The 48739-nt window shown below is 35.2% G+C and carries 42 protein-coding genes and 1 riboswitch; of the genes, 12 read left to right on the top strand and 30 right to left on the bottom strand.

The window, feature by feature from the left end; translation table 11 throughout:
* The 12 genes from A9G09_RS03650 to coaA all read right to left on the bottom strand — a co-directional run.
* On the bottom strand, positions 1–455 hold a 455-nt coding region (locus A9G09_RS03650; RefSeq protein ID WP_065633558.1), incomplete at its 3' end, for a phosphatase PAP2 family protein.
* A 208-nt stretch (positions 456–663) separates the two neighbouring features.
* Positions 664–1347, bottom strand: a complete 684-nt coding sequence (locus tag A9G09_RS03645) for an amino acid ABC transporter permease (protein WP_065633557.1) — start codon at positions 1345–1347, stop codon at positions 664–666.
* Between the two features lie 2 nt (positions 1348–1349).
* On the bottom strand, positions 1350–2078 hold the full coding sequence (locus A9G09_RS03640; RefSeq protein WP_065633556.1) for an amino acid ABC transporter permease: 729 nt from the start codon (positions 2076–2078) through the stop codon (positions 1350–1352).
* A gap of 3 nt (positions 2079–2081) precedes the next feature.
* Positions 2082–2909 carry an ABC transporter substrate-binding protein gene (locus A9G09_RS03635; RefSeq protein ID WP_065633555.1) on the bottom strand — a complete coding sequence of 276 codons (828 nt, stop codon included), beginning with the start codon at positions 2907–2909 and terminating at the stop codon, positions 2082–2084.
* Between the two features lie 288 nt (positions 2910–3197).
* Complete coding sequence (gene ndk, locus A9G09_RS03630; RefSeq protein ID WP_065633554.1) at positions 3198–3623, bottom strand: nucleoside-diphosphate kinase; 426 nt, start codon at positions 3621–3623, stop codon at positions 3198–3200.
* Between the two features lie 13 nt (positions 3624–3636).
* Positions 3637–5934, bottom strand: coding sequence for a penicillin-binding protein 1C (gene pbpC, locus A9G09_RS03625; protein WP_065633553.1), 2298 nt, complete (start codon positions 5932–5934; stop codon positions 3637–3639).
* 94 nt (positions 5935–6028) lie between these two features.
* Entirely contained in the window at positions 6029–11107 is a 5079-nt protein-coding gene (locus tag A9G09_RS03620; RefSeq protein WP_065633552.1) for an alpha-2-macroglobulin, read from the bottom strand.
* A gap of 260 nt (positions 11108–11367) precedes the next feature.
* Complete coding sequence (locus A9G09_RS03615; protein WP_065633551.1) at positions 11368–12039, bottom strand: 7-cyano-7-deazaguanine/7-aminomethyl-7-deazaguanine transporter; 672 nt, start codon at positions 12037–12039, stop codon at positions 11368–11370.
* Positions 12040–12084: 45 nt separating this feature from the next.
* On the bottom strand, positions 12085–12762 hold the full coding sequence (gene queC / locus A9G09_RS03610; RefSeq protein WP_255307649.1) for a 7-cyano-7-deazaguanine synthase QueC: 678 nt from the start codon (positions 12760–12762) through the stop codon (positions 12085–12087).
* Between the two features lie 15 nt (positions 12763–12777).
* Positions 12778–13251, bottom strand: coding sequence for a preQ(1) synthase (gene queF / locus A9G09_RS03605; RefSeq protein WP_065633549.1), 474 nt, complete (start codon positions 13249–13251; stop codon positions 12778–12780).
* Positions 13252–13255: 4 nt separating this feature from the next.
* A riboswitch (PreQ1 riboswitch) is annotated at positions 13256–13300 on the bottom strand.
* Positions 13301–13423: 123 nt separating this feature from the next.
* Complete coding sequence (locus A9G09_RS03600; RefSeq protein ID WP_176700943.1) at positions 13424–13876, bottom strand: DUF1090 domain-containing protein; 453 nt, start codon at positions 13874–13876, stop codon at positions 13424–13426.
* 18 nt (positions 13877–13894) lie between these two features.
* Positions 13895–14830, bottom strand: coding sequence for a type I pantothenate kinase (coaA, locus tag A9G09_RS03595; RefSeq protein WP_065633548.1), 936 nt, complete (start codon positions 14828–14830; stop codon positions 13895–13897).
* 168 nt (positions 14831–14998) lie between these two features.
* Between coaA and yihI the strand changes: the two genes are divergently transcribed.
* Both yihI and hemN read left to right on the top strand, forming a co-directional pair.
* Complete coding sequence (gene yihI, locus A9G09_RS03590) at positions 14999–15493, top strand: Der GTPase-activating protein YihI (RefSeq protein WP_065633547.1); 495 nt, start codon at positions 14999–15001, stop codon at positions 15491–15493.
* A gap of 288 nt (positions 15494–15781) precedes the next feature.
* Positions 15782–17185: an oxygen-independent coproporphyrinogen III oxidase gene (gene hemN / locus A9G09_RS03585; RefSeq protein ID WP_065633546.1), complete on the top strand. Its 1404-nt coding sequence runs from the start codon at positions 15782–15784 to the stop codon at positions 17183–17185.
* Here the strand turns inward: hemN and A9G09_RS03580 are convergent.
* The 3 genes from A9G09_RS03580 to rsmC all read right to left on the bottom strand — a co-directional run bounded on the left by A9G09_RS03580 (position 17178) and on the right by rsmC (position 20700).
* On the bottom strand, positions 17178–17582 hold the full coding sequence (locus A9G09_RS03580; RefSeq protein WP_065633545.1) for a hypothetical protein: 405 nt from the start codon (positions 17580–17582) through the stop codon (positions 17178–17180). The two genes, hemN and A9G09_RS03580, sit on opposite strands and share 8 nt — an antisense overlap.
* A 110-nt stretch (positions 17583–17692) precedes the next feature.
* On the bottom strand, positions 17693–18985 hold the full coding sequence (locus A9G09_RS03575; RefSeq protein ID WP_065633544.1) for a hypothetical protein: 1293 nt from the start codon (positions 18983–18985) through the stop codon (positions 17693–17695).
* Positions 18986–19659: 674 nt separating this feature from the next.
* On the bottom strand, positions 19660–20700 hold the full coding sequence (gene rsmC, locus A9G09_RS03570; protein ID WP_065633543.1) for a 16S rRNA (guanine(1207)-N(2))-methyltransferase RsmC: 1041 nt from the start codon (positions 20698–20700) through the stop codon (positions 19660–19662).
* Between the two features lie 90 nt (positions 20701–20790).
* On the opposite strand from rsmC, the gene A9G09_RS03565 reads away from it, so the two are divergent.
* The 6 genes from A9G09_RS03565 (at position 20791) to cyaY (ending at position 24082) form a co-directional block, all read left to right on the top strand.
* Positions 20791–21198, top strand: coding sequence for a DNA polymerase III subunit psi (locus A9G09_RS03565; protein WP_065633542.1), 408 nt, complete (start codon positions 20791–20793; stop codon positions 21196–21198).
* On the top strand, positions 21167–21628 hold the full coding sequence (gene rimI / locus A9G09_RS03560) for a ribosomal protein S18-alanine N-acetyltransferase (protein WP_065633541.1): 462 nt from the start codon (positions 21167–21169) through the stop codon (positions 21626–21628). Before A9G09_RS03565 ends, rimI begins: the two co-directional genes overlap by 32 nt.
* Before the next feature lie 17 nt (positions 21629–21645).
* On the top strand, positions 21646–22281 hold the full coding sequence (locus A9G09_RS03555) for a thiamine diphosphokinase (protein ID WP_065633540.1): 636 nt from the start codon (positions 21646–21648) through the stop codon (positions 22279–22281).
* A gap of 72 nt (positions 22282–22353) precedes the next feature.
* Positions 22354–23151 (top strand): hypothetical protein, encoded by a 798-nt coding sequence (locus A9G09_RS03550; RefSeq protein WP_065633539.1) that lies wholly within the window; start codon positions 22354–22356, stop codon positions 23149–23151.
* A complete protein-coding gene (locus tag A9G09_RS03545) occupies positions 23152–23679 on the top strand; it encodes a surface-adhesin E family protein (RefSeq protein ID WP_065633538.1) in 528 nt (175 codons plus the stop codon).
* Between the two features lie 91 nt (positions 23680–23770).
* Positions 23771–24082, top strand: coding sequence for an iron donor protein CyaY (gene cyaY, locus A9G09_RS03540; protein ID WP_065633537.1), 312 nt, complete (start codon positions 23771–23773; stop codon positions 24080–24082).
* A gap of 63 nt (positions 24083–24145) precedes the next feature.
* Here cyaY and uvrD read toward each other — a convergent pair whose 3' ends face one another.
* The 13 genes from uvrD to pmbA all read right to left on the bottom strand — a co-directional run bounded on the left by uvrD (position 24146) and on the right by pmbA (position 40765).
* Positions 24146–26374 carry a DNA helicase II gene (uvrD, locus tag A9G09_RS03535; RefSeq protein ID WP_065633536.1) on the bottom strand — a complete coding sequence of 743 codons (2229 nt, stop codon included), beginning with the start codon at positions 26372–26374 and terminating at the stop codon, positions 24146–24148.
* A 190-nt stretch (positions 26375–26564) separates the two neighbouring features.
* A complete protein-coding gene (gene yigB / locus A9G09_RS03530; RefSeq protein WP_065633535.1) occupies positions 26565–27278 on the bottom strand; it encodes a 5-amino-6-(5-phospho-D-ribitylamino)uracil phosphatase YigB in 714 nt (237 codons plus the stop codon).
* Positions 27278–28201, bottom strand: coding sequence for a tyrosine recombinase XerC (gene xerC / locus A9G09_RS03525; RefSeq protein ID WP_065633534.1), 924 nt, complete (start codon positions 28199–28201; stop codon positions 27278–27280). The genes yigB and xerC overlap by 1 nt, the downstream gene beginning before the upstream one ends.
* A gap of 8 nt (positions 28202–28209) precedes the next feature.
* On the bottom strand, positions 28210–28944 hold the full coding sequence (locus tag A9G09_RS03520; RefSeq protein ID WP_081297465.1) for a DUF484 family protein: 735 nt from the start codon (positions 28942–28944) through the stop codon (positions 28210–28212).
* 128 nt (positions 28945–29072) lie between these two features.
* Positions 29073–29897 carry a diaminopimelate epimerase gene (dapF, locus tag A9G09_RS03515; protein ID WP_065633533.1) on the bottom strand — a complete coding sequence of 275 codons (825 nt, stop codon included), beginning with the start codon at positions 29895–29897 and terminating at the stop codon, positions 29073–29075.
* A 120-nt stretch (positions 29898–30017) separates the two neighbouring features.
* A complete protein-coding gene (lysA, locus tag A9G09_RS03510; protein WP_065633532.1) occupies positions 30018–31268 on the bottom strand; it encodes a diaminopimelate decarboxylase in 1251 nt (416 codons plus the stop codon).
* 11 nt (positions 31269–31279) lie between these two features.
* Positions 31280–31420, bottom strand: coding sequence for a lipoprotein (locus A9G09_RS12585; protein WP_081297464.1), 141 nt, complete (start codon positions 31418–31420; stop codon positions 31280–31282).
* A gap of 328 nt (positions 31421–31748) precedes the next feature.
* Positions 31749–33842, bottom strand: coding sequence for an ATP-dependent DNA helicase RecG (recG, locus tag A9G09_RS03505; RefSeq protein ID WP_065633531.1), 2094 nt, complete (start codon positions 33840–33842; stop codon positions 31749–31751).
* Positions 33843–33847: 5 nt separating this feature from the next.
* Complete coding sequence (gene spoT / locus A9G09_RS03500; protein WP_065633530.1) at positions 33848–35956, bottom strand: bifunctional GTP diphosphokinase/guanosine-3',5'-bis pyrophosphate 3'-pyrophosphohydrolase; 2109 nt, start codon at positions 35954–35956, stop codon at positions 33848–33850.
* A 19-nt stretch (positions 35957–35975) separates the two neighbouring features.
* A complete protein-coding gene (gene rpoZ / locus A9G09_RS03495) occupies positions 35976–36266 on the bottom strand; it encodes a DNA-directed RNA polymerase subunit omega (RefSeq protein WP_065633529.1) in 291 nt (96 codons plus the stop codon).
* Positions 36267–36402: 136 nt separating this feature from the next.
* Complete coding sequence (locus A9G09_RS03490) at positions 36403–37623, bottom strand: CinA family nicotinamide mononucleotide deamidase-related protein (RefSeq protein ID WP_081297463.1); 1221 nt, start codon at positions 37621–37623, stop codon at positions 36403–36405.
* Positions 37624–37669: 46 nt separating this feature from the next.
* Positions 37670–39376, bottom strand: coding sequence for a SulP family inorganic anion transporter (locus tag A9G09_RS03485; RefSeq protein ID WP_065633559.1), 1707 nt, complete (start codon positions 39374–39376; stop codon positions 37670–37672).
* Positions 39377–39412: 36 nt separating this feature from the next.
* Entirely contained in the window at positions 39413–40765 is a 1353-nt protein-coding gene (gene pmbA / locus A9G09_RS03480; RefSeq protein WP_065633528.1) for a metalloprotease PmbA, read from the bottom strand.
* Between the two features lie 77 nt (positions 40766–40842).
* Here pmbA and yjgA point away from each other — a divergent pair, with 77 nt between their 5' ends.
* The 3 genes from yjgA to A9G09_RS03465 all read left to right on the top strand — a co-directional run bounded on the left by yjgA (position 40843) and on the right by A9G09_RS03465 (position 42597).
* The gene (gene yjgA, locus A9G09_RS03475; RefSeq protein ID WP_065633527.1) at positions 40843–41379 is read left to right on the top strand and encodes a ribosome biogenesis factor YjgA; all 537 of its coding nucleotides are present in this window, start codon (positions 40843–40845) and stop codon (positions 41377–41379) included.
* Between the two features lie 71 nt (positions 41380–41450).
* Complete coding sequence (gene ppa / locus A9G09_RS03470; RefSeq protein WP_065633526.1) at positions 41451–41981, top strand: inorganic diphosphatase; 531 nt, start codon at positions 41451–41453, stop codon at positions 41979–41981.
* A 406-nt stretch (positions 41982–42387) separates the two neighbouring features.
* Complete coding sequence (locus tag A9G09_RS03465) at positions 42388–42597, top strand: cold shock domain-containing protein (RefSeq protein WP_065633525.1); 210 nt, start codon at positions 42388–42390, stop codon at positions 42595–42597.
* A gap of 148 nt (positions 42598–42745) precedes the next feature.
* Here A9G09_RS03465 and gapA read toward each other — a convergent pair whose 3' ends face one another.
* A complete protein-coding gene (gapA, locus tag A9G09_RS03460; protein WP_065633524.1) occupies positions 42746–43744 on the bottom strand; it encodes a glyceraldehyde-3-phosphate dehydrogenase in 999 nt (332 codons plus the stop codon).
* A gap of 327 nt (positions 43745–44071) precedes the next feature.
* Between gapA and mutS the strand changes: the two genes are divergently transcribed.
* Positions 44072–46630 (top strand): DNA mismatch repair protein MutS, encoded by a 2559-nt coding sequence (gene mutS / locus A9G09_RS03455; protein ID WP_065633523.1) that lies wholly within the window; start codon positions 44072–44074, stop codon positions 46628–46630.
* A 239-nt stretch (positions 46631–46869) separates the two neighbouring features.
* Here mutS and dld read toward each other — a convergent pair whose 3' ends face one another.
* Positions 46870–48567: a D-lactate dehydrogenase gene (dld, locus tag A9G09_RS03450; RefSeq protein WP_065633522.1), complete on the bottom strand. Its 1698-nt coding sequence runs from the start codon at positions 48565–48567 to the stop codon at positions 46870–46872.
* Between the last annotated feature and the right edge of the window lie 172 nt (positions 48568–48739).

The raw sequence follows: 48739 nt of genomic DNA, 5'->3' as shown, positions 1-48739 counted from the left end.
ATATCTAATGGCCAATGGACACCTAGGTAGACACGGCTCCAACAGACTAAAATAGCCACGACAGTAAATAGCAATAAAAGTTTTTTTAATTTGGCGCCATAATTTAAGCAAATGACTAAACAAATAGTCCAAACAAAAACCGCATGTTGGCTAGGAAAAGAACTTGTTTTATCGTGATATAAATAATTGGTCCCTATATTTTGTGCAAAAGGACGCGGTGAATAAAAGAGATGGCGAAGAATAAAGGTGACCAATAATGCCAAAGCCAAGCTAAGTGCTATTTTAATAATTAATTGTCGAGAACAAGGTTGTAAAAACCAATAAATGCCTAAAACAATAACAGGCAAATAGACTAAATAATTTGCACAAAAAACAGCAAAATAGACAAATGTTTTTGAGGCTTGTTCTGATGCATTGATGAGTAAAAAAAGTTGAGTATTCACATTGTGCCACATAAAAAAAACCTATGTTATTTATTATATGGACTAATTTAATGAATAAATCTTAATTCAACCTTAATAAAATAAATTTCAAATATAAATTCCATCTCAGTTTGATATACCAAATAAGTGGAATAATACTCTATTTGATAAAGAGATAATAATTTTAGCAAACTTGAAATAGTCATAAATTATGGTTAGTTAGGTGGGCCAACCATATTGATTAGTTAATACGAAATAGCCGACTTTTTGATAGCATAGATAAAGAAAAATCCAACAACCAACAAATAATAAAATAAACAACAATGACAAATAAAAATATCTCGGTTGGATAAACCATACTACGATTGTTAATCTGTGTTGCAACAAAAGTAAATTCGGCCACACCAACAATATAAGCTAAAGAGGTATCTTTGATGAGTGAAACCCATTGATTAACAAAAGATGGCAACATCATTTTTAATGCTTGCGGCAGAATAATAAAAATAATAACTTGTCTTTTAGTCAAACCTAACGAATAAGCGGCTTGCCATTGTTCTTTGGCAATCGCAATCATACCCGCATAAACTGAATGACCAATATAAGCCGCGCCAATTAAGGATAACGCGAATATCACAGTAGCTATAGCCGGCACATCAATATCAAGTAATATAGGTAATAAAAAGTAAGTCCAAAAAATTAGCATAATAACAGGAATAGCTCTTAAAAAACCCAATAAACTAATTAATATATAACGACATATACCTTTGGTCACCGTTAAGCCTAACCCAGCTAAAATCCCCAAAAGTGTAGAAAAAAAGATAGCCGCAATGCTCATTAATAGTGTCAAAAAAATGCCGCCAGGAAAGTTTCCCCACATTAAATAATCTAGGTTATTCCAAATAAGTGCTAAACCTTTAAGTTCCATAATTAAACCTTGTTACCAAATTGCAGCCGTTTTGCCTGATAAATATTGCCGAGCGTGCCTACAATCACTATAGCTAAAATATATAAAAACGTTGCAATGGCAAAATCCTGAAAAGTTTTAAGCGATTCAGTTTCTACTTGTCGAGAAACGTAAGACAACTCTAATACGCCAATCGCCATGGTCAGGGATGAATTTTTGATAATATTCATATATTGGCCAATTAATGGCGGGAATGCGATACGAAAACTTTGCGGCAAAATAATAAAACGCATACTTTGCCACCAAGTCAACCCGAGTGCCGATGATGCCTGCTGTTGACCTTTACTCACCCCAGATATTCCTGCTCGAAATTCTTCAGCAATAAACGCACTAGAATAAAATGTTAAAGCAATTAAGCCAATAATAAATTCAAATGACGGCATTTTTAAAGTGAACAAAAACAAATTAATCTGCGGTTCATCAAATAACCACATTTTAAATTCAGCAGGTAATAAACTTCCAATGCCAAAGTACCAAAAAAACAGTTGAGGCAATAATGGCGAATAACGAAAAATGGCGTTATAGCTAATTACAACGCCTTTGATAATTTTGATATGACTTTGTTGAGCAATAACTAGCAAAAAACCCAATAGAGTAGATAAAATGATTGTTAAAACCGAAATAGCAATAGTGACTAAAAAACCATCCCATAACCACCATAAGTACCGTGGTTCTAGTAACTGCTCAAACATAAATTATAAACCTTGACCTATTTTAAAATCACCGCGCGGCATAGCTGATTTGGTTTCTGGTCCAAACCAACGATTATAAATCGTTAACGCTTCACCATCATTTTCAAGTTTTAATAGTATTTGGTCAACCTTTTCTTTCAATCGAGTTTCCCCTTTTGGAATACCAACAGCTTGATATTCTTGCGTAATACTAAATGGCGAAATTTCAAATGCAGCGCGTTGTTCGTCAGGAACATTTGCTAATAACCCAATTAATTTAGCATCATCTTGAGTAATAGCTTGAACCACACCATTACGCAATGCAGTAAAAGCAAAAGGCGTATCATCATATGAGATCACTTTAGCTGTTGGGTACTTTTCACGTAAAGTAATTTCCATTACCGTACCTTTATCAGCACCAATACGTAAATTTTTTAAATCATCAGGCGATTTTAATAACCCTTTTTTGGCAATAAATTTTTGCCCGGTAGCAAAGTAAGGTAAACTAAAATCGACTGTTTTAGCGCGTTCATCAGTTACCGTAAAGTTTGCTACAATTAAATCTGCTTTTTGTGAGGTTAGTAAAGGAATACGATTAGCGGGATTAGTTGGTACAAGATCAACTTTAACCTTTAACGCTTTAGCAATTTCATTGGCATAATCAACATCAAGCCCTGCAATTTTATTCGTTTTTTCATCAATAAAGCCAAACGGCGGATTACTGTCAAATACGGCTATTTTAATTTCACCGCGTTTTTCAATATCATCCAAACGATCCGCAAAAGCAGAGTTCGTTCCTAATAAACTACCAATTAATGCTACTACTGTTAGCGTTTTAGTTAAAAATTTCATCTTGATTTCCCCAAATAAGGATAGTGTTAAGTACAACTAAAGTCTAACAGCAAATAACTTAGGTAAATAAATAATAAATTTTTACATGCTTATAACTAATAGTTATATTAAAAGCGTCAACCCTACTTTCTCATGATTGAGTGATTAATGATTGCTGTTTGTTAATTAAAATGCTGAAAAACCAATACTTAACGTTGATATAGATGGTTAATCAAAAATATTTTTAGATGTCTGTTTGCGCGATATGTTGTTGCTAACTCGCATAACATCTTCATTTTATAAAGCGCTTTAGCTTCCTACTATTTCATTTTCGACAAAAAAGTAAGCAATCTCTCTTTCGGCTGATTCTGCTGAATCCGAGCCATGTACTGCATTTTCAGTCACACTGTCAGCAAAATCTGCTCGCAACGTGCCCGCAGCGGCTTTAGATAAATCGGTTGGCCCCATCAATTCACGATAGCGTTTAATTGCATTTTCACCTTCAAGCACTTGCACAACAATTGCACCAGATGTCATGAATTTTACTAAATTGTCAAAAAACGGTTTACCTTGATGTTCAGCATAAAAGCCCTCTGCTTGTTCTTTTGTTAACTTTAACATTTTTAAAGCAATGATATTCAATTTTGCTTGTGATATACGAGTTTCAATCTCACCAATTATCTGTTTACGAACTGCATTTGGCTTGATAATTGATAAAGTTCGTTCTATAGCCATGAGTTAATCCTTATTAATTGAAGGTAAATTTGACGCGCGCAATTTGACCACTTTCATCTATCAATAATAAAAAGTGTTCACCTTTTTGTGATAAAGTGACTGCAACTTTATCACTATCCATCGAATGTGCAATAAGATTGCCATCTAAAAACCACCATTTTTCCCCATATCCCCCCTCAGGTGTTAAATCAACGGTGACTTGATTATTGCCGGGCAATGCTCTAAGTAGTTGTTTATCATTTAATCCAACAATATTGAGTGGTGAAAAAATATCTTGCCCCATTACCGGACAATGTTTATCAATTGGTGGCAATAAATTCCGTCTTTTCTCTTTGGTTAATAGAAAGTTTTCTAATGATACTGGCCATAGTGCGACTTGTTTTTTTTGCGCACCGGGGCAATCCGCCGCCACACGCTTACCTTGTTCATTAACCCAAATCGTTATCCAACCAGAACGATAAATATTATTTTTTAACTCACTATAGGTGCTTAATGTTGGTGGAACAATATTATTCAATACCCATGCTGTTTTTTGGCGGTGACAGTTCGCATCTGACTCAGGAAGCGGTTGCCCTAATGGCCAACAAATTTTTATAGACGATACTGATTCTGGTTTTTCATAAGCAGTAAGTGGTCGATTTAAACGGTTTTCTCTATTTAATAAAATAGAATTAACATGTTGTAAAATCGGCATTGCAGAGATTGAACCATATTGCCCCACAACAGGCGTTCCATCAGGCCGCCCTACCCAAACCCCTATTAAATATCGTGGATTAATACCAATTGCCCAAGCATCGCGATAGCCATAACTGGTTCCGGTTTTATAAGCTAATAAATTATTATTAATTAGCATTTGTCTTGTTATCCAAGCGCTACCATCTGAAATAAGGGGTTTATTAATTAATGGCTCTTGTTGAGTAAAACGCAAAGGACTCACCTCACCATGCCTTGCAAATGCACTATAGGCGCTGACAAGATTATCCATTCTTACTGAAGCGCCACCTAATATATACGAGATATTAGGCTCATTTGCTATGGACGATAAAGGTAAACCAATGCCAGCCAATTTACCGGCAAATCGTTTTGGCCCATATAACTCAATTAATTGAACTGCTGGTAAGTTTAATGATTTACTTAATGCATCCGATGCGCTAACCGGGCCATTGAATCCCTCATCAAAATTAGTGGGTCGATAATCAGTAGTAATACGTGGAACATCTTGTAATAACGACTCAGAGTGAATCATGCCATCATCAATGGCAAAGGCATAAATGAAGGGTTTTAGTGTAGAGCCTGGCGATCTTAACGCACTAATCATATCCACTTGGCCAAAGCGCTCTTTGTCATTAAAATCAGCTGAACCAATATACGCTTTAACTGTCATATCAGTATGATCGACAACTAAAATAGCCAATGATGTTTTAGGCGGTAGTTGTGCTGCTCGGTTTATGGCTAAATCTTCTAAATTATATTGAAGCGAAGCATCAATAGTGGAATGAATAATATCCTCATTCGGATATTTCTGTTTTAAACGATAAGCTAATAAAGGCGCCAACTGCGGCGTTTTTCGTGGATAGACCCAAACTTCGTCACGTCGAACTTGATCGATCAAATCATTGGACCACACCTTATATTCCGCCAATCTATCTAATACTTTATCGCGAGCTTGCTTAGCTCTTTCAGGAAATCGATCAGGCCTCAATCGACTGGGCGCTTGAGGTAATACGGCTAATAATACAGCTTCACTTCTTGTTAACGCTTTGGGATGTTTACCAAAATAGGACCAGCTTGCTGCGCCAATACCTTCTATTGTGCCACCATAAGGAGCATGATTAATATATAAAGTTAAAATCTCTTTTTTACTATAATGTAATTCAAGTTGCAGGGTTCGAAAGAGCTGTTTTAGCTTACCGAGCAGAGTTCGATCGTGTGGATATAATAATCTCGCCACTTGCATAGAGAGAGTACTACCACCGGAAATGATTCGATCATTGGATATATTTTGCCAAGCAGCACGAACTAAAGAAACCGGATTGATACCAATATGATCGTAAAAATAACGATCTTCATAATTTAATAAAACGTCAAGATAATAGTCTGGCACTTCATCAAGGCTGACCGAATAACGCCAAACACCATTTTGATCTGCAAATCGCCATAAGGGTGTTTCATCTTCAGCAACAACCGTTTGCGTAGTTTTATTTTGGGAAATAGATAATGGAAAAAGATGATCAGCAATCAAAAAACTACCGACTAATAAAACTAATAATATCAATACAAATTTGAATAATTTATAAAAGTGTTTTTTCATTATCGTTGTTATGTGACCTTGCTAAATATACTTACAAATAAAAATTCCGCCAAATATTTTGGCGGAATAATCAGTCAAGTTTATTGATATTTGATTAATTTTGTTCCTTTTTCGGATTTGAAATAGTCATCAAATCATGTGATTGTCCTATCGCAAAGCGTTCTGGACGATACATAGATTCAACATAGGGATAAGGAATCATATAATCGCCTGGCGTTACCGCTCTAACTAAATAAACGATACGTTTACGATAGGTATCTCGCGCTACATATTTTTGCAGATTAACGGCGGCAACATATCTATCATCTCGATATTCTTGATATTTAATATCACTAATATCCTCACCTTTCATTAAATCCGCTATAGCAGGAATTGATGATAAATTTACACTACTATTAGAAAGATTTTGATTTTCAAGTTCCAAACCTGCTGGTAAAAAATCAACAATCAAGGCATCATTAACAGGTTTTTTAGCCGTTACATCTAAAACTACAACCATCATTGAACCAACCTCTAAAGTTGCTGGTGATATGTTATTACCCTGCAAATCGTAATAGCGACGACTGATATTAAAGAAATCATCAGGTGACGTTGGTGCTGGTTGTGTATTGGAATAACCGGTAACAGAAAACTTAATATAAAGTGGTTCACTCGATTCTGCATTATTAATCGTTAACCCTTGAGCTAACCCATCATAATCATAAGAGTGTGAAAAAACCGAATTCACGTCATTAACTTTACCATTTATCGTCACGTTGAATTTATGACCAGTGCTATGTTGTTCTAATGACCAACCAGCAATAAACAATGCGTTTAACTCTTGTGTTGAAAAATAGCGTTTATCATTTAATAAATCTGATAAATTAAATAAATAACTAGCTTGATTATTTTGAGCCATATTGTTATCTAACAGTAAAGAGAGTATTAATGCTTTATCACGTATTTCACTGCCGTAATTACCTAACCAGTTATTATTATACTGATATGGCGTGCTGAAAATTAATGGTAATAATTGTTCATAGATAGGTTGATAACCATTCAATTTTGCAGCAACCGCTAATTGTGCTAAAGGTAATGGTGAATAGATAAATGACTTATCACTATTAATTTTGTCTGATAAATAATTTATCTCGTTACGCATTGCTGAGGTAATTTTATTTTGTTTAGTTAGCACCATTAACGCATAAGCTTTGATTGACAACTTGGTAAACTCTAGATTACGCGAATCTCCATAATAATTAAGATTATTAAATGCAGATGCATCATAGATATATTGACCTATACGTGTCATTGCTAAATCAAGTGCTTTATCACTAACTTGATAACCCCGTTCTTTAGCTTGCAATAAGAAGTCCGTTGCATACACAGTCAACCAATGCTCTTCTTCGTTATGACTATTCCATAAACCGAAGCTGCCATTACTGCGTTGCATTGATAAGATACGTGAAATACCTAATTGTACTTTTTCACGACGTTTATCATCAGCGTCGGTTTTAATGCCTAACTCTGCAAGTTGTTCACTATTGGCATATAGCGATGGGAATAAACCACTGGTTGTTTGTTCCAAACAACCGTAAGGATATGCAAATAATGCTTTGATATATTGAGCAATATTTAATGGTGGTTGATTAGAGATAACCAGTTGCCCTGCAACAGTGTTATCAATTAATCCAGTTAATGCTTGGTCTGGTAATTGCCAACTTTGATTGGTATTTAATGCTGCAACATAAGATCGTGTTGTGCCAGCATAGGCTGGTCTTACGCCTATTGACCATGAACGTTCAATGTTAACCTCTGAATTATCTTCTAGTAAAATACCTTTGACCGCTATCGTCACTGAACCTGCACCATAACCATAATCAGCAATCACAGGAATTTGAATAATATCTTTTTGTTTACTATCAAGTTTAACCGATATCGTTTTTGCTTCATTTTGCTTAATCAAACCCGCGGTTGATACTTCAACTTGCATAGTTTGTGTGCTATCAGTCAAATTATGCACATCTAACGCTAATACTGCACGATCACCACCAGATAAGAATCGCGGCGTAGATAATTCAACAACAACCGGCGCTGCAACTTTCATTTTTTTATCCGCTTTACCAAAACGGTTATCATCCCATGCTTGCGCCATTATTCGTAGTTCACCATTAAAATTAGGTAAAGGTAAATTAATCTCACCTTCACCTTCGTCATTTAACTCAATGGTATTAAGTTGTTGTGCAACAATTTGAACGTCATTTGACGGTTTTTTCCCACCAGCGCCCATCGCATCACCACCAAAGCTCATGTTAACATTACGGCCGGTAGCTTCAATTAGTTTGCCATAGACATCATAAATATCGACATTATAACGTTTACGCCCTAAGAACCCTGCATAAGGATCGGGGGTGACATAATCAGTAATATTTAAAATACCTGAATCAACTGCTGAAACCAATACAGTCACTTTTTTATCTTTTTGGATAGATGATTTATCCATTTTAATTTTAATCGGCACAACGCTTTCTGGTTGTACTTGTACCGGTGCATCAATTGAAAAATTTAATTGACGATTAGCCGTATCAATCGGTAAATAAAGCAAACCAATTGCGCGTTTTATGGTTTGCACTGAAGCGTCCGTCGACGGGCGAACAATCATAGCACTAATGTAAATATCATGTCGTCCCCATTTTTCAATAGGAATGTCGACATCTAAACCTTCTTCACCAACTGTAATGGCTTTTTTCCAAATGGTGCCATCGTTGGTTTCAAGAGAAATATAGCCAGAACCTGCTACAGGTGCTTGAACATTAACTTTAGCGACATCGCCAGGATTGTAAGATGGCTTATCAATACTTAACTTAACTTGGTCTGGACGTACCGATTTAGTACCTTGAGTATTATCCTCCCAGTCATAACCAGACCAGAATCGAAAACTTGTTACGACTTTAGTGTTAGTATCAACAACTTCAACACGATAAGAACCATAATCGGTTGGTTGATAGGCTATTTTTGTGGTACTGCCTGGCTCAATCGATAACTGATCTTCCGAAACTACAAACTCCTTGGAGTTGTAACTTTGGCTCCATCCATCTACATCTGACCACACCCAATAATAATTATAACGCTCACGAATCAGTCTAGCTTTTAATGAATTTGTACCTAATTTTTCACCATGCGTATCAACGTAAGCGATTTCGAATTCAGCATTACTATTTATGTCTACAGTAGGACGCTGTAAATAATTATCGCTATTCCAATCATAATAAGGCGAGTCTTCAAATAATGCTCGAATTGCCGGCATTTTAGGTGCTGGCCAAATAGTTTGCGTTGCATAACGTGTAACCGGCCTACCGCCAGAATCTAGCAAACTAGCTTGTAAAACAACTTTGACAGGCGATTGCGTTTCGGACCAATAAACTTTCTTCACATCAATTTGAGTTAAGCCATCGTTATCTAACTCCAACCCTAAAGAATCTAGATCCTCATATAGATTATCATCAGTAACTGGACCAATTTTAAAATCAGCTAATCCAGCAATAGTGTCGGCTTTCTTTAAATAAAGATTCGCATCTAAGCGATTACCGGATGCAGGTGCGCCATATAAATACCAACCTTTGATATCAAAGGAAACATCTTCATCCTTTAGAATTGGCTCATCAGATAAACTGTGAATTTCCATTGCCATACGTTCTGGCAAAAACTCTTCTACTTTGAAGTTCCATTGGCGAAAGTTATCATCACCTAAATTAAAACGAATTGTCCAATTACCTGTTGCGGCATCATCGGGAATAACAAACTGTTGTTGATATAAACCATTGGTATCTGCACGACTTTTTAAATGGAAAGTTTCAACAACTCGACCATTAGTCGATATCACCTCAGCGATGATTGGTTGTTCAGGTAATGGCTGACCATCTGCGTCGCGTAATAGTGCATTGAAATAGACGGTTTCTTTTGGACGATAAAGATCACGAGGGCCAAAAACAAACAATTGTTTTTGATAAAACGGCGTACCAGATAGATTGAAATCCGTTAAATTGAGTGCGTTTCGATCAATAGTCACAAATGAGGTTTGCTGGCCATCAGTAGCCGTCAATATGTTATAGGCAGAGCTTTTTGTTTTGGTAAATTCAGCATAACCATCTTTATCTGTTGTTGCTGTCAGGTTTTTACATGTTTTGTTACTATTTTCGGTTTGGCATAGCAGTGATAAATTAATATTGGCGAGTGGTTTACCGTTATCTAAACCATGAGCCATTACCGCTAATTTACCATTTTTATAGTGATGAAGTGAAACCCCAATATTACTTATTGAAAATATTGTTGCTGAGTTATATTCATTATAAGTTCCTGCTTGATTAATTACCGCAATATAAACCCCTTCTTGATTGAGTTTAGTAATGTTAGAAAGGTTAACGATAATGGTTTCTTGAGCATTCGGTTTAGGATTAAGATCAAATCTTGAGGAATAAACTAAGTCAGTAAATTCGCTCATCTCTTGCGAACGCCAAATAGATAACATATTAATAAAGCCATAATTATCGATCAAACTGGATAATTTTTCTGGCTTAATTTTGAAAAAGTTTATATCAACTTTGTCAACATTGAGCGTGGTAATAGGTAACCCACTCATCGATTTACTTGGTAATAATAATCCAGTACTTGCAAAGCCGACTGTTGGCTTACGGTCTTGAGTGGTTATCTCGGTTTGATAAACTTCGGGTAAATGACTATCATTAATAGCTGATAACATTTTATCAATAGTTAAAACTAATTTACGATCTGGTTGAAGATAACGAAGTTTTAATTCAAGGCCATTATCAGACAACTCCCAAGCGCCATCAACCACACCACTCTCTTTGTCAACCAATCTCAATAAATTTGAAAAATTCAATTTTGGATTGATAGGAACAGAAAACGTCACAACTAAAGTACTTGAACCATCAATAATGACTTCTGAACTATCGATAACTTTTAGGCTTTTACCTTTATATTTTTCAATTAATTCAGGTGTTGGATTAAATGGGCTATGAGATTGCGAATTAACATTCGAATTATGCGTAGTATTATCTGTAATTAATTCCGTTTTATTAGTACTTTCTAAATCGACAGTTTTCTCTTTTTGATCGTCACAAGCACATAACGTCAAAAACAAACCTAACACAGCCAACTGTTTTATCAATCTCATTTTTTCATCTAATCCTTACTATTACAGGTAAATATACTTGTTATTTTATTGACGATATTATGTCCTATTGCATAAAAATTAGCAAAGAATCTTTATCAAGATTTTTAGCCTATCTTGAGATAAATAAATTTTTCATATTAGTAAAAAAATTAGCGGAATGAGGTTATTGAAGGAGGCGTATGAGATTTAGAACTTATCATGAAGTCAATAAGCTCTAAGTATCTATATTTTCTAATATTATTCGATAATTAATAACTGATTTACGATGCTTTTATAATTAATTTTTTTAGGATAAAATTCAAAATAATGCCATAAAGCGGTAAAAAGAATAAGCCACAGATAATAATTTTAAAACTATAATCGATAGCAGCAATTTCAACCCAATGCGTTGCCATAAACTCATCGCTCGTTTTATAAAATGCGATCGCAAAAAAGACAATAGTATCAATACCATTACCTAATACAGCTGATGCCGAAGGTGCTACCCACCATGCTCTATTTTTACGTAAATAATTAAACACAGTGATATCCATCAATTGCCCAACTAAATAAGCGGCAAAACTGGCTAAGGCAATACGGAAAACAAAACTGTTAAAATCAGACAAAGCTGAAAATCCCATCCAATGTCCTTCAAAAAATACGACCGAAATGGAATAAGAGAACAGTAATGCCGGTATCATAACAACAAAGATAATTTTTCTGGCAAGGCTAGCACCGAATACTCGAATGGTTAAATCGGTAGTCAGAAAGATAAATGGAAAGGTAAAAGCGCCCCAAGTGGTATGAAAACCGAAGATATCAAACGGGATTTGCACCAAATAATTACTTGAAGCAATAACCAAAATATGAAAAAACGAAAGCCAGCCAAGGGCTTTCATTTGTTGTGTGTGAGTAAATTTGCTTGTTTGCTCTGAATGCGTGTTCAGATACATAAATTTTTCCTTTTTTTAATGGGGTGAGTGAACCCAGTATGTCAATTAATTTGAATGATTAAGGTATTGGTTTAAACCTTTCTCGCGAAGAATGCAGCTAGGACACTTACCACATCCACCCTCTACCCCATAATAGCAAGTATGGGTATGGTTTCGGATATAATCCAAATAACCTAACTTATCAGCCATTTCCCATGTTTGAGCTTTGGTAAGATACATTAAAGGCGTTTTAATATTAAAAGCGTAATCCATAGCTAAATTCATTGACACATTCATCGATTTGATAAAGATATCTCGACAGTCCGGATAACCACTAAAATCAGTTTCACATACACCAATAATAATATCTTTAATACCGTGTTGTTTGGCATAACAGCCCGCTAACAATAAAAATAACATATTGCGCCCATCAACAAAGGTATTAGGATAATCCCCGTCTTTGGCAGCTTTAATTTCCTGCGCGTCATCAATCAACGCATTATTGGTCGTTTGTTTGATCACTGAAGTATCAATGACGGTTTGTTTCACACCAAGATCTTCAGCAATCCATTTAGCTTTTTCAAGCTCAATGGCATGTCGTTGTCCATATTGAAAACTAATGGTTTCGACGTTTTCACGTCCATAATCTGCAATGGCTTGCAGTAAACAGGTGGTAGAGTCTTGCCCACCAGAAAATATCACTAGTGCTTTACGATTTTGCATTTTTAACTGTTCCGATTTGATTTTTTCGACAAAAAATTAGCGATTATCAACTTTTTCAGGATAGAGATCGTGATTAGCCAAACGGTTCATCGCTATCTGTTCCCAATTGGTACCAGCTTTACCATAATTGGCATAAGGATCAATTGAGATACCGCCGCGCGGTGTAAATTTTCCCCAAACCTCAATATATTTAGGATCCATTAACTTAATCAGATCTTTCATGATGATATTAATGCAATCTTCATGATAATCGCCATGATTACGAAAGCTAAATAGATACAGTTTGAGTGATTTACTCTCAACCATCTTAATATTTGGTACATACGAAATATAAATCGTAGCAAAATCAGGTTGACCGGTTATCGGACAAAGACTGGTAAATTCCGGGCAGTTAAATTTAACAAAATAATCATTACCAGGATGTTTATTATCAAAGGTTTCCAAAATATTTGGACAATAGTCAGTTGGATAGCGAACAGATTGGTCGCCAAGTAGTGTAATTTTACTCATTAAATTTTCCTTAGTTTTTTAGCGTGGGAGGTTCACGAACCACGTAGTAAGGCGCACACCTTACTATTTTTAATGGCAAAAGTCTAGGATAATAGCTGTCTAACGCGATGTTAAAAACGCTATCAATATTAAGCTTGATAGCGTGAAGATAAAAAATAAGCAGGTTAGCAATTTATTTAACTGCTACTTGTTGATAATAATCAGCAAGTTTTTGTTTAGCGTCTGCTAATTCTTGTTCGGCTTTTTGTACTTTTGCTTTTAACTTATCAATTTTTTCTTGATCGAACTTTTTACTATCTTTAGCGTATTTTTCAGTTTTTTGAGCTAATTCATTCTTTCTTTCAGCAACTTTATCCGTTTTTTCGGCAATATCTTGCTTATATTTTGACTCTAAATCGGCATTACTACAATGTGTATTAACTTCATCAAGCGCTTTCTCAAGCCCGGTAACTTTATGACTATTATTATGGTTTTTAGCTTGTTCAATTTCGGCTTGAATAGCCTGCTTTTTGCTTTCACAAGTTAGCCCTTCTGATTGATGATTTTGCGCAAAGCTGTTCATTGAGCAGGTTGTTAGCAAAGTCAAAATACTTAATTTACTGACTAACTTTATTACTTTTTTCATATTCATTTCCCCAATAATTTATTTTCTCAGTTGTACACAATCAACTTTATGATCTTTACCTTTGGTTAAAATTAAACTTGCTCGTTCCCGTGTTGGCAGAATATTTTCGATCAAATTTAATTCATTAATTTCCCGCCAAAGTCGGTTGGCAATATTCACAGCTTCTTGTTCTGGCAACTGTGAATAATGGTGAAAATAGGAATTAGGATCACTAAATGCTCCAGCTCTAAATTTTAAAAATCGATTGACATACCAATCATGTAACAACGGTAATTGAGCATCGACATATATTGAAAAATCGACATAATCAGACACAAATACCCGATTGTTAGCTTGAGTATAATTTAGGGTGCCTTGTAAAACATTTAATCCCTCAAGAATCAAAATATCAGGACTATCGACAGTAATCTGTTCGTCTTCAACAATATCGTAAACCAAATGAGAATAAACGGGTGCTTTAACTTCTGACTGTCCTGACTTTACATCAGCAACAAAATTAATCAACTTTTTAATATCATAAGATTGTGGAAATCCTTTCTTATTCATCATGCCACGTTCTTCAAGATAACGATTTGGATATAAAAAGCCGTCGGTTGTCACTAATGCGACTTTGCGATGTTCTGGCCAACGAGTTAATAATGCTTGTAAGACACGAGCAGTGGTGCTTTTACCGACAGCCACACTACCTGCAATACCAATAATATAAGGAATTTTCTGGCTTTTACCTAGAAACTTTGATAAGACTGCCTGACGACTAAAGCTATTGCTTATATAATAATTAAGTAATCGAGATAAAGGCAAGTAAATTTCACTGACTTCATCCATCGATAAATCTTCATTAATACCTTGTAACGAAGTTAATTCTTCTGCTGTTAAAGTCATTGGTACCGCATTACGCAAACTTGCCCACTCTTTACGGCTAAATTGCATATAAGGACTCAAATGATTCTTCATGTTTTATTCTTCTCTATGATGATTGATTCTAAAATATTCGGCTCAGATTATACTAAATCTATTTTTTTACAATCACAAATTAGCATTGATGCTTCATCGTAGCTATCTAAGTGAGTTACTGATAAAATATAAACGTAAAATTTAACTTGAATATAAAATTGAGATTATATGTTAAAAACTAAATCGAAGCTAAAACCCAAAAAAAGCCGTCAAGAAATAAATGAAGAGTCGCGTGAACTGAAACGTAAACGTAAACATAAAGGTTTACCGAGCGGTTCACGTTTTAATGGTCAAGATAACAATCAACATAAAAAATCATCCAATACCATTAAAGATCCGCGAATTGGTAGTAAAAAGCCAATTGCTTTAGTTGCTGATGATGCAACAAGCAAACCTGTTTTAGTCAAAGAGCCAAAACCGATTAAAAAACGCTTATCCCCTCAAGAAGAGTTAGAACAATTAGAAAATGATGAAAAATTAGAGCAACTACTTGATTTAGTCGAAAGTGATAGTAAATTAACCAAAGAACAACAGTCATACCTTGATAGCAAACTAAACCGTATAGAAGAGCTGATGCAACAGCTTGGTTATAGTGATGATGATTTTGATGATGAACAAGATGAATCGAAAGAAGATATTGTCAGTTTATTAAAACGTCATTAAAAATCGATTAAATAATCATAATTCGACGTTAATGTGATTATAAAATATTTAAGTCATATCAATTAAGATACAGTTATTTTAATTGATATTATCTTAAAATCGGTATTGTTCAATACAAATCAGCTTAGATAAATAATGAGAACATAATGCCATTACTAATAATGCTTAGTTTATATTTTGGATTATTGATTTGTACGCTACTATTTTTAAAAAAAACCAATCGTATAAAAAATAGAACCAGAATCAAAACTAAACAAAAACCAATTAAAAAAAATCATGGAAATAGCAATGTTAGATGCCGAATTAAATAAAAATAATAATAAAATTCAAACGCAATTATGGGATCAAAGATTAATTGAAAAATATAATTATTCTGGCCCGAGATATACATCGTACCCAACAGCGCTCGAATTTAATGAAAATTTTAATGACCAAGATTTTTTAGCAGCGGCCAATCGTTATCCAGATAGACCATTATCGCTTTATGTTCATATCCCTTTTTGCCATAAGCTTTGTTATTTTTGTGGTTGTAACAAACTTGTTACCCGCCAGACTCAAAAAGTTACTAAATATTTAGATATACTCGATATTGAAATTGAAAAGCGATCACAATTATTTAAAAACCGTATTGTTTCGCAAATGCATTGGGGAGGCGGTACCCCAACCTTTTTGACCAACGATGAAATTACCCGCCTGATTGTTTCGCTAAAAAAGCATTTCAATTTTGCGCAAAATGCTGAACTGTCAATTGAAATTGACCCAAGGGAAATTAGTCCTCAAACTATTGATCATCTTGCTGATCTCGGATTTAATCGACTGAGTATGGGAATTCAAGATTTTAATCACGAAATTCAAAATTTAATTAATCGTGAACAAGATGAAAACCTAATCCGCTCATTAATTAAGCAAGCACGTAAAAACCATTTCCATTCAATTAGCTTGGATCTAATCTATGGATTACCTAAACAAACAGTAGAAAGTTTTACCGAAACCTTAAATAAGGTTATCGATATTTCACCAGATCGACTGAGTGTCTTTAATTATGCTCATCTTCCTAGTCGTTTTGCCGCTCAGCGAAAGATCAAAGATCAGGATTTACCTAACGCTAATCAAAAATTGCAGATTTTACAAACCTGTATCGAAAAATTAACCCACGCTGGTTATCAATTTATCGGTATGGATCACTTTGCTAAACCCACTGATGAACTGGCAATCGCTCAGCAGCAAAATAAATTGCACCGTAATTTTCAAGGTTATACCACTCAAGGTGATGCTGATTTACTGGGACTTGGTGTATCGGCAATTAGCATGCTGGGTGATAGTTATGCGCAAAACCAAAAAGATCTAAAAATTTATCAAAACCAAGTTGAACAAACCGGCAATGGTTTATGGAAAGGCTTTAATTTAAATAATGATGATATTATTCGGCGTGATGTGATTAAACAGCTTATTTGTCATTTTTATTTAGACAAAAAACAAATAGAGCAAAAATTTAATATTCAGTTCGATGATTATTTTGCGCAAGACTTATCGTTACTCAAACCTCTACAACAAGATGGTCTGGTCATGATTAGTGATGATACCATTGTTGTACAACCCAAAGGACATTTATTAATTCGCAATATTTGTATGTGTTTTGATATTTATATGCGCCGTATGGCAAGACAGCAACAATTCTCAAGGGTTATTTGAGTTTTTGTTTAAAGTGATCAAATTCAGCTTTATTACGAATTATCCGTTCAAAAAAGCCACGTTGCCAACAGAAATCAGATGCGCCGTTTTTACGCAAAAAAACGGTCGACTTTGATTTGAATTGTGCAATAAATTTAGTCAGTGATACCGGATTTTTATAAGGCGCTACCCTATCACTACGCCATTCTAAAATGGCTTGTAATTGATTTGCATCGATAAAAAAGTGGTGAGAATAAATGATCGAATATCGATTAACTTGTTCAAACCAAATTGATTGCGTTAATAATTGACTTGAATGATCAAAGATAGTGGTATTTGGTGCAATCTCTATTTTAATAAAGTAGAAATGATCAGCAGAATAATTTACATTTGCTAATCGCGTTCGAGTTGAATTCATCTTTCATCGATAAATGAGGGCTCAGCAAGCTTTCGCCCTACATTGTTGCTATTAATTTTGTTAGTTAAATGTCTAAGGTTTTTTACAAATAAAAACATATTCGAGTAATATTAATAAGCGCTTACACAAGCTACCTTATTACCCATATAAGACGGTTTTTCTTTTCTAATACTACCAATGTACGATGTCACCAAATATTGATCAGTCGTTCCATCTCCTACCGGATTGTTTGACCAATAGGAATCTGTTGCCCAATCACTTGCGCTGTAGTAAGTAGAACTGGTATACCCCCATTCAGAAAATAGATGCCCTAAAGTATCAATCTCTCGCGTGTAATTACCGCCAATGCCAAAATCATTTTTTTTACTATTGGTGTAGTTAATGATATAAGGCACTTCATATTCACCTTCTAAACTATGACAATACTCACTTGCAGTCGCAACGCCAGTTAAATCGTCTTTAGTATTATAGGGAACAACATCCTTACTAGTAATGAACCACCTGATAATCTCAAAACTATAAATCTGATTTGTTTTTTCAGGATCGGAATATATTTTGAAAGTTGCGGGTTCAAATAGACCACCTTTAGGGTGTTTAGGGCCTTGTAATAATATTTTAACTACATTACCATCATCACCATTTGGTGCAGTCAATACCAAGGCAGCTCCACTACCTTTTTCAGGCGTTGTAGGGGTTGAGGCGATAACTTGTTTAGCCGTTGTACCAACAAATGTTAATAAGAAGAACAAATTATTTGATCCAGTTCGAGGAAAGTTAGCCGAAGGTAAATCGGCATTGATTACTTTAAAGCCTTTAGTCGGATCCCATTGCTGAGTTGGGCCCGCAAAATACAGATTATTATAACCATTACCGGTACTATTATTATCATCACCAAATTTTAAATTTGGCTGGGCATAACAAGCATAGGAATGCGTTATTTCAGGCGTAACAAAATAAACAGTTTCAGCCTTTGTAAACAATGAAGAGTTTGGAATGCCATACTTAGTTGTTAATGAGCCATCAGTGGTTGTTAATTTAATTTTATAAGGTGCATTACAGGCAGAAAGATGATCAGTTAACTGCATAGTTTTATTTTGGTTATCTTCAATGTCAATCGACATATTCCCTGTTGCTGACATATCCGAATCACCATCATCATCTCTAGCAAAATCATAATAATTGCTAGTTAGTTCATTTAAATCAATTGAAGTCTCACCATAGGGAATAAATGTCATAATATTATTAAACGAAGTAACATCGTGTGGCAATACTATAGGATTTGTTTCGGTTGAGAGATTTTGATCAGCGGTAATAGTTTTGAGAGAGCCATCAGGTAAGTAAAAGTTAATACTTAATAACTGACTAGTATTATCGGCCTTAACTTTGCCATTATCGAATGTCAAATAGGGAGCAAAACCATGAATTACACTCGTTGTTGACGCTGATAATGCATTAACCGCAAAAGAAGTAAAAAATAAATCAAAAATAGCAGCACTGATAAAGATGTATTTAAATAACCTTGATAAACAGCCTAAATAAATTGATGAATGAGATAAATTGTCATTATTTGACTGAAATAAAAAAAACGGTTTAGAAGGTATATAATTGATTAAATAATGGTAAAACGGTTGATAAAAGCGTTTACTCGGATTTTGAGTATCAGCTAAATTTTTATGGCTGGCTGGCTGGCTGGCTGGCTGGCTGGCTGGCTGGCTGGCTGGCTGGCTGGCTGGCTGGCTGGCTGGCTGGCTGGCTTCACATAACTACATTGTAACATAAAAACACCTTTCCTACAATTAACAACGCTTTGATAATTAATGCTTTTTTAAAAGTAATACTAAATGAGTCATTTATATATCCGCAAAATATAAAAAGACAACGTTACATATTGATATATAAAAGTTGTGTATTACCATACTATAAATTAAACGGTTAATAAAGTAATTTTAGACAATTTGCTTTACGTCATCAAAACTAAATATTGATAGTCATTGGGTAAAAAAATGTGAACATTTTATTTTACCCAAATCAAAAAACAGATCTGTGCGTTAACAATTTCGCCAGAGATAATAATCAACTAATGACAGGCTAAATATACCTTAAATTTTGTCGTTTGTGCTATCACTTCTACACTTTTAAACGTGTCATTCAAAATGGTTTGATAGGGTAAAAATGAATTTGCTACTAGACACATATAACCATTTAATTTTAAATGTTTTTTGGCTTGGCTAATTAAGGCATTAACCGCAGTATAATCGGTCTGTTTACCATCATGAAAAGGCGGATTTGATATAATCAAATGGTATTTATCATTTAAATTAGAAAAAACATCACTGGCAACAACACTTGCAGATAAATGGTTACTCGCTAACGTTGCTTTGCTTGATTCTAATGCCGCACTATTAACGTCAGACAGCGTTAACGTAATATCAGGAAATAATTTACCAAGCACTGTTGCCAAAATACCCGAGCCACATCCGACATCTAAAACATGTCCTTTAACAATGTCTGCATGTTCCATCAATGCATTTAATAGCAATTCACTACCCGCATCTAACCCTTTTTGACTAAATACGCCAGGTAAACTTTTCACTTCAATGTCGTGATTATCGATTGTTAAATGATAGCTCAACCACCATTTTTCAAACTCAAAAGCCAAACGATGATCGGCTTGAAAATGATATAAACTGCAACGTCTTGCACTATCTATTTTTTGGATGGAACCAAACTCATTTAACAAAGCTTCAACACTTTTAATTCCTGAGCGGTTTTCGCCAACAATAAAAATATCACTCCCTTTAGCCATGTTATGTAATAGGTAAGACAACTGAAATTGCGCTTCACTTTTTGTTTTTGGCCAATAGTAGATGACCGTATCCATGTTTGTATAAAAGGTAGAATCAGGTAGCAAAGCAAAAAGCGCTTCGGCCTTATGTGCATAATTTTTTAGTCGTAAATAGGTATGAAACTGAGAACAATGAATTTTAATGTTATGCGCCGAAAAACTTGCCGGATAACTGTCTTGAATGTCGCCAGCAAAGATAACATTTTTATTGTTAAAGATACTCTCGTGTCGTTCTATTACTTGACTTGCTGGTGTAAAAGCAGATGTTGCCATATTACCTCGATGAAAAAACCTTTATAAATTTAGCCGTTGATTATACAATTAACGTCCTTTAATCTCTAACAAAAAAACACTTTCTTAATCATGACTGAACAAGATTGGTATTTAAAACAATGTAATATCACACAATATGTTTTACGTAATGCAGCCGCGTTCAAAGGTGAACTTGCAACACATATTAGTGATGAAATCCGCTTAATTGTTGTTGCAGAACAAAAACCAACACAAAAAATATATCAGGATATTTTAAATGCCATTAGTCTTAGCGCTGAACAAGTATTGGTGCTTACACCATCGCAACTCATTATCCCTGCTAATGAAATAAATAAAGTGGTGTGGTTTATTGACATTCAACCAGATGAATCGTGGCAAAATCAGTTATTGATTCAAACAACAAATTTAGATGCATTAGCCAATGCACCACAACAAAAACGCCAGCTTTGGCAACAATTATGTCAATATGAAAACTATTTCCATCCTAAACGAGCATGATTTATCAGAAGCTTATGCATTAGAGCAACTTTGCCATCCTATTGCATGGTCTAAACAGACGTTCTTCTCTAACCAAGGCGATCATTATTTAAATTTAAAGCTCACGATTAATAACAAAATAATTGGATTTTGCATATGCCAATTAGTGGCCGATGAAGCAAACTTATTTAATATCGCAATACATCCCAATTTTAGAAAACAAGGATTAGCAAAAGAGTTGCTCAATTGCCTTATTGACAAGTTAATGACAATCAATCCATCCAACCCTATCACCACGCTATGGTTAGAAGTTCGACAATCAAATAAGGCTGCTATTTTGTTGTATCATTCACTTGGTTTTAATCAAATTACGATTAGAAAAAATTATTATCCAACTACAGATGGTAAACAAGAAGATGCAATTATCATGGCTTTGACATTAGCCTTATAAAACAGAGGAATATAAGAATGCAAAACCATACTGCACTACTATTTGTTAATGGGGAGCCGCCAAAGCACTACCCTAAAACTAGCGATAACTATTGCTGTATAGCGGCAACTGACGGGGCCTATCATAATTATTTATCATCGACCTCAATCATTCCCGATTATATTATTGGGGATTTAGATAGTTTTAACGGTGATAAAAATACGCCAAACACCACTCAAGTGATTCATACGCCGGATCAAAATAAAACTGACTTTGAAAAAGCGATGCTATTTTTAGCCAATAAAGGAATAAAACGCTTTATTGTGTATGGAGCCTGCGGTCATGCTAGCGATCATTTTTTAGGTAACTTATCGGTTGCAAAACAATATCATCAACAATTTGATATCATTTTTTATGATAATTTTTGCCATTTCTTTTTTGCTCAACACCAGCAAGTTCTCACCGGTATAAAAAATCGAATTATCTCATTGATGCCTTTTCCAAAAGTAATAAATTTATCTATTGAAGGTGTTCAATATCCGCTAACTAATGCAACGTTGAAGTTAGGTGAGTTAACAAGTTTACGAAATAAGGCAATCAGTGATTTAGTAAAAATATCATTTAAAAATGGTACGTTACTTATCTTCATTGAAGATTTACATACAGATGATTGACAAAATTATTTACATTACTTTACAATACTTTGCACTCATTGGCAGAAGAATTATTTTAAAAGGATCCTCTCCATGCTTATAAAGAAACTTTCTATTTTTATTTGCACTTCATTACTTTCTTGCATGGTTTTTGCACAAAATGCTGCAAAAGAGAATTATACAGATGAAATAATTGATTCATTTATGCAATGCGACAGTCAATTTTTTGAACAGTTAGCTAAGAATAAAAAATATTTTAGCCAGTATGCCGACTTAGATTCCTTTGAAAATATTGCCTATATTCCCGTTAAATCAATGGAATATGATAATAACAATACAACGATGTTGAAAAAACCAATTAACTATAAAGGATTAACTATAGTTGGTTATCAAAACATCTTTATTCCCACAACATTATCTGGCAAATTTTATTATTGGGGATTTATCTTTAATAATAATTTAGATGAAGTTAAAAATAATTTAAAAAACCTCAACTGGTTACCTTATAATAATGAAGTCTATATCGCTAATCCTAAAATTTATGATCAAAAAAATAAAGCCGCTCTTTGGCAGGATAACCCATACTCCATTGATATGGTTATTCCACGACTTTGGACAGTTGAAAAATCACTCTATTTAGAAAATATTGCCAATAATCAGAGCCGAATAGCCTGTTCTATTCAAGGCGATATAGAAAAAGATATTCTTTATTTAATTCGCCCAGATATGAAACCATTAGAAGCTGAAATTGAAGCTAAACGTCAAGAAAAAATTAAAGCTTATAAGCTAAAAAAACAAAAAGAGAATGAAGAAAATCTGAAGTCTCAACAAAAGAAGGACATTAGCAATACATCAACAGAAAATAAATTAAAAGGCGGGGATAAGATTTAAATGAAAAAATTATATTTATTATTGATTCTGTCTTCTTTTTCTGCGTTTGGTAATAGTGTCGATACTAAAATAGCACCAATCAATGATACTGTTGACGAAAAAACAACAACAGAAGTAAATAAAATTTTAAATAATGAACGCGTTGGCCAGCAATTTATTTCAATAAGTAAATCTAAAGAAGACAAATCGACTGGTTATTCATTCATTGATAAAACATCTATTATCCTCCACCCTTACAACAAACGAATTCGAGTATTTTCGCAAATTGTCAACTATGTACCAGCAATCGAACAAGATAATAGTGATGGTAATAAAATTTCATATCGCTCATTAGTCATTGAACAATTTGCAAATTGTGACAAAATGGAAATGGCTAAGGGAAATATACAGTTATTTGCAAATTACTTTGGCGAAGGTGATTTAATTGGTACTAATGATACTCCAAACCGCTGGGTCGCAATGACAAATAATGACGATGAACTACGCCGATTACTCATTGTAGCCTGCTCTTTACCTATAACTGAATAAATACGGATAACTGTTTAACTGCCACTTGATTGTGGCAGGTTAATAGGGTTTATGTTAAAATCTTTCCATTGTCTATTTAGATTATTTTTCTATGAATATAACCGAATTTCATGCTATTACCGATCAACTTTATAATCAGATCGAGCTTTATTTAGATAAATTTGCTGACGAACAAAACATAGATATTGACTACGAAACTAATGGCAATGTTATTACTATCAGTTTTCCTAATCACAGTAAAATTATTGTCAATACTCAAGAGCCGCTTTTCCAAATTTGGTTAGCTACAGCTAAGCAAGGATACCATTTCGATTATGTCAATAAGCAATGGATTTGTAATCGTACAGATCAATCTTTTGATAAGATTTTTACCGAATCAGTTCAAGAACAAGCAGCGTTGTAAAGAGTAATTCAACAAGGATAAATATTGCATTTTTTCCTTGTTGAATCAGAACGTTCAAACTTTTTATAGTAATGTAAGATTTGCCAGTTTAACCACCAGCCATTTAATGCCTTCATTAATAAAAGCAATCTGTACGCGTCGATGATCGCCTTCACCATCTAAATTAATGATTGTACCTTCACCAAATCGTTGATGTTTAACTTTGCGACCTAATACATAACCATCATTTTCACGTTGCTTTTTGAGATAAGACTTTTTACGTTCATGATAAAATTGTGCATCATGACTTGAATCATCAGATTTAAATTCTGATGAAGTCATCATACCTCGATAACTTACCTCATTAAGGTTTTCAACCGGTAATTCACTCAAAAAACGTGATGGTAAGTTACGTTCTTCGCGTCCATAAAGTCGTCTTAATTCACATAATGTTAACGTTAAATGTTTTCGAGCTCGAGTAATACCGACGTATGCCAAACGGCGCTCTTCTTCCATTTTATCATTATCTTTAATAGAGCGTTGTGCTGGGAATATACCTTCTTCTAAACCCACGATAAACACATTATCAAACTCCAGACCTTTTGCAGCGTGGAGTGTCATTAGTTGAACAGAATCTTGCTCTTTAATCACATCACGGCTTTCCAGTGAGGTAAAAGCTAAAAATGACTCTAATACTGTTAGTGTTTTACCGGTTTGACTATCTTCAATTACGGTATTTTCATTGATTTTAAAAAACTGTTCTGCTGCCGATACCAGCTCTTCAAGGTTTTCTAATCTTGATTGACCTTTTATTCCGGGCTCTTGCTCATACATTTGCTGTAAACCAGATAAACGAATTATGACATCGAGCTGTTTATAAAAAGGTAACAAACCGACTTCATCATAGATTGAATCCATCAATTGTAAAAAGCGACTCAGCCCAGAACGCTGACGTTCAGTTAACGAATTACTTTGGATTAACATTAAGCAAGCATCCCATAATGAAAGACTATGCTGCTTAGCTGTTAGCCTAACTTTATCAAGCGTGACATTGCCGATACCTCTTGTAGGGGTATTTATTGTGGTTTCAAAAGCCATATCATTATTATGATCATGCAATAATCGTAAATAAGCTAAAGCTAATTTAACTTCTTGCCGCTCATAAAAGCGAATAGAACCATAAATTTGGTAAGGCACACCTGATTGCAATAACGTATCTTCAAAAATACGTGATTGCACATTATTTCGATATAAAATGGCACAACTCGCATAGTTTTCACCATTTTCATGGTGTTTTTTTATTTGACCAACCACAAATCGGGCTTCATCAATGTCATTAAAACCAACATAAAGCGAGATTTTTTCGCCATCACCACTATCTGTCCATAAATTTTTACCGAGTCTATTTTGATTTTTGGCGATTAATATATTGGCTGCATCTAAAATATTATTTGTTGAACGGTAATTTTGCTCTAAGCGGATAATGTCAGAATCCGGATAATCACGAATAAATAATTGTAAATTGTCAGCATTAGCGCCTCGCCAGCTATAGATAGATTGATCGTCATCACCAACAATCATAACATTGGCAGTATGACCCGCTAGTTTTTGCACTAATCGATATTGAATCAGATTGGTATCTTGAAATTCATCAATCAAAATATTTGAAAAACGGTGATGACAATAATTTAATACATCACTATTTTGACAAAGTAATTCGTAAACTCTTAAAATTAATTCCGAGAAATCAACATATCCTACTCTATCACAAATAGCTTGATAATCGCGATAGATGGTTTGCCACATGACCTGTTTAGGATCTTCAGGAACCATATCATTAGCACGAAAACCTTTTTCTTTTTGGCTTGATATAAATGCGACGCACTCTTTTGCCGACCACTGTTTTTCATCAATTTTCAATTCTCGAAAAATTCGTTTGATAAGCCGAATTTGATCTTCAGAGTCAATGAGTTGAAAATTCGATGGCAACTTAGCTTGCTCGGCAAACATGCGTAATAATCGGTGCGTTAATCCATGAAAGGTACCAATCCACATACCACTAAAGTACCCTTCGCCAACTAATGCTTCAATACGCTCTTGCATTTCTGCTGCAGCTTTATTGGTAAAAGTAACGGCAAAAATTGAATTAGAAGGGTATTGTTTTTCCATGCAGAGCCAAGCAATACGATGAACCAAAACCCGAGTTTTACCACTTCCCGCACCTGCTAGAACAACGGTATATTGGTTATCAGTAGTCACTGCATTTTTTTGTTCGGTATTTAGGTCGTCTAATAATGATTGTCTAATTTCCATTATAAATTAACCCATTTTGATAATACAAACCGGTAACCGGCATCAATTTTATATACATTATTCATTCTTTCATTATTTTTTAGATGTCGTATGTAGACGATAAGCAAATAGGATAAAAGATAGGTTTTAAATCACAATAACTTATAATTACTGTCAGCTTTACTGTCTATTTATACAGACTTTGCGAGAATTATATCAGATTCTCTAATTCAGGCAATTGTGTTATCTCAATATGAGGTAAACATCTTGCATCTGGAAGCTGCAAAATATCTTGATCAAAAATATTTAGCCAACAGCCTAAAAAACCATTATTAATCGCACCATTAACATCAGTCATTAAATTATCACCAACATGTAAGATATTACCTACAGGTAGCGCTAGCTTATCAGCCGCTAAATTGAAAATTTCAGGAAAAGGCTTAGAACGACCATTTGCACCACCACGAAGGGAAAATTGAAAATAGTCACCTAAACCGATTTTGTTAATGTCAACGTTTCCATTAGTAATGACAGCTAAAGGAAATTTCGTTGCTAACAAAGCTAATAAAGTATGCGTATATTGAGGAACGTGCATTGTATGGCGCCAAAAATTGAACGTTGTCATTGCATCATCAACTATCTGTGCAATCTTATCGGTTGCAATTTTAGCTTTGATACAAAGTGATTTAATTGTCTCAATACGCCAAATAATCACATCGTGATAGATTTTAGGGTTGGCTAATAGAACAGCATTTTTTTCAAAATGAAAATCAGCTAAAGTCACATCCTGTAATTGAGGACAAATATGCAGAGTTTTTATCATTTCTTGTTCAGATTTTTCAACAATTGTACTATTGTCATACAGTGTATCGTCAAGATCGAAAGTAATGGCTTTAATAGAATTAATTGAACGGTAAAAATGCATTATTTACTTCCTCTTTTCGCTCTGGGGTGGGCAGAATCATAAACTTCTGCCAAATGTGAAAAATCCAAATGCGTATAAACTTGTGTTGTTGACAAATCAGCGTGACCGAGCAATTCTTGTACAGCCCTTAAATCACCACTTGATTCTAACATATGAGTAGCAAATGAGTGACGTAATTTATGAGGGTGCACATGCACGCTTAAACCTTGCTTAACCCCCCATTGTGCAAATCGTTTTTCTACGTTGCGTGGCGATATGCGTTTACCCAGTTTAGAAATGAACAGGGCATCATCTTGCGGTTCTAAAAAATCACGCATAGATAGCCAATGCTTGATCCATTTTATCGACTCTCGACCTAATGGCAATTTACGCTCTTTGCTGCCCTTTCCCATCACTTTTATTTCACCATCATTTAAATTTAACTGTCGGCAATTAAGATTAACCAGTTCAGACAGCCGTAAACCAGAACCATACATAAGCTCAAGCATGGCTCTATCTCGTACCGACAACGGATCGTTGTATTCTATATCCAATAGTTGATTAATCTCATCAATATCAATATTTTTAGGCAAATGTTGCCCTACTTTAGGATTTAAAACACCACGTGCGGGATTGGCGACAATAAGTTCATTTTTTACCATCCAATCACAAAAACTTCGTAAGGCAGATAATCTTAAAGATAAGCTTCTAGCCTGTAAACCTGTGCGTTTACTCCGGCTAATTAATAATCTTACTGCAGATGAATCTAAATTTTGCCACTTAATCAGTTCGATTTCTTGCGCTAATGAAATAAGTGCATAAAGTTGACGTTTATAATTAATTTGAGTATTTAAACTAAGTTGCTTCTCTGATTTAATATAATTTAAAAACTGTTCGACTGGCTGAGTTAATAAATCGACATTTTTTTGAGATGAAAGATTCATAATCTGCCTTATTTTTTTCGCATGACCCATTTTTCAATTAATATTGGTAATATTAGACTAATTCTTTCTAATAACAATGTTCCTTGCTCAGCTTGATAATGATGAGGATCGGCACTGGTAAACATGAGCAATCCTAAATCGCCAAATTGACCTAATAACGATAAAGCAACTGAACCGACATAACCATGTTCTGGCAAAAGAAAATCTAGCTCAGTAGTATTTAAAGTGCCCAAATACTGATGACTATATTGCAAATGCCTAACTCTTATAAAATCAAAACGTAGGCAATTTAATGCATAGTGATGATGAATAGAAGGTGCATTAAGTAACCATTTATCATCAAAAAGATATAAATAAGCACCGCTAAGACCTAAAGATTTTGCCCAACTTTTTAATATATTATCTAAATCATTTAGATCGTTTGCTTTAATTAATTGTCCTTGCAAATCCATAAATTGATTAAAAAGCAATTCATTATTACTAGCATATTCCATTAATAAAGTAATTTCGGACTCTAGCTGACCAATTTTGTTACGTTGCCTTGCCATTTGCCATTCAGGTAATGAAACCCCACCTCGTATAGGATGAGGGATCTGCATGCTTTGGAGATGATTAGCATTACGAATAAAAAAATCGGGGTTATCCATCAAATATTGACTGACTATTTCATCATTCAAATTAGGCTTGTCGGCAACTCGCCTTGTATATTTTGCTTTATGAGCGCGTGTTATTTTAGCAACCATGCTTAATCTCTGTTATCACTTATTTATGATATTTGTGTAAATAAAACTCAAAGAGAATCACTGCATCCATTTAAACTATCAAGTTATTTAATGACGAATTTATGACTACAAAACGACTAATCTTATAGTTATATCGCAATAAATCCATCATAGACATGGGTTGCTGGCCCTGTCATATAAAGTGGTTGATTCATTCCCTGCCATTCAATTAAAAGCTTACCACCAGGTAAGTTTACATTGACTTTATTATTTAATAATCCCTGATTAATGCCAACCGCAACAGCTGCGCAAGCACCAGTTCCACAAGCTTGTGTTTCGCCAACGCCACGCTCAAATACACGTAAATCAATATTGTTGCGATTAATGATATGCATAAATCCAACATTTGCCCGTTCAGGAAAACGTTCATGTTGTTCTAATAGCGGTCCAAGTGTTGCCACTTCAGCTGTGACAATATTATCGACTTGCAGTACACAATGGGGATTTCCCATTGAAGCCACGCCACATAATACGGTGTTCTCTTGTGCTCGAATAATATAAGTTTTTTCTTCTTTTATTGCTTTAAACGGTACTTTACTTGGTTCAAAAATAGGTTGCCCCATATTAACTCTAACGGTTTCATCATCATTAACTGTCAGTACAATATTCCCTTTTACCGTACTCACTTTTAAAACACGTTTTTTGGTTAAACCTTTTAAACGAACAAACCTAGCAAAACAGCGAGCGCCATTCCCACACTGCTGGACTTCACTTCCATCAGCATTAAAAATTCGGTAATGAAAATCAGTATCTGGAGCGTAAGGAGGCTCTACAAGCAAAAGCTGATCGAAACCAACACCAGTGTATCTATCAGCAAGGCGTTTTATCATTTCTGTTGAAAGATGAACATTTTGCGTTACCGCATCAATGACCATAAAATCATTTCCAAGTCCATGCATTTTTGAAAAGTTCATCGTCACTTACCTTCTATTAAAAACATTGTTATCTATTTACTTATTTTCACTATCCATTAAAAAGTAGTCTAGGATAATTAACAAGGTGCTGGTTAACATGTTGATTAACCATAAATAAGATTATAGGGTTTCTCCTCGCCATAAATCATCAAACGATTCACGTTGACGAATAAGTTTGTGATGTTGTTCATCGGTCAGCATAACTTCAGCTGGCCTTGGATGGCTATTATAATTTGAAGCCATGCTAAATCCATAAGCACCAGCACTACAAATAATTAACAGATCGTCTTGCTGCACTGAAAGTTCTCGCTTATATGCCAGTACATCACTCGATTCGCAAATCGGTCCAACAACATTATAGATAAAACGTTGATCGGATGGTTTCGGTTCTTTTTCTGGTAAAACTTGCATCCAAGCTTTATAAAGTGCGGGGCGAATCAAATCATTCATCCCAGCATCAACAATAGCAAAATGATTTTCATCTTGGTGTTTGGTATATTCAACTTTTGTAATCAATAACCCACTATTAGCAACAATTGAACGCCCAGGCTCTAATAAAAGCTCAAGATCACTGTAATTAGCTAATTTTTTCTTTAATTCGTTAACAATCAACGATGCTGAAGGCGGTTGCTCTTGATCATAACGCACGCCTAATCCACCACCTAAATCAATATGTTTAATATGAATATTTTCAGATTTAAGTTTATCTACTATCGCTAATATGCGATCAGCAGCATCAAGAAATGGCGAGATCTCAGTCAATTGTGAACCAATGTGACAATCAATGCCAACAATATGAATATGATCTAACGATGTTGCTTTACGATAAATATCTAATGCAAATTGATAGCTAATACCAAATTTATTTTCACGCAAACCTGTTGAGATATAAGGGTGAGTTTTAGCATCAACATCGGGATTAATTCTAAAAGAGATGTTTGCAATTTTATTTAATTTTTTGGCCACATCATTAATGCGATAAAGCTCGGCTTCGGATTCAACATTAAAACATTTGATGCCAACTTCAAGCGCACGTTCGATTTCACTAATGGATTTTGCTACCCCTGAAAAAACAATTTTTTTAGGATCAGCTCCCGCTATCAGTGTGCGTTCTAACTCGCCTTGCGATACAATATCAAACCCTGCACCTAATTTAACTAGCAAGTTCAAAACAGCAAGTGAACTATTGGCTTTTACCGCATAACAGACTAAATGTTTTCTATCTGTCAACTCCTTTTGGTAATCCAAAAACTGCTGAGTGATATATTCAGCAGAATAGACATAAAGTGGCGTACCGTATTGCTTTGCGAGTTCTGAAATTGCGACCTTACCGGCTAGTAACTGACCTTTTTCGTAATGTAAAAAATCCATTATTAATTCCCTTAAACTGTTTGATTAAGCGGATGAGTGTTAATTGAAGCATTTGATTTTTCTGCTGGCATATAAAGTGGCCCTTTTAACCCACAGCCCAATAACGTTAATATGACGAGCACTAAGGAGAGTAATTTTATAGATGATTTCATACCAAGTTCACAATTTTTTCATTTTTGTAATAGATACTATATTACACGATAGCCCTATTCGTGCAAAGCATAAATAAACATAACCTTATTTAAGGTATTAATCTTTACTTAACAAAAAACAAACTACAAAGTGTAGCCAAAAATTATCATTAAGGGGAAAGGAATAAATCAATATAACCAAGCGATTTAATCAATGACTTTTTTGAAATAAAAGTGCGCAACTTGATTTTGTTGATAAAGTTTTATTTTAATTTATTAAGTTAATTAAAAATATGACAAGATTAATTCTTTTAACCAGTTGAGTTCTCAAGTTACAAGGGTAATAATATCAAGCATTGATATATTTTTGACGATCAGGTAGCCAGCACGCTATAAGTTGCTCAGCCATCTGTGGAGAGTTTTGTAGTAAAGGCAAAGAAGCTTTCTGTATTTCACTAATTAAATGTTGATCACGAATTAAATCTACCACTTTAAAATTTGCCATACCCATTTGCCGAGTTCCTAAAATCTCGCCACTACCACGAATTTCTAGATCTTTTTGCGCAATCACAAAACCATCATTACTTTCACGCATCACCTTCATACGAGCTTGTGCAACCTTACTTAACGGCGCTTGGTACATCAATACGCAATGAGATACGGCACTTCCACGCCCAACTCGACCACGTAATTGATGCAATTGGGCAAGCCCTAGCCGTTCAGCATTTTCAATAATCATTAAACTGGCATTGGGTACATCTACACCAACTTCAATAACGGTTGTCGCAACTAAAAGCTGAGTTTTACCAGCTTTAAAGTTTTGCATAACCGATTGCTTTTCATCGGATTTCATTTTGCCATGAACCAGTGCTATTGATAAATGTGGTAGTTTTTCACGTAATTCTTCAACTAACATTTCGGCAGCTTGTGCATCAAGCGTTTCAGATTCTTCCACTAATGTACACACCCAATAAACTTGACGATTATCCAAACAGGCTTGATTCACCTTTTCAATTATTTCTTCACGTCGAGAATTAGGGATAACAACGGTTGTAATCGGCGTACGCCCAGGGGGTAATTCATCAATCACTGATACATCCAAGTCGGCATAAACAGTCATGGCTAACGTTCTTGGAATTGGCGTAGCAGTCATGATCAGTTGATGAGGATAAATTTGCTCTTTAATACCTTTTTGCCAAAGCGTCAGGCGTTGATTTACGCCAAAGCGATGTTGTTCATCAATAATCACTAGACCCAACTTGGCAAACTCCACTTTATCCACAAATACGGCATGCGTACCTATTAACATGGTGATGTCGCCGTCTTTGATACGTTCATACCGATCTTTTTTATTTTTTGCCGTTAAACGACCTGATAACCAATCAACGCTAATACCAAGCGGCTCGAACCATTGCTTAAAATTGTTATAATGTTGTTCAGCTAATATTTCAGTTGGCGCCATTAAAACGACTTGTTGATTATTTTCTATCGCATTTAATGCCGCTAAAGCAGCAACTAAAGTCTTTCCCGAACCGACATCACCTTGAATTAAACGCATCATTGGAATAGATTTTGCCATGTCTTGATAAATATCTTTTACAACACGTTGCTGGGCATTTGTCGGTTTAAAGGGTAATGAGGCCAAAAACGGCTCAATATAGTGTTGATTTACCTGCATAGCATAAGCTTGTTGCTTTTGATTATCCGTTTTTAAGGTGAGCATACTTAAATGATAAGCAAGTAACTCTTCAAAAATAAATCGCTTAATAGCTGGGTGATCACCATTAGATAATTGAGCAATATCAGTATCAATAGGTGGATTATGAATAATATTCAATGAATCAAAAGCTGACAAAAATTGATTCGCTAGTGGTTCAGGTAAAATTTCTTCAGGTGGATTGCGCTTTAGTAATAACAATGCTGCTTGAATCAATTTACGAATCACATTTTGCGTTAAGCCATAAGTCGTGGGATAAATCGGCGTATATCTTTCTTGGGTTGGATCGGCAATTAATGCATTATCTTCTCGATTCGCTCTGACTTTATATTGTGGATGGATAATTTCACGATAACTTTTTCCATTTTTTATTTCGCCATAAGCACTCACCCATTTGCCGATAGCTAAACTGGCTTTCATACCTGCATTAAAATGCATAAATCGCAATATAGCGATTCCAGAATCATCTTGAATATGACAAACTAGCATTTGTTTACGCCGAAAAATCACTTCCGTTTTAATGATACAACCTTCGATAGTGGTATATTCACCAATGCTACTGCTACCAATTGCACAACAAGAGGTGCGATCTTCGTATCGCAAAGGAAAGTGTAATAATAAATCCTGAATGGTTTGAATGCCGAGTGTGTGAAATTTTTTTTCTAAACTTTCACCAATACCGGCTAATTTAATTAACGGAATATGGTTTAAAAAACGGTTAGCCATAATAACTAATTGACATTGCGAGTCACACTCACCACATCTTGCTGTAGCGATAATTTACGCATCAGTTCATTAAGTTGTTGAACATTTTTTACTTCAATTTGTAGAATAATCGTATAAATTTGTCGATCTTTTTCTTCAGTATTCAACCATTGAAGATGAGCTTGTTCATCATTAATGATAGACAAGACATGACCTAACGAGCCTTGATTATTGAGAATATCAACCCAAATTTCAGCAACAAAGAGCTGTTCAATATTCGGTGCCCACTTTAATGGAATATATTTTTCAGGATTATTTTGATATCCGGTAATATTACGACAAGATTCGTGGTGTACAGTTAATCCTTTTTCTGGACTAACATGCCCAATAATTGGATCATTTGGAATAGGATGGCAACATTTTGAAAATGTTACTAGTACACCTTCACTACCTGTGATGACTAATGTCTTATTCGCCTCTGAGTGATTATTTAGTAATGCTTTATGTTCCAAGCCTTTAACAATAAAGTGACTCATCACATTACCTAAACCAATTTCAGCCAGTACATCATCAAAAGTCGGTAATTTTGTTAATTCAACAATTCTGGCAATCTGTTTTTGCGAAAGCTCATCAATGCCGCCGGTTTTAATTAAAGAGAGATTAAGCAAACGTCGACCTAATTCGATAGCATCTTCACGCTTTAACGTTTTTAAAGCTTGGCGGATACGAGATCGTGCTTTCGCACTAACAACAAAATTTAACCAATTCGCATTAGGACGACCTTCAGGAGAAGTAATAATTTCAACCGTTTGTCCATTACTTAATGGCTGAGAAAGCGGGAATGGTTTACGATCTACAATCGCACCAATGCATTGATAACCAATATCGGAATGAACAGCATAGGCTAAATCAACTGCTGTTGAACCTTCGGGTAATTGGACAATACGACCTTTAGGGGTAAAGACATAGATTTCTTTAGGAAAAAGATCGGATTTAACATTTTCTATAAATTCAAAAGAATTGCCCACACTTTGTTGTAATTCTAATAAACTTTGCATCCAGCGTTGAGCTTTAATTTGAGTAGTGGTGTGGTTGAGCTCATCATTTTCGTTATACACCCAATGGGCAGCGACCCCCATTTCGGCCATTTGATCCATATCCTCAGTGCGTATTTGCACTTCAACGGGAGTACCATGCGGACCTATTAATGACGAGTGTAAAGATTGATAGCCATTTGCTTTTGGAATAGCTATATAGTCTTTAAAACGGTTAAGTCTTGGTTTATATAAATTATGTACCAAACCAAGTGCACGGTAGCAAGCATCAACATCTTTAACCACAATCCGAAAGATATAAATATCCATAATAGAGTGAAAGTGTTGTTCACGCATTTGCATTTTTTGATAAATGACATAGATATTCTTTTCAAGTCCCTCAACTTCAGCTTCGATATTAGCTTCAGCCAAACGCCCTCTAATCTCTGATAAGATTTGTTGGATTAATTCTTTTCGAGTACCTCGCGCTGCTTTCACAACTTTTTCTAACACTTTCGCTCTATTGGGATGCATAGCAGTAAAACCTAGAATTTCCAGCTCGGTTTTAATGTGATGGATTCCCAATCGATGTGCTAATGGCGCATAAATTTCTAATGTCTCTTTGGCAATTCGTCTGCGTTTGTCAGGTCTTAATGCACCTAATGTGCGCATGTTATGAGTACGATCGGCAAGTTTAATCAATATAACTCGCACATCTTCGGTCATGGCTAACACCATTTTGCGAAAATTTTCAGCTTGCGCTTCTTGCCTGTTACGAAATTTTAGCTTATCAAGTTTGGAAACACCTTCAACTAAAATAGCGACATGCTTGCCAAATTCTTTAGTTATATCTTGAAAGGTGACGGGGGTATCTTCGATGGTATCATGCAAAAGTGCGGCAATGATGGTTTCATAATCAAGCCGCATATCCGCTAAAATCGTTGCGACGGCAACTGGGTGAGTAATATACGGTTCACCACTACATCTGAATTGCCCTTCATGCGCTTTTTGAGCAAAAAAGTAAGCTTCTTGAATCACTTCAACTTGTTTAGCTGGAAGATAAGATGCAACAATCTCTTTTAAGCTGTCAAAATATTGCATAGGCAATTCTCAGAAAAACTTATTCGTACGAGGGAGTATTTTCGAGAAGAATCGATTCATGAAGTGCAGAACGAACCTCAGCCTCTTCATCTTGTAAAGCCTGAAAATCAGCACTATCAAGAATTTGTTTATTGACAAGACCATCTTCGATTTCACGTAATGCTACAACGGTTTCCTTGTCGTTTTCTTCCGGAACTAATGGCGACTTATTTTCAACTTGTAATTGGCGAGCACGTCTTGCTGCAACTAAAACCAGATCAAAGCGATTACCAATTTTTTCTACTGCATCTTGAACAGTTACACGAGCCATTTTTACCTCTAATTTGTTTTACTAAATTACCTAATGTGAAAGATCGCTTATTGTACTTAATTTTATGGGGAATTGTCCATATATATATTATTTCACTATGTAAAATAACCAACCTTATCGCCAATGCCAAATAACATTAGGCGATAACTTCTAACCAAACGTTTGGCCCAATTATTGGCATATTTAGTAAGTAACGCCGTAAAGCATCTAAAGCAATCGCGCAAAAAATTTTGCGCTCAGTTTGTCGATTTTGCATACGACCCGTATATTTTAAATTATATTGCCAAACCTGTTTTGACGTTGCAATTAATAGCGTAAATTCGCTATTTTTTTCACGGAAATTAACCAGTCCAAGCACAATATCTGCATGATTATGATTTAAGATCTGTAAACAATACGATTTTGGATCTTCAAGTAACAACGGTAAAATTTCTGATTTGACTAAAGGCGCAGCCGATTCAAATAATTGTGAGCCAATAACCCCCGCCGATTGCTGTTCAATAACGGCGATAGTCTGATTTTTGTCAAGTAATAATCTAGAAACCAGTTGAGCTAAACCAAACGCATCTTGTTGGCTTAACACACCTTCAAATAAAAAATTGCTAGAAACAATAACTTTAATTTTAGACCATAATTCATCCATTTTATCTTTTTGAGACTCTGGTCCTGTTAGTTTTAATTCAATAATTGGCATTGCTGCACGATAGCCAATCATAATATCTTCTGGAAGATCAATTTTAGCTTCAATTTCTGTAGCGAGATCGCTTTCAGTTCGCCCCATCGTCGTTAATCGGTAACACAATTTTTTATCGATTGTTGGCAAGCGCTCTATAATGTCGAGTAATATAGAGTCTTGTACCATTTCTTTAAATTCTGATGGTACCCCGGGTGTAAAAAATAGCAAACAGTTGTTGATTTCCATTTTAAATCCACAAGCCGTGCCGATCGGGTTATCAATTAAAGAGGCACTTTCAGGCAACATTGCTTGCTTAATATTACTTGAAGGCATGGTTTTACCACGACGGCTAAAATAATGTTCAATTTTAAGTAGCCAATCATGGTTTAATGTCAGTGATTCATTGTTAGCTTTAGCAGCAGCTTCTGCGGTTAAATCATCGCTTGTTGGTCCTAAACCACCATTGATAATAATAATGTCATTAACTAAGCTACGCTGCTTGAATGTATGAATCAATTGTTCTAAATTATCACCAACGGTATATCTTGATGTGATCGTAATACCTTCTTCAAATAGCAATTGCGACAACCATGTAGCATTAGTATCGATTATTTGACCATATAACACTTCGTCACCGGTGCTAATCATCTCTATTTTAGGTATTTTGCTAATTTGATTCATAATATTCCTTAATATGCTAGTTAATGATTATAAGATGGTTTTATTATTAATGATTTAAATCATCTTCATTATTTTCCATGTGCTCTTTACTTTGCACTAGTCGAACTGAAAAATAGAGATCATAAGCAAATTCAATATACTGTTCATCTAACTTAATATTCATCTGTTTAAACCAGTTTTTTAATGTTTTTCGTCGACCCGATAGTATCAAAATCACATTTCTGACTTTTAACGATTTCACCAGCTCTTCAATACCCGACAAAACACTAACATCTTTATAAGTAAAACATGGAATAGCATCGACAATGACATAACTTATCGGTTGCTGTGCTTCGTCAATATAACTGATAATTCTGCGCTTAAAATAGGCAATGTTAAAGTAAGTAAGTGGAGAGTTAAATCGATAAATAATGGTATTATCTAAAGGTTTAACGTCTTTGCCTAAAGAATGAATGCGTCCACTTTCATCAACTCCAAGTAATTGATCTTTAGGTCTAAATACTCGTCTTAAAAATAAGAATAAACCTAATAACACCGCTAGCGCCATACCGGGAATAATACCAATGACTAACACCGAAACTAGGGTGGTTAAACTTAAATAAAACGCATCACGATCAAATTTAAAAAAGCGAATAATAGTCTGAAAGTTAATTAGCGAAATTGAAGAATAAATTAAAATCACCCCTAATACACAGGTTGGAATATATTTTAATGGGGATAATAAAAACAAAACAACAAAACCAATAATGATAGCTGCAATAATCGAAACCAACTGGGTTTTGCCGCCATTAGCATCATTAACCGCAGTTCGCGATGAAGTGCCACTAACCACAAATCCTTGTGATAATCCAGCCACAATATTTGCCATACCTAAGGCTTTAAATTCAACATCAGCATTAGTTTCATAGTTATTTTTTGAAGCAAAACTTCGTACTGTTATCATCATACTGACAAAACAAATAATCGCTATATTCAGTGATGGCACAACTAAATCACGCATCAAGCCTTTATCAAAATCAAGCCATGATTCAACGGGGATAAAATCACCAGTCACTGTGCCAATAATACGAATATTGTGAGATTCAAAATTAAATAACCAAGAAAAAAAAGTCATCACAACCACGGCAAAAAGCGGTGCGGGATAACGTGGTTTTATTTTTTTCAAGCCGATCAATATCACCAAAGTAAACAGTGAAATTAATGCTGTGAAGATATGAATTTGTGGAATTTTAAACGGTAAATAGACAACGCGTTCAATTAAGTAAGAGTAATCATAAGAGAACCCTAATGTCTTGGCGAGCTGATCCACCATTATGGTGATAGAAATGCCATTGAGTAAACCAATTAATATCGGTTGACTAAGCAAATCAGCCAGCGCACCTAAGTGCAATTTGCCGGCGATGATACACCATATTCCAATCATAATTGTTAATATAACAACCAGCTGCCAACGCAAAATAGGATCATTTGATGCCAGTGGTAAAACTACTGCGGCAACTACCGCACATGTTGCAGTATCAGGACCAACAATAAGTTGTCTGGAAGAGCCAAAAAGTGCATAAACAATCAACGGTAATATTGTTGAATATAATCCAGCAATTGCTCCAACACCAGTGAGTTCTGCATAAGCAATTGAGACGGGTAAAGAAACAGCTGCAACTGATAAACCCGCTTTGAGATCAAAACTAAAGTAATCACGCCTATAGTGTAATAAATTTTTTAACCCTGGCATCCATAATGCAATTTTTTGCATTAGTGCGCTGTTTGTCACGCTTCCCATATATGTCTTTTATTTCCCTGCTATACTCATATTATCAATCAATATCGATCCACATTGAATATTGGTTCTTGTTTCAATATCATTACCAATTGCTACAATATTTTGATACATATCCTTAAGATTTCCAGCAATGGTAAATTCATTAATTGGATACTGTATTTGACCATTTTCAACCCAAAATCCAGTTGCGCCTCGAGAATAATCGCCAGTAATATTGTTGACACCTTGACCCATCAATGACGTAACTACAACACCTTTATCTAATTTAGCCAACATAGCATTGAAATCACTGCGAGGCTGGCTAGAAGATACTAACCAGTTATGAATTCCGCCTGCGTGACCCGTCGATTTTAAACCTAATTTTCGGGCTGAATAATTCCCGAGTAAATAAGTTTGCAATACGCCTTGCTCAATAATATTACGTTTGACCGTTTGAGTTCCCTCACTATCAAAAGGAGAAGAGCCGACACCTTTTAGAATATGAGGATCTTCAAAAATAGTTAACCATGAAGGAAACACTGATTTACCAATACTATCTAACAAAAATGAGGATTTACGATAAATTGCTCCCCCACTAATTGCACCAACTAAATGACCAATTAAGCCAACCGCTACCTCTGGACAAAAAAGAACTGGCGCTTGCATTGTAGCTATCTGCCTGGCGCCTAAATGTGCAATAGTTCGTTGTGCAGATTGTTCGCCTACCCATGAAGGAGATCTTAGTTCACTAATATCACGTGACGAAGTATAGGCGTAATTACGCTCCATTTGACCATTTTGTTCAGCAATAACTGAACAAGAAAGAGAATGCGAACTCGCACAATAGCCTTGTAACATTCCCAAACTATTGCCATACATGTAAATACCATAACGACTGCTAAAATAGCCACCATCACTACTTTTTATTTTTGGATTAGCGAGTGCCACTTCTTCTGCTTGCTTTGCTTGTTCAATAGCTCGATCAACATTCAGATCACTCGGGTAAAAAAGATCTAAATCAGGCGCATTAAATGCCATTAAAGAACGATCACCTAATCCAGAGTAAGGATCAGGCGAAGTGTATTGCATAATATTAACCGCCATATCAATAGTTTGCTCAATAGCCTTAGGGGATAAATCATTAGTAGAAGCGCTCCCCTTTCGCTGATTTTGATAAACAGTAATAGCTAAAGCACCATCACTGTTAAATTCGACCGTTTCAGGTTCACCTAAACGGGTACTGACATTAATACCAGTTGACTGATTAATTGACACCGCAACTGAATCAACACGCGATTTTGCCTTAGCAATTGTATCAGCCACTATAGCCGACAAATTTGCTTTTTGATCTTTTGCCTCTTTTTTAATTTGTTCAATACTCATTTTATTATTTTCTACAATTCTGCTAGTGATACGTTATAATAAGCCAGAAATGCATTTTAGTTAACAAAAGAAATTATATGAATCAAAATCAAAAGACAACCGAAGAAGCAAACTTTAATGTCGATGATATCGAAGATGAAATTATCTACGTTAGTAAAAGTGAAATAAAAAGAGATGCTGAAGAACTTAAAAAACTCGGTATTGAACTCGTTAATTTAAGTAAAAATGAACTTGCTAAAATCCCCCTTGATGAAGATTTACTGTATGCCATCGAATTGGCTCAAAAAATCAAAAAAGAGGGTTACAGAAGACAAATTCAATATATTGGTAAATTACTCAGAAATCGGGATATCGAGCCAATAACACTTGCCCTAGATAAACTCAAAAACCGCCATAATCAACAAGTAGCGATGTTTCATAAACTTGAAATGTTACGCGATGAACTGATTGAAACCGGCGATGCTGAAATGATTATGGACTTATATCCAAATGCTGACAGGCAGCAGCTACGTACTTTTGCTCGTATGGCTAAAAAAGAGTTAGCGTCGAACAAGCCTCCGAAAACAGCCAGACAGATTTTTCAATATCTAAAAGAATTGAGCGACACGGAATAACTTTTATAATGTGTGCTTAAGACTTGTCACTAAACAATATTATTAACAAATAAATAATAGAGGATACAAAAATGGGACTTTTAAATGTACCAGCAGGTAAAGAATTACCAGATGATATTTATGTTGTAATTGAAATTCCAGCGAATGCTTCACCAATTAAATACGAAGTTGATAAAGATACGGGTGCTGTATTTGTCGACCGCTTCATGGCAACAGCAATGTTTTACCCATGTAATTATGGTTATATCAACCATACACTATCTTTAGATGGTGATCCTGTTGATGTATTAGTCCCAACGCCTTACCCTTTACAACCGGGTGCCGTTATTCGTTGTCGCCCAGTTGGCGTTCTAAAAATGACAGATGAGTCAGGTGTTGATGCAAAATTAGTTGCGGTACCACACACCAAACTAACAAAAGAGTATGATCATATAAAAGATGTTGACGATTTACCTGAACTACTCAAGTCACAAATTAAACACTTTTTTGAACAATACAAAGCGTTAGAAAAAGGTAAATGGGTTAAAGTTGACGGTTGGGAAAATGTCGATTCTGCTCGTAAAGAGATTTTAGAATCTTTTGAAAGAGCAAAGAAAAAATAAAATTACTGTTAATTTCACAATTTGATGTAAAAAAGTAACCGTTAAACCAGAGCTATGAAATTTTTTTCTCATACTCTGGTTTTTTTTGTAAATTACACTTTCGAAATAATTATAAAATTTTTAAGATTTAATAATTTGTTTTAGATCAAATTACATTTATTTAACTAAAAATTTATAAAAAACTGCACTCTAACATGAAAAAATTGTCATTAATATCTTGCTTTCGATTATAATTTGTGCGGTAATAGTAACAGACTTATAACAAAGCTATTCATTATGAAAACGATTAACTTTTTAATGTAAATTTATTTATATTTTTTAGTCATGAATTACATAATCTATACTAAGTTTAAGTCTATGCGAGCCGTAAAGGCAAATTATTAATTATTGTTAGGATGTCTAGTAAATGAATAAGAAAACAGGCCAAGTCAAATGGTTTAACGAGAGTAAAGGTTTTGGTTTTATTACCCCTACCGATGGAAGCAAAGACGTCTTTGTCCATTTCTCAGCTATTTCCGGTGACGGATTCAAAACTTTAGCTGAAGGACAACAAGTTGAATTTGCAATCCAAGATAGCCCTCGCGGACCAGCTGCAGCTGATGTTGTCGTTATTTAATAACTAATTAATTCGTTAATTAGTCTAAGTAAAAAGCCCATTTGCGAAAATGGGCTTTTTTATTTGCCGCGTAATCATCATTATTGATTATTTTAATTACAAAAAAGGCAACCATAAGGTTGCCTTTCTAATATGACACAAAGATGACTTATTTTTTAGAAACAACAGCAATTAAGTCTAATACTTTGTTTGAATAACCAACTTCATTATCATACCAAGAAACAAGTTTAACAAAAGTATCACTTAATTGAATACCTGCTTTAGCATCGAATACTGAAGTACAAACTTCACCTAAGAAGTCAGTTGAAACTACATCATCTTCTGTATAGCCAAGCACACCCTTCATTGGGCCTTCAGCAGCAGCTTTGATTGCTTTACAGATATCTTCGTATTTAGCAGGTTTTGCTAAACGCGCAGTTAAATCAACAACAGAAACGTCTGGAGTTGGAACACGGAAAGCCATACCTGTTAATTTACCATTTAATTCAGGAATAACTTTACCTACAGCTTTAGCAGCACCAGTTGAAGATGGAATGATGTTTTGTGCAGCACCACGACCACCACGCCAATCTTTGTGAGATGGGCCATCAACAGTTTTTTGAGTTGCTGTTGTTGCGTGAACAGTTGTCATTAACGCTTCAACAATACCGAAGTTATCATTAACAACTTTCGCTAAAGGTGCTAAACAGTTAGTTGTACATGATGCATTAGATACGATATCTTGACCTGCATAATCTTTATCGTTAACACCCATTACAAACATAGGAGTACTATCTTTAGATGGACCAGTTAATACGACTTTTTTAGCTCCTGCTTGGATATGTTTACGCGCAGTTTCGTCAGTTAAGAATAAACCAGTTGCTTCAGCAACAACATCAACACCCACTTCATTCCATTTTAAGTTTGCTGGATCTTTTTCAGCAGTAACACGGATTGTTTTACCATTAACGATTAGTTTTCCATCTTTAACTTCAACTTTACCATCAAAACGTCCATGAGTTGAATCATATTTAAGCATATAAGCCATATATTCAACATCTAATAAATCATTGATTGCAACGATTTCAATGTCAGAACGTTTTTGAGCAGCACGGAAAACAATACGACCAATACGGCCAAAACCATTAATACCTACTTTGATTGTCATAACAATTACCTTCTTTTGTGTTAAACGATAAAAATAACTGCAAGTAAACTATCAAATTTTAATAGGTTATTCAAGATCATTAAGCACAATAAGGCACGATTTAATTAAATTGTTTATTAACCAATTTTTGGATATCACTAATCATAAATAAAATCAAAAGTGTGTAACAAAAAAGTCATTTTTTTGCTTTATGACAACGCCAATAGAAAAAAGTAAAACATAAAATTCTTTAACCTCTTAAAATAAATACTCCGATAAATCCTAATATTTCGCTATAATAAATCAATGTTGAATAAATAATGAGCTAATTTAGTAAGAATTAATACGATGACCGAACAAGAAAACTTTACTGAACACACACCAATGATGCGGCAGTACCTCAGACTAAAAGCGGAAAATCCCGACATTCTACTGTTTTATCGTATGGGCGATTTTTATGAGATGTTTTATGATGATGCCAAACGAGCTTCGCAATTACTTGATATATCGTTAACTAAACGTGGTTCTTCTAATGGCGAGCCGATTCCGATGGCCGGCGTACCGTATCATGCAGTTGAGAGCTATTTAGCAAAGTTAATTTCTCTTGGTGAATCGGTTGCGATTTGTGAACAAGTCGGGGATCCGGCAACCAGTAAAGGCCCTGTCGAGCGCAAAATTGTTCGTATTGTAACACCTGGTACGGTCAGTGATGAATTATTATTAGAAGATCGTAAAGATAATTTATTAGCATCAATATGGCAATCAAAAAACCACTATGGTTATGCCACGCTCGATATAAGTTCTGGGCGGTTTTTTATTTTTGAAACAGATAGTTACGAATCAATACAAGCTGAATTACAACGCACCAATCCAGTTGAACTTCTTTATCCGGAAGAGTTTCAATCCATGTCATTAATTGAAAATCGTCACGGGCTAAGACGTCGTCCATTGTGGGATTTTGATCTTGAAACCGCCAAACAGCAGCTTAACTTGCAATTTGGTACCAATGATTTAGTTGGATTTGGGGTGGAAGATTGTATTTATGCACTTAGTGCAGCTGGCTGTTTACTGCAATATGTGAAAGATACACAGCGCACCGCGCTACCGCATATTCGTTCAATCATCAAACAATCAGCTTTCGACTTTGTGGTACTCGATGCGGCAACGCGGCGCAACCTAGAAATCACTGAAAATTTATCGGGTGGCACACAAAATACAGTGGCTGAAATTTTAGATAAAACCCAAACCCCAATGGGTAGCCGCATGTTAAAACGCTGGTTACATGCGCCAATTCGTGACATAAACTTATTACAACACCGTCAACAAGCAATCAGTGAATTACAAGATCATATTGATGATATTCAGCCATTATTAAAACTCATTGGCGACCTTGAGCGTATTTTAGCGCGGCTTGCACTGCGAACAGCTCGCCCACGCGATTTTGCCCGTTTGCGTGATGCTTATAACTTACTGCCACAAATGCAACAGTTATTAAGCCAAATGAATACGCCAGCTTTAATTGCTTTGCGAGCTAAAATCAATCAATTTGATCACATTGCATCTATTTTAACGCGAGCAATTGTCCAAACGCCACCTGTCATTATTCGTGATGGAGGCGTCATTGCCAGCGGTTACAATGCCGAACTTGACGAACTACGCAATCTTGCAGATGGTGCAACAAATTATCTGGAACAACTGGAAATTCGTGAGCGTGAAACTTTAGGTATCGACACACTAAAAGTCGGGTTTAATGCTGTACATGGTTACTATATTCAAATTAGTCGGGGACAAAGCCATTTAGCACCAATTCATTATACCCGACGCCAAACGCTTAAAAATGTTGAACGTTACATCATTCCAGAGCTTAAAGAGTATGAGGATAAAGTCCTCACCTCAAAAGGTCGTGCACTAGCACTTGAAAAACAGTTATATGATCAATTGTTTGATTTACTTATGCCACAGCTTGCCGAAATGCAACTCAGTGCCGATGCTATCGCTGAACTTGATGTCTTAACGAATTTAGCTGAACGCGCTTTAACACTTAATTATCAATGCCCTACATTTTCTGAAAAAGCAGGTATTGAAATTATCAATGGTCGCCATATCGTTATTGAACAAGTATTGCAAACGCCATTTATTGCTAACTCATTACGGCTTTCACCTGATAGAAGATTGCTCATTATCACCGGCCCTAATATGGGTGGTAAAAGCACGTATATGCGCCAAGCTGCATTAATTGTCTTACTGAGCTACATAGGTAGTTTTGTGCCAGCATCCAAAACCATTATTGGACCGGTTGATCGCATCTTTACCCGCATTGGTGCATCGGATGATTTAGCGTCGGGTCGTTCAACTTTCATGGTCGAAATGACTGAAACCGCTAACATAATGCATAATGCCACTGAACAAAGCCTTGTGCTAATGGACGAGATTGGACGTGGTACCTCAACTTATGACGGATTATCCTTAGCTTGGGCATGTGCTGAAAACTTAGCAAACCAAATCAAAGCGATGACACTTTTTGCTACCCATTACTTTGAGTTAACGCAATTGCCTGAACATATGCAAGGCGTTTATAACATTCATTTTGATGCCATTGAACATGACAACACCGTTGCCTTTATCCATGAAGTATCTGAAGGTGCGGCCAGTAAAAGTTTTGGTATTGCAGTAGCGGGATTAGCTGGCGTACCGAAGCAAGTATTAAAACGCGCCAAACAAAAACTAAAAGAGCTTGAAGTCATTTCGAAACAAGCGGCAAACAGTCATGTGGACCAATCACAGCTTAGTTTTGTGACAGAAAGTGAACCATCTGAACTTGAACAAGCGCTCAAACAGATCGACCCTGATGCTTTATCACCAAAACAAGCATTAGAGATGTTGTATCAATTAAAGAAAATGCTTTAACAATGGCGCTCTTAAATTAAAAAGGGCTGCGCGCCCTTTTTATTATCTAGCTATTTGTTTAAATAGTTTTACTTATCACAGAATATAAAATAATTATTATCTGTTTGATCAACCATCATATTGATAATCTCACCTTGCCATACTACTAGGTTAAAGCGACTAAAGTTGATCATTGTGCATTAAATTATCTCCATCTAAGCTTTGCCAGCTTATATCAGCTGGCAATTGCTAAGATTGGATTACTTCCAATATTTTTTCTTAGAAGTTTTACCAATACCAGGATTGAGGCTATTGGTCGGATCAAGCTCTTGATAGAATTTTTTCAAATCGGCATTAGCATGATACAGGTGACCAACATTGTGCTCTGCTGGATATTGTGCTCCACGCTGATCAAGTAAAGCTAAAATTTGTTCTTTCACTTTATCACAATCGGTGCCTTTTTTAGCAATATAGTCTTGATGAAAGACATAACAGAAAAAATGCCCATAATACATTTTATAGATAAAGTTTTGATCAATGTCTTCTGGCAAAGTTTCAAACCAATCTGTATCATTACGGCGTAAAGCAATATCTAACGCTACAATGTTTTCCACTGTTTTACTATGGACATTTCGATAAGATGTCGCTGCACCTGCCGCTGCAAATCGATGTAACATTGCTGCTTCAGCCTCTTTTGCATTACACAAAAAATAACTTCCGTTTTTATTTTGGAAATACGATTTCAAAAATGCTTCAGCTTCGGCTATCCCATCATCTGCCATTTTTAAAATCAAATGATGTTCATAGCGATCACGGTAGTCTCGAATGGTTTTCGGTAAGTGATTAGGTAAAAATTTAGCAACAAAAATTGAAAAACGATCAGAAAAGTTTTTCGGAAAGAATGGAATTTTACCTGTAACGCGATCAACAAAGTTTTTAAAAGCAAAAAGGCGAGGTATGGTATCAGTACCTAATTTTTGGATAGCTAAAAAAGTTGGTTTGCCATAAACCGCAGCAATATCAAATGCGACTCGATGCATATATTCGCCTGATACAGGTAATGTTTTAAACTGACTTAAAATATGACGACGAATATCATTTAACTCATTAATGTCATTAGTACCTATATAAAATACTTCTGATTTTTTCTCTAATGGAAATGTATCAAGACGCACGGCAAAAACCATTAAGCGACCAGCACTTCCCGAAGCTTCATAATGGCGAGCTGGATCGGCATTAAAACGTGCAGGTGTATCAGCATCAACTTCACGAACATGATCGCAATAATGATGATCATGACCTAATCCCGCATTACGATTAATATCCTTTTCAGTATAGGTATGATTTTCTAGATTTCGTAAAATGGTTTCTGGCTCATCACCCAGTTCAATGCCCAAGTGGTTAACAAGATGCAATTGACCTTGTGCATCCAATTGTGCAAACACAGCCATTTGGGTATAAGCAGGACCACGTTGAATCAGGGAACCACCAGAATTATTACAGACCCCTCCCATAACAGATGCACCGATACATGATGAGCCAATAACTGAATGAGGTCCTCGATTATATTTTTTTAACTCTTTTTCCAAACGGAATAATGTACTTCCGGGTAAACAAACAACCTGCTCACCATTTTCAATAACTTGAATACCTTCTAAACGGCGAGTGCTCACAATTACAACCGGTCTATCATAATCATTGCCATCTGGGGTTGATCCACCTGTTAAGCCAGTATTGGCTGATTGCGTAATAACAATAACATCAGCGGCAACACATGCTTTTAATATTTGCCATTGCTCAACTAATGTGCCAGGTAATACAACCGCTAATGCATCACCTTCACCAAAACGAATACCTTGACGATAAGGCAAAGTCCGATTAGGGTTTGTTAACGTATATTTCTTGCCAACAATAGTTTGTAGTTGTTCAATTAATGCTGTTTTTTCATTTCCGTTCATTTTATCTTCCCTACCTATATTTAGTTTAACTTTGAATTAATCGCAATTATTTTATAATTACTAAATCGTATAGAAAAGATACATAATGTGCTATTTAATCAGCACTTTTAAGATATTTATTTAGCTCAATGAATATTAAAATTTTTTTATAATTAATTTTTCATATTAAGGA

This window comes from Gilliamella sp. wkB292 (genome assembly GCF_001690235.1).
Taxonomy (GTDB): Bacteria; Pseudomonadota; Gammaproteobacteria; order Enterobacterales; family Orbaceae; genus Gilliamella; species Gilliamella apicola_F.
The sequence above is the reverse complement of the archived record's forward strand: the minus strand, read 5'-3'. Positions and strand labels throughout refer to the sequence as shown.

Coding starts and splice junctions, on each gene's coding strand:
- A9G09_RS03465 (WP_065633525.1), top strand. CDS start 42,388: ATGAATAAGAAAACAGGCCAAGTCAAATGGTTTAACGAGAGTAAAGGT.
- A9G09_RS03565 (WP_065633542.1), top strand. CDS start 20,791: ATGACTGAACAAGATTGGTATTTAAAACAATGTAATATCACACAATAT.
- pbpC (WP_065633553.1), bottom strand. CDS start 5,934: ATGAAAAAACACTTTTATAAATTATTCAAATTTGTATTGATATTATTA.
- gapA (WP_065633524.1), bottom strand. CDS start 43,744: ATGACAATCAAAGTAGGTATTAATGGTTTTGGCCGTATTGGTCGTATT.
- xerC (WP_065633534.1), bottom strand. CDS start 28,201: ATGAATCTTTCATCTCAAAAAAATGTCGATTTATTAACTCAGCCAGTC.
- lysA (WP_065633532.1), bottom strand. CDS start 31,268: ATGGATTTTTTACATTACGAAAAAGGTCAGTTACTAGCCGGTAAGGTC.
- yigB (WP_065633535.1), bottom strand. CDS start 27,278: ATGCATTTTTACCGTTCAATTAATTCTATTAAAGCCATTACTTTCGAT.
- ppa (WP_065633526.1), top strand. CDS start 41,451: ATGGGACTTTTAAATGTACCAGCAGGTAAAGAATTACCAGATGATATT.
- queF (WP_065633549.1), bottom strand. CDS start 13,251: ATGAGTAAAATTACACTACTTGGCGACCAATCTGTTCGCTATCCAACT.
- ndk (WP_065633554.1), bottom strand. CDS start 3,623: ATGGCTATAGAACGAACTTTATCAATTATCAAGCCAAATGCAGTTCGT.
- yihI (WP_065633547.1), top strand. CDS start 14,999: ATGTTAAAAACTAAATCGAAGCTAAAACCCAAAAAAAGCCGTCAAGAA.
- rpoZ (WP_065633529.1), bottom strand. CDS start 36,266: ATGGCTCGTGTAACTGTTCAAGATGCAGTAGAAAAAATTGGTAATCGC.
- A9G09_RS03550 (WP_065633539.1), top strand. CDS start 22,354: ATGCTTATAAAGAAACTTTCTATTTTTATTTGCACTTCATTACTTTCT.
- A9G09_RS03580 (WP_065633545.1), bottom strand. CDS start 17,582: ATGAATTCAACTCGAACGCGATTAGCAAATGTAAATTATTCTGCTGAT.
- spoT (WP_065633530.1), bottom strand. CDS start 35,956: ATGCAATATTTTGACAGCTTAAAAGAGATTGTTGCATCTTATCTTCCA.
- cyaY (WP_065633537.1), top strand. CDS start 23,771: ATGAATATAACCGAATTTCATGCTATTACCGATCAACTTTATAATCAG.
- dld (WP_065633522.1), bottom strand. CDS start 48,567: ATGAACGGAAATGAAAAAACAGCATTAATTGAACAACTACAAACTATT.
- dapF (WP_065633533.1), bottom strand. CDS start 29,897: ATGAACTTTTCAAAAATGCATGGACTTGGAAATGATTTTATGGTCATT.
- yjgA (WP_065633527.1), top strand. CDS start 40,843: ATGAATCAAAATCAAAAGACAACCGAAGAAGCAAACTTTAATGTCGAT.
- A9G09_RS03635 (WP_065633555.1), bottom strand. CDS start 2,909: ATGAAATTTTTAACTAAAACGCTAACAGTAGTAGCATTAATTGGTAGT.
- A9G09_RS03640 (WP_065633556.1), bottom strand. CDS start 2,078: ATGTTTGAGCAGTTACTAGAACCACGGTACTTATGGTGGTTATGGGAT.
- A9G09_RS12585 (WP_081297464.1), bottom strand. CDS start 31,420: ATGAAATCATCTATAAAATTACTCTCCTTAGTGCTCGTCATATTAACG.
- A9G09_RS03555 (WP_065633540.1), top strand. CDS start 21,646: ATGCAAAACCATACTGCACTACTATTTGTTAATGGGGAGCCGCCAAAG.
- hemN (WP_065633546.1), top strand. CDS start 15,782: ATGTTAGATGCCGAATTAAATAAAAATAATAATAAAATTCAAACGCAA.
- coaA (WP_065633548.1), bottom strand. CDS start 14,830: ATGAAGAATCATTTGAGTCCTTATATGCAATTTAGCCGTAAAGAGTGG.
- A9G09_RS03620 (WP_065633552.1), bottom strand. CDS start 11,107: ATGAGATTGATAAAACAGTTGGCTGTGTTAGGTTTGTTTTTGACGTTA.
- A9G09_RS03600 (WP_176700943.1), bottom strand. CDS start 13,876: ATGAAAAAAGTAATAAAGTTAGTCAGTAAATTAAGTATTTTGACTTTG.
- uvrD (WP_065633536.1), bottom strand. CDS start 26,374: ATGGAAATTAGACAATCATTATTAGACGACCTAAATACCGAACAAAAA.
- A9G09_RS03545 (WP_065633538.1), top strand. CDS start 23,152: ATGAAAAAATTATATTTATTATTGATTCTGTCTTCTTTTTCTGCGTTT.
- pmbA (WP_065633528.1), bottom strand. CDS start 40,765: ATGAGTATTGAACAAATTAAAAAAGAGGCAAAAGATCAAAAAGCAAAT.
- A9G09_RS03645 (WP_065633557.1), bottom strand. CDS start 1,347: ATGGAACTTAAAGGTTTAGCACTTATTTGGAATAACCTAGATTATTTA.
- A9G09_RS03490 (WP_081297463.1), bottom strand. CDS start 37,623: ATGAATCAAATTAGCAAAATACCTAAAATAGAGATGATTAGCACCGGT.
- A9G09_RS03520 (WP_081297465.1), bottom strand. CDS start 28,944: ATGGTTGCTAAAATAACACGCGCTCATAAAGCAAAATATACAAGGCGA.
- rimI (WP_065633541.1), top strand. CDS start 21,167: ATGAAAACTATTTCCATCCTAAACGAGCATGATTTATCAGAAGCTTAT.
- A9G09_RS03485 (WP_065633559.1), bottom strand. CDS start 39,376: ATGCAAAAAATTGCATTATGGATGCCAGGGTTAAAAAATTTATTACAC.
- recG (WP_065633531.1), bottom strand. CDS start 33,842: ATGGCTAACCGTTTTTTAAACCATATTCCGTTAATTAAATTAGCCGGT.
- rsmC (WP_065633543.1), bottom strand. CDS start 20,700: ATGGCAACATCTGCTTTTACACCAGCAAGTCAAGTAATAGAACGACAC.
- mutS (WP_065633523.1), top strand. CDS start 44,072: ATGACCGAACAAGAAAACTTTACTGAACACACACCAATGATGCGGCAG.
- A9G09_RS03615 (WP_065633551.1), bottom strand. CDS start 12,039: ATGTATCTGAACACGCATTCAGAGCAAACAAGCAAATTTACTCACACA.